The organism is Micromonospora maris AB-18-032, assembly GCF_000204155.1.
Classification (GTDB): domain Bacteria; phylum Actinomycetota; class Actinomycetes; order Mycobacteriales; family Micromonosporaceae; genus Micromonospora; species Micromonospora gifhornensis.
This window is the reverse complement of sequence record NC_015434.1, coordinates 4980589-5037694: the sequence shown is the minus strand read 5'-3', so window position 1 is coordinate 5037694 and position 57106 is coordinate 4980589. Positions and strand designations below refer to the sequence as shown.

General features: G+C 71.9%; 52 protein-coding genes (2 of these 52 running past the window's edge). 31 read left to right on the top strand and 21 right to left on the bottom strand.

All coding sequences use genetic code 11. The features are described 5' to 3' along the window. The 5 genes from VAB18032_RS22140 to VAB18032_RS30920 all read left to right on the top strand — a co-directional run. Positions 1-470: the final stretch of a glycosyltransferase family 4 protein gene (locus tag VAB18032_RS22140; protein ID WP_013735156.1), read on the top strand. 664 nt of this gene lie to the left of the window's left edge; 470 of the gene's 1134 nt are visible here — the last part of the coding sequence; its start codon lies off the left edge, out of view; the stop codon is at positions 468-470. 161 nt (positions 471-631) lie between these two features. Continuing rightward, on the top strand, positions 632-1780 hold the full coding sequence (locus VAB18032_RS22135; protein ID WP_148272332.1) for a hypothetical protein: 1149 nt from the start codon (positions 632-634) through the stop codon (positions 1778-1780). Beyond that, positions 1770-2756, top strand: coding sequence for a radical SAM protein (locus tag VAB18032_RS30220; protein ID WP_081476182.1), 987 nt, complete (start codon positions 1770-1772; stop codon positions 2754-2756). The genes VAB18032_RS22135 and VAB18032_RS30220 overlap by 11 nt, the downstream gene beginning before the upstream one ends. A gap of 121 nt (positions 2757-2877) precedes the next feature. Beyond that, positions 2878-3462 carry a cytidylate kinase family protein gene (locus VAB18032_RS22125; RefSeq protein ID WP_148272331.1) on the top strand — a complete coding sequence of 195 codons (585 nt, stop codon included), beginning with the start codon at positions 2878-2880 and terminating at the stop codon, positions 3460-3462. Positions 3463-3561: 99 nt separating this feature from the next. Beyond that, positions 3562-4026 carry an NUDIX domain-containing protein gene (locus tag VAB18032_RS30920; protein WP_158309509.1) on the top strand — a complete coding sequence of 155 codons (465 nt, stop codon included), beginning with the start codon at positions 3562-3564 and terminating at the stop codon, positions 4024-4026. On the opposite strand, the gene VAB18032_RS22120 is transcribed toward VAB18032_RS30920, so the two are convergent. From VAB18032_RS22120 to VAB18032_RS22100, 5 genes are all read right to left on the bottom strand, one after another. Then, on the bottom strand, positions 3951-5711 hold the full coding sequence (locus VAB18032_RS22120; protein ID WP_081476300.1) for a putative bifunctional diguanylate cyclase/phosphodiesterase: 1761 nt from the start codon (positions 5709-5711) through the stop codon (positions 3951-3953). The two genes, VAB18032_RS30920 and VAB18032_RS22120, sit on opposite strands and share 76 nt — an antisense overlap. 79 nt (positions 5712-5790) lie before the next feature. Then, the gene (locus VAB18032_RS22115) at positions 5791-6600 is read right to left on the bottom strand and encodes an SAM-dependent methyltransferase (RefSeq protein WP_013735150.1); all 810 of its coding nucleotides are present in this window, start codon (positions 6598-6600) and stop codon (positions 5791-5793) included. 162 nt (positions 6601-6762) lie between these two features. Continuing rightward, complete coding sequence (locus VAB18032_RS22110; protein WP_007072219.1) at positions 6763-7431, bottom strand: response regulator transcription factor; 669 nt, start codon at positions 7429-7431, stop codon at positions 6763-6765. Between the two features lie 7 nt (positions 7432-7438). Continuing rightward, positions 7439-9133 carry a GAF domain-containing sensor histidine kinase gene (locus VAB18032_RS22105; protein WP_013735149.1) on the bottom strand — a complete coding sequence of 565 codons (1695 nt, stop codon included), beginning with the start codon at positions 9131-9133 and terminating at the stop codon, positions 7439-7441. Positions 9134-9147: 14 nt separating this feature from the next. Continuing rightward, a complete protein-coding gene (locus tag VAB18032_RS22100; RefSeq protein WP_043725362.1) occupies positions 9148-10947 on the bottom strand; it encodes an AMP-dependent synthetase/ligase in 1800 nt (599 codons plus the stop codon). Between the two features lie 146 nt (positions 10948-11093). Here VAB18032_RS22100 and VAB18032_RS22095 point away from each other — a divergent pair, with 146 nt between their 5' ends. The 6 genes from VAB18032_RS22095 (at position 11094) to VAB18032_RS22070 (ending at position 16324) form a co-directional block, all read left to right on the top strand. Further along, positions 11094-11549 (top strand): SRPBCC family protein, encoded by a 456-nt coding sequence (locus VAB18032_RS22095; protein WP_013735147.1) that lies wholly within the window; start codon positions 11094-11096, stop codon positions 11547-11549. 40 nt (positions 11550-11589) lie between these two features. Then, the gene (locus VAB18032_RS22090) at positions 11590-12264 is read left to right on the top strand and encodes a hypothetical protein (RefSeq protein ID WP_013735146.1); all 675 of its coding nucleotides are present in this window, start codon (positions 11590-11592) and stop codon (positions 12262-12264) included. A gap of 70 nt (positions 12265-12334) precedes the next feature. Beyond that, positions 12335-13282, top strand: coding sequence for an ROK family glucokinase (locus VAB18032_RS22085; protein ID WP_013735145.1), 948 nt, complete (start codon positions 12335-12337; stop codon positions 13280-13282). A gap of 1 nt (position 13283) precedes the next feature. Continuing rightward, the gene (locus tag VAB18032_RS22080; RefSeq protein ID WP_013735144.1) at positions 13284-13994 is read left to right on the top strand and encodes an endonuclease/exonuclease/phosphatase family protein; all 711 of its coding nucleotides are present in this window, start codon (positions 13284-13286) and stop codon (positions 13992-13994) included. Positions 13995-14087: 93 nt separating this feature from the next. Continuing rightward, complete coding sequence (locus VAB18032_RS22075) at positions 14088-15494, top strand: flavin-containing monooxygenase (protein ID WP_013735143.1); 1407 nt, start codon at positions 14088-14090, stop codon at positions 15492-15494. A gap of 5 nt (positions 15495-15499) precedes the next feature. Beyond that, positions 15500-16324, top strand: a complete 825-nt coding sequence (locus VAB18032_RS22070; protein WP_043725353.1) for an alpha/beta hydrolase — start codon at positions 15500-15502, stop codon at positions 16322-16324. A 72-nt stretch (positions 16325-16396) separates the two neighbouring features. Here the strand turns inward: VAB18032_RS22070 and VAB18032_RS22065 are convergent, their stop codons facing one another. From VAB18032_RS22065 to VAB18032_RS22050, 4 genes are all read right to left on the bottom strand, one after another. Then, positions 16397-17809 (bottom strand): alpha,alpha-trehalose-phosphate synthase (UDP-forming), encoded by a 1413-nt coding sequence (locus VAB18032_RS22065; RefSeq protein WP_043725346.1) that lies wholly within the window; start codon positions 17807-17809, stop codon positions 16397-16399. A 176-nt stretch (positions 17810-17985) separates the two neighbouring features. Continuing rightward, positions 17986-18834 (bottom strand): DUF308 domain-containing protein, encoded by an 849-nt coding sequence (locus tag VAB18032_RS22060; RefSeq protein ID WP_013735140.1) that lies wholly within the window; start codon positions 18832-18834, stop codon positions 17986-17988. A gap of 208 nt (positions 18835-19042) precedes the next feature. Continuing rightward, positions 19043-20452, bottom strand: a complete 1410-nt coding sequence (locus VAB18032_RS22055; RefSeq protein ID WP_148272330.1) for a serine hydrolase domain-containing protein — start codon at positions 20450-20452, stop codon at positions 19043-19045. A gap of 64 nt (positions 20453-20516) precedes the next feature. Then, positions 20517-24143 carry an ATP-binding protein gene (locus tag VAB18032_RS22050; protein WP_013735138.1) on the bottom strand — a complete coding sequence of 1209 codons (3627 nt, stop codon included), beginning with the start codon at positions 24141-24143 and terminating at the stop codon, positions 20517-20519. A gap of 177 nt (positions 24144-24320) precedes the next feature. Here VAB18032_RS22050 and VAB18032_RS22045 point away from each other — a divergent pair, with 177 nt between their 5' ends. Continuing rightward, the gene (locus VAB18032_RS22045) at positions 24321-24518 is read left to right on the top strand and encodes a hypothetical protein (RefSeq protein WP_162097625.1); all 198 of its coding nucleotides are present in this window, start codon (positions 24321-24323) and stop codon (positions 24516-24518) included. A gap of 87 nt (positions 24519-24605) precedes the next feature. Here VAB18032_RS22045 and VAB18032_RS22040 read toward each other — a convergent pair whose 3' ends face one another. Then, positions 24606-25298, bottom strand: coding sequence for a Crp/Fnr family transcriptional regulator (locus VAB18032_RS22040; protein ID WP_013735136.1), 693 nt, complete (start codon positions 25296-25298; stop codon positions 24606-24608). 259 nt (positions 25299-25557) lie between these two features. Here VAB18032_RS22040 and VAB18032_RS22035 point away from each other — a divergent pair, with 259 nt between their 5' ends. From VAB18032_RS22035 to VAB18032_RS22000, 8 genes are all read left to right on the top strand, one after another. Further along, positions 25558-26055 carry a polyadenylate-specific 3'-exoribonuclease AS gene (locus VAB18032_RS22035; protein ID WP_013735135.1) on the top strand — a complete coding sequence of 166 codons (498 nt, stop codon included), beginning with the start codon at positions 25558-25560 and terminating at the stop codon, positions 26053-26055. A gap of 81 nt (positions 26056-26136) precedes the next feature. Then, the gene (locus VAB18032_RS22030; RefSeq protein ID WP_013735134.1) at positions 26137-26667 is read left to right on the top strand and encodes a pyridoxamine 5'-phosphate oxidase family protein; all 531 of its coding nucleotides are present in this window, start codon (positions 26137-26139) and stop codon (positions 26665-26667) included. 147 nt (positions 26668-26814) lie between these two features. Further along, entirely contained in the window at positions 26815-27843 is a 1029-nt protein-coding gene (locus VAB18032_RS22025) for a 6-phosphofructokinase (protein ID WP_013735133.1), read from the top strand. Between the two features lie 69 nt (positions 27844-27912). Further along, the gene (gene proC, locus VAB18032_RS22020; protein ID WP_043721554.1) at positions 27913-28731 is read left to right on the top strand and encodes a pyrroline-5-carboxylate reductase; all 819 of its coding nucleotides are present in this window, start codon (positions 27913-27915) and stop codon (positions 28729-28731) included. Positions 28732-28887: 156 nt separating this feature from the next. Next, the gene (locus tag VAB18032_RS22015; RefSeq protein ID WP_043721551.1) at positions 28888-29238 is read left to right on the top strand and encodes a DUF2203 domain-containing protein; all 351 of its coding nucleotides are present in this window, start codon (positions 28888-28890) and stop codon (positions 29236-29238) included. Positions 29239-29351: 113 nt separating this feature from the next. Beyond that, positions 29352-29945: a GNAT family N-acetyltransferase gene (locus VAB18032_RS22010; RefSeq protein ID WP_013735130.1), complete on the top strand. Its 594-nt coding sequence runs from the start codon at positions 29352-29354 to the stop codon at positions 29943-29945. A gap of 3 nt (positions 29946-29948) precedes the next feature. Beyond that, complete coding sequence (locus tag VAB18032_RS32990; protein ID WP_232510844.1) at positions 29949-31439, top strand: helix-turn-helix transcriptional regulator; 1491 nt, start codon at positions 29949-29951, stop codon at positions 31437-31439. A gap of 95 nt (positions 31440-31534) precedes the next feature. Continuing rightward, positions 31535-32269 (top strand): hypothetical protein, encoded by a 735-nt coding sequence (locus tag VAB18032_RS22000; RefSeq protein ID WP_013735128.1) that lies wholly within the window; start codon positions 31535-31537, stop codon positions 32267-32269. A 52-nt stretch (positions 32270-32321) separates the two neighbouring features. Here VAB18032_RS22000 and VAB18032_RS21995 read toward each other — a convergent pair whose 3' ends face one another. Together VAB18032_RS21995 and VAB18032_RS21990 are read right to left on the bottom strand one after the other, a co-directional pair. Then, positions 32322-33011, bottom strand: a complete 690-nt coding sequence (locus tag VAB18032_RS21995) for an NADPH-dependent F420 reductase (RefSeq protein WP_223165716.1) — start codon at positions 33009-33011, stop codon at positions 32322-32324. A gap of 165 nt (positions 33012-33176) precedes the next feature. Then, positions 33177-33662: a glutathione peroxidase gene (locus VAB18032_RS21990; RefSeq protein WP_013735126.1), complete on the bottom strand. Its 486-nt coding sequence runs from the start codon at positions 33660-33662 to the stop codon at positions 33177-33179. 202 nt (positions 33663-33864) lie between these two features. On the opposite strand from VAB18032_RS21990, the gene VAB18032_RS21985 reads away from it, so the two are divergent. The 4 genes from VAB18032_RS21985 (at position 33865) to VAB18032_RS21970 (ending at position 38775) form a co-directional block, all read left to right on the top strand. Next, positions 33865-35472: a glycosyl hydrolase family 18 protein gene (locus tag VAB18032_RS21985; RefSeq protein WP_013735125.1), complete on the top strand. Its 1608-nt coding sequence runs from the start codon at positions 33865-33867 to the stop codon at positions 35470-35472. 202 nt (positions 35473-35674) lie between these two features. Beyond that, on the top strand, positions 35675-36154 hold the full coding sequence (locus VAB18032_RS21980) for a hypothetical protein (protein WP_013735124.1): 480 nt from the start codon (positions 35675-35677) through the stop codon (positions 36152-36154). 86 nt (positions 36155-36240) lie between these two features. Further along, entirely contained in the window at positions 36241-37647 is a 1407-nt protein-coding gene (locus VAB18032_RS21975) for a class II 3-deoxy-7-phosphoheptulonate synthase (RefSeq protein ID WP_043721545.1), read from the top strand. A gap of 105 nt (positions 37648-37752) precedes the next feature. Next, entirely contained in the window at positions 37753-38775 is a 1023-nt protein-coding gene (locus VAB18032_RS21970) for a threonine aldolase family protein (protein WP_013735122.1), read from the top strand. A gap of 191 nt (positions 38776-38966) precedes the next feature. Here the strand turns inward: VAB18032_RS21970 and VAB18032_RS21965 are convergent, their stop codons facing one another. Together VAB18032_RS21965 and pknB are read right to left on the bottom strand one after the other, a co-directional pair. Continuing rightward, the gene (locus VAB18032_RS21965; RefSeq protein ID WP_013735121.1) at positions 38967-39839 is read right to left on the bottom strand and encodes a deoxyribonuclease IV; all 873 of its coding nucleotides are present in this window, start codon (positions 39837-39839) and stop codon (positions 38967-38969) included. Further along, on the bottom strand, positions 39839-41827 hold the full coding sequence (pknB, locus tag VAB18032_RS21960; RefSeq protein WP_013735120.1) for a Stk1 family PASTA domain-containing Ser/Thr kinase: 1989 nt from the start codon (positions 41825-41827) through the stop codon (positions 39839-39841). Before pknB ends, VAB18032_RS21965 begins: the two co-directional genes overlap by 1 nt. 164 nt (positions 41828-41991) lie before the next feature. Here pknB and VAB18032_RS21955 point away from each other — a divergent pair, with 164 nt between their 5' ends. Next, positions 41992-42369 (top strand): Rv2175c family DNA-binding protein, encoded by a 378-nt coding sequence (locus tag VAB18032_RS21955; protein WP_013735119.1) that lies wholly within the window; start codon positions 41992-41994, stop codon positions 42367-42369. A gap of 207 nt (positions 42370-42576) precedes the next feature. On the opposite strand, the gene VAB18032_RS21950 is transcribed toward VAB18032_RS21955, so the two are convergent. Beyond that, the gene (locus tag VAB18032_RS21950) at positions 42577-43659 is read right to left on the bottom strand and encodes a polyprenyl synthetase family protein (RefSeq protein ID WP_043721542.1); all 1083 of its coding nucleotides are present in this window, start codon (positions 43657-43659) and stop codon (positions 42577-42579) included. A 754-nt stretch (positions 43660-44413) separates the two neighbouring features. On the opposite strand from VAB18032_RS21950, the gene metF reads away from it, so the two are divergent. After that, positions 44414-45331: a methylenetetrahydrofolate reductase [NAD(P)H] gene (gene metF / locus VAB18032_RS21945; RefSeq protein WP_013735117.1), complete on the top strand. Its 918-nt coding sequence runs from the start codon at positions 44414-44416 to the stop codon at positions 45329-45331. Between the two features lie 43 nt (positions 45332-45374). Beyond that, positions 45375-46064 carry a CDP-alcohol phosphatidyltransferase family protein gene (locus tag VAB18032_RS21940; RefSeq protein ID WP_013735116.1) on the top strand — a complete coding sequence of 230 codons (690 nt, stop codon included), beginning with the start codon at positions 45375-45377 and terminating at the stop codon, positions 46062-46064. Between the two features lie 84 nt (positions 46065-46148). Here the strand turns inward: VAB18032_RS21940 and VAB18032_RS21935 are convergent, their stop codons facing one another. The 6 genes from VAB18032_RS21935 to VAB18032_RS21910 all read right to left on the bottom strand — a co-directional run bounded on the left by VAB18032_RS21935 (position 46149) and on the right by VAB18032_RS21910 (position 51532). Next, complete coding sequence (locus VAB18032_RS21935) at positions 46149-47636, bottom strand: phytoene desaturase family protein (protein WP_013735115.1); 1488 nt, start codon at positions 47634-47636, stop codon at positions 46149-46151. A gap of 55 nt (positions 47637-47691) precedes the next feature. Then, positions 47692-48819, bottom strand: coding sequence for a glycosyltransferase family 2 protein (locus VAB18032_RS21930; RefSeq protein WP_013735114.1), 1128 nt, complete (start codon positions 48817-48819; stop codon positions 47692-47694). Then, positions 48816-49673 (bottom strand): carotenoid biosynthesis protein, encoded by an 858-nt coding sequence (locus tag VAB18032_RS21925; RefSeq protein ID WP_050814642.1) that lies wholly within the window; start codon positions 49671-49673, stop codon positions 48816-48818. The genes VAB18032_RS21930 and VAB18032_RS21925 overlap by 4 nt, the downstream gene beginning before the upstream one ends. Next, positions 49670-50233, bottom strand: a complete 564-nt coding sequence (locus tag VAB18032_RS21920; RefSeq protein ID WP_013735112.1) for a GNAT family N-acetyltransferase — start codon at positions 50231-50233, stop codon at positions 49670-49672. Before VAB18032_RS21920 ends, VAB18032_RS21925 begins: the two co-directional genes overlap by 4 nt. Next, positions 50230-50967, bottom strand: a complete 738-nt coding sequence (locus VAB18032_RS21915; RefSeq protein ID WP_013735111.1) for a monooxygenase — start codon at positions 50965-50967, stop codon at positions 50230-50232. The genes VAB18032_RS21920 and VAB18032_RS21915 overlap by 4 nt, the downstream gene beginning before the upstream one ends. A 76-nt stretch (positions 50968-51043) precedes the next feature. Beyond that, complete coding sequence (locus tag VAB18032_RS21910; RefSeq protein ID WP_043725335.1) at positions 51044-51532, bottom strand: YbaK/EbsC family protein; 489 nt, start codon at positions 51530-51532, stop codon at positions 51044-51046. 532 nt (positions 51533-52064) lie between these two features. Here VAB18032_RS21910 and VAB18032_RS21905 point away from each other — a divergent pair. The 4 genes from VAB18032_RS21905 to VAB18032_RS21890 form a co-directional block, all read left to right on the top strand. After that, positions 52065-52514 carry an SAV_6107 family HEPN domain-containing protein gene (locus VAB18032_RS21905; protein ID WP_013735109.1) on the top strand — a complete coding sequence of 150 codons (450 nt, stop codon included), beginning with the start codon at positions 52065-52067 and terminating at the stop codon, positions 52512-52514. Positions 52515-52672: 158 nt separating this feature from the next. Then, positions 52673-53395 (top strand): hypothetical protein, encoded by a 723-nt coding sequence (locus VAB18032_RS21900; protein ID WP_043721539.1) that lies wholly within the window; start codon positions 52673-52675, stop codon positions 53393-53395. Between the two features lie 58 nt (positions 53396-53453). Further along, entirely contained in the window at positions 53454-55175 is a 1722-nt protein-coding gene (locus tag VAB18032_RS21895; protein ID WP_013735107.1) for a Y-family DNA polymerase, read from the top strand. Positions 55176-55247: 72 nt separating this feature from the next. Then, on the top strand, positions 55248-57106 hold the 5' portion of the coding sequence (locus VAB18032_RS21890; protein WP_043721536.1) for an error-prone DNA polymerase. It continues 1555 nt past the right edge of the window; the window shows 1859 of its 3414 coding nt (coding positions 1-1859); it begins with the start codon at positions 55248-55250; the stop codon falls past the right edge of the window.

Sequence of the window (57106 nt, the reverse complement as noted above, 5' to 3'; positions counted from 1 at the left end):
ACGCGGCGCTGCTGGTGGTCGGCGGCGGACCGTACCGGGCGACGCTGACCCGGCTGGCCCGCCAGGTCGGCGTCGAGCGCGAGGTGGTCTTCACCGGCTCGCTGGAATGGAGTGACGTCCCGGCACATTTTGCGGCAGGGGATGTCTTCGCGATGCCCTGCCGGACCCGTAACGCGGGCCTCGATGTTGAGGGCCTCGGCATGGTCTACCTGGAGGCTTCGGCGACCGGGTTGCCGGTGGTGGCAGGTGACTCCGGTGGTGCTCCTGATGCAGTACGTTCGGGCGAGACCGGCTACGTGGTGAACGGCCGTGACGTCGCCGAGATCGCGGCCCGGGTGGGGCTGCTTCTAACGGACCGCGATCTAGCCCGCAAGCTGGGTGCCGCCGGGCGTTCCTGGGTGGAGCAAGAGTGGCATTGGGGTGCTCAGGCCGCCCGACTGGCCAAGATCCTCGCTGGCGACACCCCTTGATCGAACGGATCCCGCAGGTCCGCGTCATATATGGGCTTGCGAGTCGAATTCGGTCAACGGCGTCGAGATGTTGTCGTGGCACCTACCACAGAATGTACGTTTCTGGGCGCTCGGTGGGGTGACGGAAGTCCGACAACGATACCGGCCGTCCGTTTGGTTATGTGCAGAACGCTCGTAATGCCAGCAATGGGTTTTTGATCGCCCGATGGTTCTCTTCTCGTCGGTGTGGATTGTTTCGCTTAGACTATGTGGGCTGTTGTCTGTCGGGGGAAAGTATGGTCTGGACGAATCCCGAAAGAGTTGCGTTTGCGGCGCTCGAAGGCGAAGGCTTCTCACCCATCCATGCTCGGATCCTGACTGCCATGGTGATGCACCGGTACGCCCGCGAGCGGCGCAAATTGGTCGATGTGCTTTCAGGTCACATTGGACTGGAAAGTACTCACTCCGTTTATTCGGCCATCGATGATCTGCTGGCGCGGAATCTGCTGGCGGTTACTCCTTACGTGGGCAAGAGCCTCTTGACTGCTGCTCCCGATTACCTGGTCCGCCTGCGTGCCGAGAAGCGTACCGCGTCGGCTGCCGCCCTAGAACGGCTCGGCCGGTTGCCGATCGAGCGATTTGAGTCGCTTGGTCAGATGACCGATCCCAAGGTGCTCGAGACTTTCCACGAACATGTTTGCGGTGCTCACCGCATCATCCGATTGTCATTCTTTGAGTCGCTGGCGGAGATCGAAGGATTGGCCGACCTGCGTGACCGGGCCGAGGCTGGTGTCGAGATCCGGGTGCTACTCGGTGCGCCGAAAGCCATGAAAGATCTACGTGGCGCGTCGCATGAGAAACGTGCCAAAAGGGCCATCAGGTCGTGGCGGGAAGCGACTAGAAACTGGCCCAACACGGAGGTAAGGGTAGCCAAGACGACGCAGGACATCGAGTGTGGGAGTTCCGCTTCCATCGACGGCAGCCTTCTCAGGCTCGACGTTCATGAGCCCTTGGCTGAGCGCTCCTTGATGGGAGAGATGCTGCTGGCGCACGAGGCTGCGGGCAATCTGATCCGGCTTTTCGATAACAGCTTTGATGTTGCCTGGGACCGTGCGATCCCCACCCGCCGCTGGCCGCTGGTCCGCCGAGCGGCGGGGGCCTGGCGCTGGACTGCGACGGCGATCGTTACCGTACCCGTCGCCACGGCGCTCAAGGACTCGGCGTGGCGGGACCTGCTGATTGGCGTCGCGGCGACATCCCTCTTGGCCGCGCTCGACGAGAACCGGACCCGCTTGCAGATCTGGTGGGGGAGGTTGACGCGTGGCTCGTGACGTTTTCCGCGAAGCCAGCTGCCCGGCCTGCGCTGCCGGACCCGAACTGATAATTCAGCCGCACGATCGGCGGCCCTGTTGGGGATCGTTGGCCCGGGCTGGGGTCCTCAGGGCCAACTGGGACTGCTGGGACCGCTGCAACCTGGACTGTCCATTCTGCTTCCGCAGCCGGTCAAACATACTAAACACAGACGACGCGCATCGCCTACTCGCGGCGCTCGCGTACGCCGGGGTCAGTCACATGACCTTTACCGGCGGGGATCCCAGTCTGCGCCGGGATCTGGACGTGTTGGTCGGGCATGCTCAGGCGCAGGGGATGGCGGTTGAGGTCCTGACCAACGCTCAGCACCAACCGCCCACCGTACGGGCCGCGCTGCTGCGTGCCGATCTCGTGGGCCTCTCCCTCGATGGCGGCGACGCGGCGACGCACGACGGCTTCAGGCAGCGCCCGGGCAACTACGTCCGAGTGCTCAAGCTGATGGACTTCTTAGACGAAGCGGGTCAACCATACGTGGTTCGAACTGTGGTTTCCCGGGCGAACATGTCCGGCATTTTGTTGCTGGCGCCGATGCTGACAAGTCGGCGTGCGCTGGTGCGATGGAGTCTGCAGCAGTTCAGCGCCGTGGAATCGGGATACCAGAATCGGGCTCGGTATGAGTTGCCGACCGAGGAATTCCTGTGTGTCTGCGAGGACGCTCGCCGCCGGCTCGGATCTGCCGCTGAGAAGCTTTCTGTGCTCACCGACGACGGCAAGGTCGGCCTGTATCTGCTCGTGGACCCGGGGGGAAACGTGCTCGCCCGGATTGAGGATCCGCCGGCCGGCCGGCTGCCAGCGATCGGAAATCTGTTGAATGATCACCTGGCGGATCTTGCCTCCCGTATAGTTCTGGATGCACCTAGGCATGCTGCTCGATACGAGGATTGGATGCACCACGATGGCCCGGGTCATTCTCAGTGGACTCACCGCCGCCGGTAAGACGACACACACCGCCCTTCTCGCAAAGCACCTCGGCTACGATAGCGTGCATATCACGGATCTCCTGCTCGCTGAGTTGGGGGGCGGATTCGGCCCCTCGACCGGAGTATGGTTCCACCGGATGGCGGAGATTGAATCATTGCGCGACGGTGGTGATGCCGACGATCGGGTCGACCGTATTCTCGCCGATACTATGCGGAACCGAGACGGTGTGGTGGTCGACGCTTGGGCGCTTCCCTGGTATTGCCGGGAGCCAGCGATAAGGATCTGGATCGGCTCCGATCGCATCTCCCGGTCCTGGAAGTGCGCCGTGTCGAGTCCGGCCGAAGTGGCACTGGGCCCGACAGGATGCGCCCGGCTAGTCGACGAGAAGGACTGGTTGACGCGGCAACGGTTCCTGAGCCGCTACGGATTTGACATCTTTGCCGACCGGGATGTCTTCGACTTTGTGCTCGACAATTCCCACTTGATTGATGCGCCGACCCGGGCGAGCGCCGACGCCGGGATCAACAAGTTCCACCGGGTGCTAACCGCTTGCGTCGAGGCGGGTATCTCCGGCGACCCGGAGCCCCTTCGTGCTCTGGTGAACGACGCGGACCCCGCTCTACGCTCATGTGTGGTACGCGTCGGTGGACCGTGCGGCGCTCGCTGGCGAAGCCGAGACCAGAAGAACTGCGCCCCGATGGTTCCGTCACGCGCCATCTAGCCACTCCACGTCGTCGTGCGGCGCGAACCGACCTAAAAAGGGCTGTGCATGGCAGGGGGCAACCGCTCAATGGGAAGTCAGACGCCGCAGACCGAAAGTGTGCGGACGATCGAGGTCATCGTCTCGGCGCTTATTCTCAATCCGCGTGGCGAGATACTGCTTATCCGGCAGCCGAAATGGGGCGACACCTGGACGCTGCCGGGCGGGCACCTGAAACCAGGGGAACGGCTGTGCGACGGTGCTCGTCGGGAGGGCGAGGAGGAGACCGGGCTGGTGCTCACCGGCCACGGCCTGGTGGACTGGGGCGAGCTGATTGACGCGGACCATCCGTCGCGCGCGTTCCATTTCATCTACTTTGACTACGTGTTCAGCGCCGAGAGCAGCGATCTTCGGCTCGATCCGCACGAGATCGCCGAGGGCGTCTGGGTTGATCCGAGCGAGGTGCTGAGCTACCAGTTGACGCCAGGCTACCGTCGCACGTTGGAGCGTTACCTGGCCTCCGATGCCGGCCCCACCGATGGTCGTCGTGGTTGGACATACCGCTCGGAAGACCGCTCCGGCTGAGCTTGGCGGACGGTCGGGCCGGGTGGGGGGAGGATCTGATCGGCGGGAGCAGGACGGCCAAGGTGCCAGCCCTGCCCCGCGTCGCAGCCGATGGCCCGCAACCGATCCGCCTGCTCGGCTGTCTCCACGCCCTCGGCGGTGACGGTCAGGCCGAGGGCATGCGCGAGGGACACCATCGCGGCGAGGATCCGTTCGTCGGCACGGCTACCCGGGTCGGCGGCCTCCGGGGCGCGCAGGCCCCGGACGAACTCGCCGGCCACCTTCAGCTCGGTCACCGGCAGGTCCCGCAGGTAGGCCAGGTTGCTGTAGCCGGTGCCGAAGTCGTCGATGGCGATGCGTACCCCGAGGTCGGCAAGCGCCCGTAGGGCCCGCACCGGCTCCTCGGCGCTGCTCATCATCATGCTCTCGGTGATCTCCAGCTGGAGCCGGTTCGGTGGCAGGCCGGTGCGCCGCAGCAGGCCGCACACCTCCTGCACCAGGTCGGGGCGGCGCAGCTGACGTACGGCCAGGTTGACGCTGACGTACGGCGGTTCGCCGGTGGCGGCCGACCAGCCGACCGCCTCGCGGCAGGCCTCGGCGAGCACCCAGGAGCCGAGCGGCACGATCAGCCCGGTCTCCTCGGCCAGCCCGATGAAGCTGTCCGGACGCAGCACCCCCAACTGCGGATGCTGCCAACGCACCAACGCCTCGACCCCGAGCACCGAACCGTCCTGCAACGAGGTCAACGGCTGGTAGTCGAGATAGAACTCGCCCCGCTCCAGCCCGCCGGGGATGGCCGCGCTGAGCGCCTGCCGAGCCTGTTCCCGGCTGTCGCGTTCGGCGTCGTACAGGGCCCAGCCCGCACCGCCGGCGCTCTTGGCCCAGTGCAGCGTGCTGCCGGCGGCCCGCCACAGGTCGTCCGGTGTGGTGCCGGTGACCTGGCGTTCCACCACGCCGACACTCGCGGTGACCGTGACGTCGTGCCCGTCGACCAGCACCGGCTCGGCGAGGGCGGCCAGCGCCGACTCGGCGACCGCCACCACGTCCCCGGTGCCGGTGGAGCGTTCGACGAGGATCATGAAGGCGTCCCCGCCGAGGCGGGCCACCAGGTGAGGTTCCACGGCGCGGCTGAGCCGGTGAGCCGCCGCCACCAACGCCCGGTCGCCGATCTGGTGCCCGTACGAGTCGTTGATCCGTTTGAACCGGTCGATGTCGAGGAAGCACAGCCCGACCCGGTGGACGTCGTCGCGGTGCTCGGTGCAGACCGCGGCGAGCCGTTCGGCGAACAGCGTCCGATTGGGCAGGTCGGTGAGTGGGTCGTGGGTGGCCTGGTGCCGGAAGCGTGCCTCGCTGGCCCGCAGCGCCCGCTCCGCGTCGGCCCGGGCGATCAGGGCGGCCCGCCGGATCGCCTCCTGCTCGTCCAACGTCCGGTCGCGCAGCGCGCGGGCGTAGCCGGTGGCGATCGCGGCGAGCAGCCGGGCCATCCGGTCGGCGATGTCGTCGGCGACTAGGTCCAGGTCGCGTACCAGCCGGAGTTGAATCACCTCGACGGTACGACCGAGCGCCTCGGCGGAGGCGATGTGCGAGGCGACCAGTTCGGTGGCCACCCGGTGCCCGGCGCGCAGGTCGAGCGGTTCCGTGCGCAGGGCCGCGGCCAGCTGGTCGGTGAGCCGCTGCAACAGCGTCTCCAGCTGGGCGTGTGTCATCGGGAAGTAGCTGGTGCCCGCCAACGCCTTGGCCCACGCCCGAGCGAACGCGCCGGGGCGGGCGGGACCGTCCGGAGGCTCACCCACCGAGTCGCCCGACCCCACCGAGGAAGACGGCCCGCTCGGCGTCCTCGGCGCTGTCCGGGGTCTCCGGACGCCACTGCGGCACCCACACCACCCCGGGCTCGACCAGTTCGAAGCCGTCGAAGAACGCGGTCAGCTCGGCCCGACTGCGGACCCACAGCGGGTTGTCGGTGCGCTGGTAGACCTTCTGCGCCTCGGCCCGCTCGGCTTCGCTGCGACCGTCGTCGCTGGCCTGCGACAGCACCAGGTAGCTGCCCGGGGCCAACGCCGCCCGCAGGGTGCGCAGCACCTCGGCCGGCCGGTCGTGCTCACCGACGAAATGCAGCACCGCCACGACCAGGACGGCGACCGGCTGTGAGAAGTCGATCATCGCGCGGACGTCCGGGTGGGCGAGGATGCGCTCGGGGTGGCGGAGATCCTCCTGGACGACCGCGGCGCTCTCGTTGCCGGCCAGGATCTCCCGGCTGTGCGCCACCGCGACCGGGTCCACGTCGACGTAGACCACCCGGGAGTCGGGGGCGTGCCGCTGGGCGATCTCGTGCACGTTGCCGACGGTCGGGATGCCCGAACCGATGTCCAGGAACTGGCGGATCCCCGCCTCGCAGAGGAACTGCACGGCCCGGCGCAGGAAGGCGCGGTTGGCCTGGGCCATCAGCGGAGCCTCCGGAACCGCGGCCACCATGGCCTGGGCCGCCGCCCGGTCCACCGCGAAGTTGTGCGATCCGCCGAGGTAGTAGTCGTACATCCGAGCGACGCTGGGCCGCTCGACATCGATCGTCTCGGGTGCCCAGTCCGGCCGCTGCAATGTCTCACTCCTCCGCACACGGTGTAGGCGTCAATGCCCCGGCGGGTATTCTGCCCCGCTTTCATCACCGAGACCATAGTGCGTCCGCAAACGCAGGTCGATACGAAAGATCCGTGCCCGCGCGGTGGCGGACACGGATCCCTTTGTCGACGTGGGTGTTGCTCAGAACTTGGGCGCGTCCGGGGCTTCGAGCAGGCCGAGCCGCAGCGCGGTCATCAGCGCCTGGGCTCGGTTGGCCGCGCCGAGCTTCTCGTAGAGCTTGGAGATGTGCGTCTTGGCGGTCGACTCGCTGACGAACAGCTGCTTGGCGATGCCGGCCACGCTCATGCCGTCGGCGAGCAGCCGCAGCACCTGGCCCTCGCGCGGCGACAGCTGCGGCCCGGACGGGGCGAGCCGGCGCTTCATCGCCTCGGCCAGGTCGGCGGCGGTGAAGGCGCTGGGGGAGGAGGCGGCGTGCCGGGCGGCGGCGACGACCTCGTCGGCCGGCGCGGTCTTCGGCACGAACGCGCTCGCCCCGGCCTCCAGGGCGCCGAAGAGCTGGTCGTCGCCCGCGTACATGGTGAGCACCACGATGCCCATCGACGCGCTGGACTTGCGCAGTGCGCGGGTGGCCTCCAGGCCGCTGCCGTCGGGCAGCCGCAGGTCCATGATCACCACGTCCGGCTGCAGCGCGCCGGCCTGCCGTACGCCCTCCGCCGCCGTGGCGGCCTCGCCGACGACCTCGAACTGCCGGTCGCGCTCGAAGGCGTGCCGCAGGCCCTTACGGATCAAGTCGTGGTCGTCGACAAGGAGGACCTTGGTACGGGTAGCCGGTGTCGGACTTGTGGTCATCCTCGGGTTACTCCCCTTCTGCTGCGGCGGCGCTACCGCGAAGGTTATCGCGCCGGGGCGACGAGCCGACCACCACCGCCACGGTCGTCCCGCTGGGCTGACGTGGTCTGATCTCCAACCGGCCCCGGATACGTTCCGCCCTCTCGGCCATGATCGCAAGCCCATAGTGCCCGTCGGAACGTTTGTCACCTATGCCGTGACCGTCATCCGACACTTCGATCTGGGCGTACGGGGGATCCACCTCGCAGGTGACCCAGAGGTTGGTCGCCCCGGCGTGCTTACGGGCGTTGGTCACCGCCTCCTGGGCGATGCGCAGCAACTCGGCCTCGGTGGCGGCGGGCAGCCGGGCGGTGGACTCGTCCAGCGACAGGTGCACCCGCAGCCCACCGGAGGCCCCGACGGTACGGGCGTACTCGGCGATCGCGGCGGCCAGACCGCCGTGCCGGTCCACCTCGCTGCGCAGCTCGAACAGGCTCAGCCGCAGCTCGGTGATGACCCGGGTGACCTCCTGACGCAGGGTCCGCAGGCTCTCGGCGGTCTCCTCGGCGTCCTCGTGCACGGTGGCCAGCGCGTTGTCGATGCCGTAGCCGACCATCACCAGTTCCTGGGCCACCCCGTCGTGGATCTCCCGGGCCAGTCGCTGCCGCTCCTCGTTGGTGGCCAGCGACCGCACCTCGTCGAAGAGCAGGGCGGCCTCCAGCCGCAGCGCCGCCGGCCCGGTCAGCCCGGTCACCTCGGCCGTCACCGCCGACGGGTAGGCGTGCGCGGCGTCGGCCTCCAGCACCACCAGGCCGACCGTGCGGACCCCGGCGACCAGCGGCACGATCAACGCCGACACGTCCCCGCCACGGTGCGAGCGGGACTGGGAACGGGCCGCGGTCTGCGGCTGCTGACTGGCCCAGGCGTCGGCGATGGCCGAGTCGGCGTCGAGGGTGGTCTCCCAGTCGACCCGGTCCGCGCCGATCTGGGCGAGCACCACCAGTCGCCCGCCGCCGCTGGCGGAGAGCACGGCTCCCCGGTCGGTGCGGGCCACCGTGCGCAACTCCTCCAGCAGGTGCTCGGAGATCCCACCGGGGTCCAGCGTCGCGCCGGGCAGTTGGCGGGCGACGGTACGCAGTTGGGTCAGCAGCCGGGTCGCCTCCGCGTACGGCTGGGGTTTGGTGTCCTGCCGCAGTTGCATCACCCGGTGCAGCGTCTGCGCCGCGTAGAGACCGAGCACGGCCAGGATCAGCCACTGGGCGCAGACTGCGAGGTAGCCCGTCTGGGTCATCTGTCGCGCTCCGCCGACCTCGGTGAACGCGCCGGTGATCAGCAGGGTGCCGGCGACCGTCGCGATGAGCAGGGCGCCCTCGCGGAACCGGCGTCGCAGTGCGGTGACCGTCACCGGCACCGCCAGGTACGGCAGCACCGCGGAGGCGCCCAGCCCGTCGATGTGCCCGCCGATGGTGGCGACCGCTGCGACCTGACTCGCCGCCAGGCCGAGCACCACCACCTCCGCCATCCGGCTGATCGGCCCGATCAGCCAGTGCTCGGGGGCCATCGACGCGGGCAGGCCGGCGACCGCGAGCAGGACGATCCACCAGAGCTGGGTCAGGTCACGGGTGGCGAGCAGGGTGAGGACGGCGACCAGGGCGAGCACGACCACCCGGGTCGCCGAGGCGAGCGGATGGGAGCGGGCCAGGGCGGTTGTCGAGGCGGACACGTGACGGATGGTAGTCAGCCGCGGTAGATGTCTGCGATTTCCGCCGCGTACGTCTTGTGGACAACTTGACGCTTGACCTTCATCGACGGGGTCAATTCGCCGGTGGCCTCGGTGAAGTCCTGAGGCAGGATGCGCCACACCTTGATCGCCTCGGCCTTGGAGACCGACTGGTTGGCCAGGTCCACCGCGCTCTGGATCTCCGCCCGCAGTCCCTCGTGCTCGCGCAGCGTCTCGGCGCTGGTGTCGGCGGGCAGGCCGACCGACTCCAACCAGGCCGGTAGCGCCTCCTCGTCGAGGGTGATCAACGCGGCGATGAACGGCTGCCGGTCGCCCACCACGACGCACTGGCTGATCAGCTGGTGGGCCCGTACCTGGTCCTCCAGCACGGCCGGGGCGACGTTCTTGCCGCTGGCCGTCACGATGATCTCCTTCTTCCGGCCGGTGATGGTCAGGTAGCCGTCACCGTCCAGCGATCCGAGGTCTCCGGTGCGGAACCAGCCGTCGGAGCTGATCGCCTCGGCGGTCGCCTCGTCGTTGCGCCAGTACCCCTGGAAGACGATGTCACCGGCGATGAGCACCTCGCCGTCGTCGGCGATCCGGATGGTCACCCCGGGCAGCGGCCGACCGACCGTACCGATGCGGGTGAAGCCCGGCAGGTTCGCCGACGCCGCCGGGGAGGTCTCGGTCAGGCCGTACCCCTCGCAGACCGGCACGCCGACGCCCCGGAAGAAGTGGCCCAACCGGGCGCCGAGCGGTGCCCCACCGGAGATCGCGTCCCGGCAGCGTCCGCCGAGCGCGGCCCGCAGCTTGCCGTAGACCAGCTTGTCGAAGAGTGCGTGTTGGACCCGCAGCGCCAGACCCGGCCCGGCGGAGGTCTCCAGCGCCTCGCTGTAGGCGATGGCGACCGCCTCGGCCCGGGCGAAGATCTTGCCCTTGCCGGCGGCCTCGGCCTTCTGCTTCGCGCCGTTGTAGACCTTTTCGAAGACCCGGGGTACGGACAGCACGAAGGTGGGTTTGATCTCTTGCAGCTCGGGGACCAGGTTCTTGACGTCCGAGCAGTGCGCCATGGTGGCCCGGGCCTGCACCACGCCGATCTGGATGAGCCGGGCGAAGGCGTGCGCCAGCGGCAGGAAGAGCAGCGTGGAGGCGTTCGGGCCGAACAGGTTCGGCAGTACCGGCACCGCGTTGGCGATGTCGGAGTACATGTTGCGGTGGGTGAGCACGCAACCCTTGGGGCGGCCGGTGGTGCCGCTGGTGTAGATGATTGTGGCGATGTCCACCGACCGCAGCCCGGCGCGCCGCTGCTCGATCTCGGCGGGTTCCACCGTGTTGCCCGTGGTCATCAGCTCGTCGATCCCGCCGAGGTCGATCTGCCACAGGTGCGCCAGCTCGGGCAGCCGGTCGCGGACGCCGGCCACCAGGGTGGCGTGCGCGGTCGACTCCACCACGGCGGCCACCGCGCCGGAGTCGGCCAGGATCCAGGCGGCCTGTTCGGCGCTGGAGGTCTCGTAGACCGGCACGGTGACCGCACCGGCGGCCCAGATCGCGTAGTCGACGAGGGTCCACTCGTAGCGGGTCCGGCTCATCAGCGCGACCCGGTCACCGGGCCGGACGCCGGCGGCGACCAGGCCGCGGGCGACCGCGACGACCTCGTCGCGGAACTGGCGGCAGGTGACGTCCACCAGGCCGCCCTGGGAGTCGCGGCGGATGAACTGCACCGCGTCCGGCGCGACCTCGGCGTTCTCCCAGACGGGATCGGTGAGGTTGGCCGAGTCGCCGACGGTGACGATCGGCGGGACGGAGAACTCGCGCACCTGCACTCCCTCGTGCTTGCACTGGCCGGTCCGGGTGCCACCGGCGGGTCTGCTCATCTCGAAACCTACCTGCCCCGCCGCTGGCGAGCACATCGCAGGTGGGGCGGCGCGGCACGACCGGCTCCCGGGGCGGGTAGCCTCCCCCCATGGCGGACTCCTCCACCCAGTCGATCACCATTGCCGCGTCACCGGACCAGGTGGCGACGGTCATCTGTGACTTCCCGAGCTATCCCCGGTGGACCGACGCGATGCGCGAGGTCGAGGTCATCGAGGAGTACGAGGACGGTTACGCCAGCCAGGTCCGTTTCGTCCTGGACGCCGGCGTGCTGGCCGACGAGTACGTGCTGGAGTACGCCTACGCCGAGGACCTGTCCCGCATCGAGTGGCACCTGGTGACACCGTCGAAGATGCAGAGGCTCCAGCGCGGGTCGTACGACCTGGTCGGTAATGCCGACGGGAGCACCACCGTGACCTACACCCTGGAGGTGGAACTCGCGGTCGGGATGCTCGGAATGTTCCGGCGCAAGGCCGAGAAGATGATCATGGATACCGCGTTGAAGCAGCTCAAGCGCCGGGTAGAAGCAACTGGTTCGGCGCAGTGACGCGTCCGGCGGCGCGGTCGCCACGGTAGAGGAGCCCACGATGGGTGCAACGGATCCGGGTTCGGCCCGACAGGAGGCGGAGCGGCTGGTCGCCACTCTGCTGGCCAGCGCGCGGTTGGCCGCCGGCAACCCCGGCACAGGGCCGCTGGGCTCACTGAGCGGGATCATGACCAGTGTCCTCGGTCACAACGACTCGTCCGAGGAGCCCGAGGGCGCAACCGGCCCGGGTTTCGCCACTGGTGCGCCGGAATGCTGTGTCTGCCCGGTCTGCCGGGGAATCGCCGCGTTACGCGATCCGAGTCCGGAATTCGCCGAGAGGTTGGCCACCGGCGCGGGCGATCTGGCCGCCGGACTGGCGAGCTTTCTGCGGGCCTTCGCCCCGCCCGAGACGCCCGACGACCCCTCCAGCGGCCCGGGCGGGGACCCGGACAGCGACCACGTGTGGCGCGAGGCGACCCGTACCGGGCATGATTCTCAGCCGGCACCGGATCGGCACGTCTGGACCGCCGCGACGCGAGCGGAAGAGGGTGCCGTCCCGGCCGTCCCGCCCGTCGATGCCGCCGGGCCGGTCGCGGACGCCGTAGGCCCGACGCCGGAGACCGGCCGCCCGGTGGTGCCCGCCTCACGGACGCCGGACGGCGAGCGCCGGACCGCGTCGGAGGCCGCGGCGCCCACCAGCGCCGAGCAGCAGGGCGCAGCAGGCGACGAAGCCTGATCTCAGGACGACCCGCACCACCGGCCAGGGCGCAGGTACGCGCGGGGCACAGCAGAGGGGAGTGGCAGCGGTGACGCTGACCATCGGAGTCGACGTGGGTGGCACGAAGGTGGCCGGCGGTGTCGTCGACGACACCGGCACGGTGCTGGTGCAGACCCGACGGGACACCCCCGCCGACGACGTGGGCAAGACCCGCGACGTCATCACCGAACTGGTCGCCGAACTGGCCGCCGGACACGACATCCAGGCGGTCGGCATCGGCGCGGCCGGCTGGATCGACGCCAGCCGCTCGACCGTGCTGTTCGCCCCGAACCTGGCCTGGCGGGACGAGCCGCTGCGGGCGTACGTCAGCGCGGCGGTCGGCCTGCCGGTGATCGTCGAGAACGACGGCAACGTGGCCGCCTGGGCGGAGTTCCGCTACGGCGCGGCCCGCAACGCCGACGACTCGATGGTCATGTTCACCATCGGCACCGGCGTCGGCGGCGGCATCGTGCTCGGCGGTGACCTGGTCCGGGGTGCCAACGGCATCGCCGCCGAACTGGGTCACATGCTCACCGTCCCGGACGGGCACCAGTGCGGCTGCGGTCGGCTCGGCTGCATCGAGCAGTACGCCAGCGGCAGCGCCCTGGTGCGCTTCGCCCGCGCTGCGGCCCGGCAGGAGCCGCAGCGGGCCACCGCGCTGCTGGAACTCGCCGACGGCGAGGCCGAGGCGATCACCGGCCCGATGGTGACCGCCGCGGCCAAGAGCGGCGACCCGGTCTCCGCCGAGGCGTTCGCCCAGGTCGGGCGCTGGCTCGGCACCAGCATGGCGGACATGGCGCAGATGCTCGACCCGCAGGTGCTGGTCGTCGGCGGTGGCGTCATCGACGCCGGTGAGCTGCTGATGGGCCCGACCCGGCGGTCGTACGCCGAGTCACTCGCCCAACGCAGCCGGTTGCCGGTGGCCGAGATCCGCCCCGCGGAGTTGGGTAACGCCGCCGGGGTGATCGGCGCGGCCGACCTGGCCCGGCGGATCTGAGGTGGCCGACGCCTCCTGCGGCGTGCCGCTGCGTGTCGTGTCGTACAACGTGCACGGCCAGCGTGACGACGTCGCCGCGCTGGCCACGGTCGTCCGCCAGCTGGCACCCGACGTCCTGATCGTGCAGGAGGGGCCGCGCCGGTTCGGTTGGCGCGCGAAGTCGGCCACGCTGGCCGCCTCGTTCGGTCTCGTGGTCGCCGCCGGCGGGTTGCCGGCGCTGGGCAACCTGCTCCTGGTCAGCCTGCGGGTACGGGTGACCGGGGTGCGGCATCAGCGCTTCCCGCTGACCCCCGGCCGGCACATGCGCGGTGCCGCGTACGCCGACTGCGTGGTGGGTGGCCCGGCCCGCTTCACGGTGGCCGGCTCACACCTGGCCACCGACCCGGTCGAACGGCCCGACCAGGCGAAACTGTTCAAGCGCGAGTTGGACGTCGCGCCGTTGCCGGTGATCGCGGCGGCCGACCTCAACGAGGAACCGGACGGCCCGGCCTGGTGCACCGTCGCGCACGGACTGACCGACGCGGCGGTGGCGGCGGACCGGGCCGACCGGCTCACCTACTCCTGCGCGGACCCCCGGCGACGCATCGACGGGGTCTTCGTCGACCCCCGGATCACCGTGGTCGACTACGACGTGCTGGACACCCCGCTGAGCCGCCGCGCCAGCGACCATTTTCCGATCGTCGTCGACCTGCTCCTACCCGTCGCCGACTGAGCTGCGGCGCTCGGACGGGCTGGACATACCGCGCGGATGTGGAGAGGATTTCGCGCGACCCGGCAGGCGTGCCGAGACGAAGGAGATCCCCCGGTGCCCACCCCCACCGAGCACGGCCGGCCCGATGCGGAGACGACCACACTGGCGCGCAGCCACGACGGTCGCCCGATCGCCGACCGGGGCGACACCGTCTGCGTCATCGGCGCCGGAGCCAGCGGCCTGACCGCCATCAAGAACCTCGCCGAGCACGGCTTCGGTGTCGACTGCTACGAGCGGGAGACCGGCATCGGCGGTGCCTGGAACTGGCGGCACGACCGTAGCCCGGTGTACGCCAGCACCCACCTGATCTCGTCGCGGCCGTTCACCCAGTTCCCCGACTTCCCGATGCCGGACGACTGGCCGGACTATCCGCACCACAGCCAGCTGCTGTCCTATTTCGAGCGCTACGCCGACCACTTCGACCTGCGCCGACACATCTGGTTCGGCACCGAGGTGGTGCGGATCGAGCCGGTAGCCGGTGACCGGTGGGACGTCACCACCCGCAGCACCGGCGGCTACGGCCCCGAACGCACCTCCCGGTACGCCGCCGTACTGATCGCCAACGGGCACAACTGGTCGCCGAAGCTGCCCCGCTACGACGGGTTGGAGCAGTTCCGGGGCGAGGTCATGCACGCCTCGTCCTACAAGGACCCGGCGCAGTTGCGCGGCAAGCGGGTGCTGGTGGTGGGTGCCGGCAACACCGGCTGCGACATCGCCGTGGAGGCCGCCCAGCAGGCCTCACACTGCTGGCACTCCACCCGCCGGGGCTACTGGTACGCCCCCAAGTACGTCTTCGGTCGTCCGGCCGACCAGGTCAACGACACCCTGCTGGCGCTGCGGGTGCCACTGCGACTGCGCCAGTGGCTCTACCACCGCACGTTGCGGCTGACCGTCGGTGACCTGACCCGCTTCGGTCTGCCCGCACCGGACCACCGGGTGTACGAGACCCACCCGATCGCCAACAGCCAGCTGGTCTACCACGTCGGCCACGGCGCGATCACCCCGGTGCCGGACGTCGCGCGGCTGCATCCGCACTCGGTGGAGTTGACCGACGGTCGGCAGATCGACCCGGAGCTGGTCGTCTTCGCCACCGGCTACCTGCCGCGCTTCGAGTTCCTGGACGCGAAGATCCTCGGTGACGACGAGGGCGTGGGACGCCCCCGGTTGTGGCTCAACGCGTTCGTGCCGAACCATCCGACCCTCGCCGTCGCCGGCCTGCTCCAGCCGGACTCCGGCCTGTTCCCGCTGGTGCACTGGCAGGCGGTGCTGTTCGCCCGGCTGTTGCAGGCCCGCATCACCCGCCCGGACCGGGCCGACGCCTTCGCGGGCCGGGTCTCGGCGGGCGCGGGTGAGCGCTACTCGGGACGGGTCAAGGACTCGACCCGGCACTGGTTCGAGGTCGGCCACGTCGACTACCTGCGCGCCCTGGAGCGTGCGCTGCGTGACCTGGAGGGCAAGTGACGCAGGTGAGCGAGCGGCCGCGGATCGTGCGCGGCTGGGAGTGGGCCCGTCCGGTCCGGCCGGTACGGCGTGAGGTGCTCAGCGCCGCCCCCGAACTGGAGGAGGGGCAGCCGCCGCTGTTGTTCGTACCGGGCTTCGGGCACGGCGCCTGGGCGTTTGCCGAGCACTGGCTCGGGCACACCGCCTCCCGGGGATTCCCGGCGTACGCGGTGAGCCTGCGCGGGCACGGCGGCAGCGGCCCGGCGCCGGAGGCGGACCTGCGGGCGTACGCACACGACGTGGTCCAGGCGGCGGCGGGCCTGCCGCGCCAGGCGGTGCTTGTGGGGCACGGCGCCGGGGCGCTTGTGGTGGCGCACGCCCTGGCCCGTTACCCGGCCCGGGCGGCGGTGCTGGTGGCCCCGGTGTTCGGTGGCTGGGCGGGCCTGGGCGCGGCGCTGCGCCGCAACCCGGTCGGCACCCTGCCGGCGGTGTTCGGCGGCGGCCTGCGGCCCCGTCGAAGCCAGCTGTTCAGCCGGGAACTGCCCGAGGCCGAGGCCCGGCGGTACACCGCCCGGCTGGGTCGGGCCGCCCGACGTGCCCAGTGGCAACTGCTCACCGGTGCCGACCCGGAACCGCCGGTGGGCCGCCCGCCGGTGCTGGTGCTGGGCAGCCCCGACGACCGGGTGGTGCCGGCGACGGCGCTGACCCGCGCGGCCCGGCGTTACGGCTCGGCCCCGCTGCTCTTTCCGGGCATGGGACACGACCTGATGCTGGACGCCCGGTGGCAGGAGCCGATCGACGCCATCCTCGACTGGCTGCGCAAACACCCCGGCCGCACCGGCCGACCCTGATCGGGCCGTCGGGTCCGCCCTGATCGGGGCGGTGGGCCGACCCGCGCAGTCGGGTCGGCCCGGTGGCTCGGCCTAGCCGCCGAGCCGGGTGAGCAGCAACCCGGTCTGGTCCAGGGTGGACAGATAGGAACGGGCCCAGGCGCGGATGTCGTGCTCCCGCAGGTGCGCGCGCATGGCCTGCATCCGCGCCCGCACGTCGGCCGGCTCGGCGCGCAGCGCCGCGAGCAACCCCTGCTTGAGCCCTTCCAGGTCGTGCGGGTTGACCAGGTACGCCTGCGACAGTTCGGCGGCGGCCCCGGCGAACTCGCTGAGCAGCAACGCGCCGGCGTCGTCCACCCGGGCGGCCACGTACTCCTTGGCGACCAGGTTCATCCCGTCCCGCAGCGGGGTCACCGCCATCACGTCCGCGATCCGGTAGAGCGCGGCCAGTTCGGTCCGGTCGAACGGCTGGGTGAGGTAGTGGATCGCCGGCTCGCCCACCCGGCCGAACTCGCCGTTGATCCGTCCGACCTCGCGTTCGACCCGGTCGCGGAGGATCTGGTACTGACCGACCCGTTCCCGGCTGGGCACCGCCACCTGCACCAGGACCGTGTCGCGGACCTTGACGTGTCCACCTTCGAGCAACTCGCTGTACGCCTTGAGTCGCTGCTCGATGCCCTTGGTGTAGTCCATCCGGTCGACACTGAGGATGACCTGGTCCGGGCTGCCGAGGTCGTGCCGCAGCCGGCGGGCCCGGTCGACCACCTCGGGTCGGCCGGCGAGCGCCGCCATCTCGGCGGTGTCGATGGAGACCGGGAACGCTCCGATGCGGACGATCCGGTCCTCGACCGCGATCCGTCGGTCGGTGGCCGGCAGACCGAGCACCTTGGTCACCAGTTGGGCGAAGTTGTGCGCGGCCTGAGCCCGCTGGAAGCCGACCAGATCCGCGCCGAGCATCCCGTGCAGCAGTTCGGCGCGGCGCGGCAACTGCATGAACAGCTCCGGCGGCGGAAACGGCACGTGCAGGAAGAAACCGATGCGCAGGTCGGGCCGCAGGGCGCGGAGCAGGCCCGGCACCAGTTGCAGGTGGTAGTCCTGCACCCAGACCACCGCGCCCTTCTCGGCGACCTGGGCGGTGGCCTCGGCGAAGCGCTGGTTGACCCGCTGGTACGCGTCCCACCAGCGCCGGTGGTGCTCGGGTTGCTCCACCGCGTCGTGGTAGATCGGCCAGAGGGTCGCGTTCGCGAAACCCTCGTAGTGATCGCGCAGGTCTTCGCTGCTCAACGGCACGGTGTGCATGCGTACCCCGTCGACGTCGGGCAGGGTGGGCGCGGGACCGGTCCCGCCGGCCCAACCGACCCAGGTCGCCGGGGTGTGTCTCAACAGGGGGTGCAGGGCGCTCACCAGGCCACCAGGACTGCGTCGCCACTCGCAGGCGCCGTCGAGCGCCACGTTGTCGTTGATGGGGAGGCGGTTGGCCACCACCACGAGGGAGCTCTGTCGCATCTCGGGCATTCCGATCAGCAGGGGAGTGACCGCCACGAGAAAGGAACAACCGGGCAGTCGGAGGGTGACGTGACGTACTGTCGGTATTCCTACTGACAGTAAGTTACACCACTGTTACATCCCTGCGCGTAGGCGGTCTGCGTCCCGGTATCCGGGCGGCTACCGGCTCGGCGGGCTCAGACGACCGCCCCGTCGTCGGGATCGCGTTCCTCGTCGCCGGGACGCAGCCGCCACACAAGCGTGACGAACCCGGCGAGGATGCCGGTGAATCCGAGCAGCGTCACCACGCCCCGGTCGGCGGGGACCAGGTCGGGGAAGAGGAACAGCACGAACCCGAGCAGTACGGCGAGCACACCGGCCACCGCGAACTTCGACACCCGGGGCAGCGGTGGGGGCGGGGGCGGCACGTAACGCTCGTCGGCGTCCGGGTCGTCGGGCAGGTCCGCGCCGAAGGTGTCCAGGCCGTCCAGCAGGGAGGGGCCGTCGCCGTCGCGTGGGCCACGGCCCACCGAGACACCGGAGATGTCCGCCGCGTACGGCAACCGGCGTACGCCGGTCGCGGTCGGCCCGGCCGGCTCGTCGGGGCTCGGCAGGGTCGCGGTCGTGGTGGTGCCCGCTCGGCCCGGCGGCTCGTCCACGTCCTCCGCGGCCGGCCAGGGGTGCGCCCCGGCGGCCGGGGAGGCGTTGAACCCGGCGACGATCTGAGCCCATTCGGCGTCGATGTCCGGTTCCTCGTTGACCCGCTCCGAGGTGCCCTCGTCGGACAGTTGGTTGAGGTAGTCCCGGGCCGTGCTCAGGTGCGAGCGGTCCACGTAGAGCCGGTCGACCGGCCGAGGCGGGACGGTGGTGGTGCGGGTGACCGGATTCAGATCCGCCGACGGTTGCAGGTACGCGGCGATGCCGCCGGCCGCCAGCACGTCGAGCAGGTGCTCGCCGACGCGCGGATCGACGTCGCCGGCCACGGCGTACTCGTTCGCGTCGATCCCGTTGTCCCGCCGTCCCCGACGGGCTCCACCCGCTGACACCGGACCATCCTCCTCATCGCGCCGCCGGCGCGCCCCGCGTCCAGCCCCTGGGCGCCACCCACACGCCGTGCTCTGAATCGTGACACGTCCGGACCGGGTTCGGGGAGTGCCTTGTGGCGTGGGGTACCCGGGCGCGTCCTGCGTCGCTGGTCGACACGCGGCTCTTTGTCCTTTTGTGCGGCGCGTGCCAGGCGATCCGGCGGGACGGTCAGGCGCAGAGGTTCGCCACGGCGACCCGGACCGGGTCGGGGTTGGCCCAGCTCCAGTTGGGGTGCGCGCGGTTGGTGAGCAGGACGAGCACGATCCGGCGGCCGGGGTGCACGAGAAGCGAGGTGCCGGTGAAGCCGGTGTGTCCGAAGGTGCGACTGGTGGCGAGTTTGCCCATGAACCAGGGCTGGTGCAGCACCACCCCCAGACCATGGTCGGAGGTGCGGTCGGGACGTTCGGCGTCGACGGCGGGCAGGCCGGCGTTGACATTTGTCAGCATCCTCGCGGTGGTCTCCGCAGAGAGGATCCGGGTGCCGCGGTAGGTGCCGCCGTCCAGCAGCAGCTGCCCGATGACGGTGAGGTCGGCGGCGGTGGAGAAGATGCCGGCGTGCCCGGCGATCCCGCCCAGGTGGTTGGCGACGTCGTCGTGCACGGTGCCACGCAGCAGCCCCCGGCTGGAGCGGGCGTCGGTGGCGACGAGTCGGGCGGCCTGGTCGGCGCTGCTGAGCCAGGTCCTGGGGTTGAAACCGGTGTCGCGCAGACCGAGCGGGCCGGTGATGCCGGACCTGAGCGCCTGGTCGAGCCGTTGGCCGGTGACGTGCTCGACGAGTTGGGCGGCGACCATGAGACCGACGCTGGAGTAGCGGAAGACCGTGCCGGGGGTGGCGCCCTTGATCAGCGGGGTGGCCAGCACGGCGGCCCGCCGGGCGGCGTCGTCGGGCAGGCCGGTGACCTTGGCACCGACGGGCAGCCCGCTGGTGTGCGCCAACAGCATGCCGACGGTGACCTTGCTCTTGCCGGTGCCGGTGAAGCCGGGCAGATACTCCACCACGGGGGCGTCGAGGGCGATCCGGCCGGCGTCGACCTGCTGCAAGGTCAGGATGGCGGTGAACACCTTGGTCAGCGAGGCGGTGTCGAAGATCGAGTCGTGGCGCATGGCGACCTGCTTCGACTCGGGCAGCAGCACCGGGCCGGCACCGTAGCGCAGCGCCTTGCCGACCACGGCCCGGGCGACGAGCTTGCCGTCGACCTGGACGTACGCCACCGCGCCCGCGTACGCGGGATGGTTCGGGTTCTGTGCCGTGGGCTTCAGGTGCCGGGTCAGCTCCATGGTCAGGGCCCGACTCAACGGTGACGGCGTGCCGATGCCGGCCTGCCCGCTCAGGCTGCCGTCGGCCGCCGCCTCGGCCGAGCTGCCCGGTGCCGCGCCGAGCGCCTCGCCGGCCGCCGCCGTGGGCGGCGCACTCGACGCCCCGGCGCGGGGACGGTGCGTCGCGGCGGGGCCGGTGGGGGACCCGGTGGCGGCAGCGGCGTCCGGCGTGGACGGCGACGCCGGCTGGCGGCAGCCGGCGACGGCGGCGGTGACCGCGGCCAGGCCGAGCCCGAGCACGGTACGACGGTGCACAGACATGCGCCGCATCATGACAGGCGTGGATCGTCCGACAAAGCCCATCGGCAAGGTCTGGGCAGCCCGGTCAGCTGGCGAGCGGCTGCGCGCCGACCGGGGGGTGGGCCAGGGCGAGCAGGCCCGGTGCGGCGTTGCGGTGGGCGAAGGCGCGTAGCTCGCTCAACAGCGGGCCGGCCGCGGCCGGATCGTCGCCCGCCGTCAACTCCCGTATCGCGAAGGTCAGCGACAACATGCGGTCGGTGACGTCGGGGATGCCGGCGTAGATCTCGGCGGCGGCCAGGTGCAGCTCGGCGGCGTGCCGGTGGTCGCCGTCGGCACCGGTCAGAGCGGCCGTCACGGTCCGCAACGCCGCCTCCGACCAGGGCGTACGGTGACCGACCTGGTCGAGCATGGCGCGTACCCGGGCGGCGGACCGGCGACCGGCGAGGGTGGCCGCCCAACCGACCGCGGCGATCCACTCGCCGCTGGCCAACGCCGGGATCTTCGTCCACGCCTCGGCCAGCTCGTCGACCAGGGCGGCGGCTTCGGCGGTGCGCCCCTGCACCGCCCGGCACAGTGCGCCCATCGCCAGCATCGTCCAGTGCAGCCGGTGGAAGCCGCTGCGCCGGGCGGTGTCCAGCGCGGCCGCCACATCGTCGTACGGCGGCGAGGGCTGTCCCGCCGAGAGCGGTGTGGGGTCGGCGACGTCGGACGCTGAGGCTGCGGCGCCGGCAGCCCGCTGCGTCTGCGCCTGCGGCGTGGCGGCCGGCGGCACCGGCTGGCCACGCAGTACCAGCAGGCACGACCGCAGCCCACGGACCTGCATGTCCCAGCTGCCGGTCGGGGTGTCCACGAACGCCTCGGCGGCGGCGAGCAGCCGACCGAAATCGCCCTCGAACCAGGCCCGCATCGCCTCGCCCGAGTAGCTGGTGGTCAGCGTCTGCCCGCTCGCGGTACGGGCCGGGGCGGCCGAGAGCAGCGCGTCGGAGCGCAGCCAGTCGCCCTCCTCCCGCACCGCGTACGCGAGGTTCTGGGTGGCCCGGGGCAGCGCCAGCAGCTGCCGGCCCCGGCTGAACTCGACGATGGCGTACAACTCGTCCAGGCCGGAGCGGTCGCCGGCCTGGTAGCGGGCGGTGGCGGCGGTGATCCGGGCGTTGGTGCGGATCTCGGTCAACCCGAGCCGCTCGCCGATCTCGGCCGCGGTGTCGGCGGCTGTCACCGCCGCGTCCCGCTCGTAGTTGAGCATGTGCAGCCGACCCAGCTCGGCGTAGGCGTCCGCCTTCTGGGCGCTGTCCGGCAGCGGCTCGAACAGCCGTACGGCGTGGTCCAGGCAGGCCAGCGCGGCCTGCCGGTCGGCGCGCAGCCACGCCGCCTGACCCAGCAGCGTCCAGGCCCGCGCCGCGCACGCCTCGTCGCCGTGCGCCAGCAGTCGGTCGGCCAGCGTCTGCACCTGCTCGGGCCCACCACCGGAGAGGAACGCGTTGCCGTCGCGGTAGAACGAGATCTCCGTGCTCAGCAGCTCCAGCTGGAGCCGGCCCACCGGGTCGGAGTCGTCGGCCAGCCCGAGTGCCCGGCCCGCGTGCCCGGCGGCGGCGTCCAACCCGTGCAGGGCGTACGCCCGGCGGGCCGCCCGGTGCAGCGCGGCCCGTGCCGGGCCGGCGTACCGGGTGGTGTCCATGCCCAGCGACCGGGCGATCTCGTGCGCCGCCCAGCGATGATGAGCCAGCACCTCGGCCAGGTCGGTGTCCCGGCTCTGCGACAGCGTGTCCAGCCAGTCCGCCGTGCGCTCGTGCCGGGCCACCCGCTCGGTACGCGGCAACCGCTGGTAACAGACGTCGCGCACCAGCACGTGCCGGAACCGGTACTCCGGCTGGCCGGCCATGGTGGACGCACCCTGCTCGTGCACGAAGTCCCGCTGCTCCAGCCGGCGCAGGGCCCGCTCGACCGCCTCGACCGACTGGCCGACCGCCGCCGCCACCGCGCCCGGCCAGAACTGCACCCCGACCACGGCCGCCGCCAGCAGCACCGCCCGTTCCTTCGCGTCGAGCAGGTCGACCCGGTTGGCGATGACCGCGTGCACGCTCTCCGGCATCGGCAGGTCGAGGTGCTTCTCCAGCGACCAGCCCCGCCCCGACTGGCGCAACGCGCCCTGCTCGATCAGCATCCGGACGTACTCGTGGGCGTAGAGCGGGTTGCCGCCGGCCACCTCGATCAGCGGGGTGAGCAGGTCGGCGGAGAAGGCGGCCTGGCCGAACATGTGCGCGTACAACGCGGCGATGCCGGTGTCGCGCAACGGCGGCAGGGTGATCGTCACCGAGCCGGTGATCGTCCCCGCCCAGCTCGGGTCCCGGTCGACCAGCTCGGGACGGGCGGTGCAGAGCAGCAGCAGCGGCACGTCCCGGGCCGCCGCGCCGAGCAGTTCCACGAAGCGCAGCATCGCGTCGTCGGCCCAGTGCAGATCCTCGAAGACCAGCACGGTGGGACGGCGGGCGGCCAGCGCCAACAGGAACCGCCGCCACGCCGACTCCGCCTCCTCGGCCGGCAGCGGGGTGCCCGCCAGGCCGACCAGCGGGCGCAGCGCGTCCGCTACCCGGTCTCGCTCGCCGGGGCCGACCAGCTCGCCGACGGCCGCGGCGAGCCGCTGCGCGGCGGTCCCGGCCGGGTCGGTGTCGAGAATGCCCGCCTCGGCCTTGACGATGTCGGCCAGCGCGGCGAACGTGACGTTCTCGCCGAACGGTGGGCAGCGCCCGATCCGCCAGGTCAACGGCTCGTCCACCAGTCGGTCGGTGTGCCGGTGCAGCTCCCGGACCAGCCGGCTCTTGCCGATGCCGGCCCGTCCGAAGACGGTCACCACCTGGGGCCGGCGGTCGCGCAGACTGCGGTGCAGCGCGTTGACCAGCATGCCCAGCTCATGTTCGCGGTCGATAAGCGGGGTGGCGTCCGGTTCCCGGTCGGCGGGCTGCTGGCGTACCGCGGCCAGGGCCAGCCACACCTCGGTCGGTGCGCTGCGCCCGCGCAGGGTGACCGGCGGCTGCTCCGCGTAGCGGATGGTGTCGCGGGTCAGCGCGTGCGTGGTGCCGTCGACCAGCACCCCGCCCGGCGGTGCCACGGACTGCAACCGGGAGGCGGTGTTGACCACGTCGCCGGCCACGATCGCCTGCCCACCGTCGCGGGCGGCGGCCACGTCGACAAGCGCCTCGCCGGTGGCCACCCCCACCCGGAAGCGCAGCCCGTCGGTGCCGGTGGGCGTGAAACGGGTGAGCACCCGTTGCAACTCCAGGCCGGCCCGGACGCACCGCAGCGCGTCGGTCTCGGTGGCCACCGGCGCGCCGAACAGCGCCATCACCGCGTCGCCGATGTACTTCTCCACCACTCCGCCGTACTGGCCGACCACTCGCCGGGCGGCGGAGAAGAACCCGGTCTGCATGCCCCGGACCAGCTCCGGGTCGGCCCGCTCGACGTACGGGGTGAAGTCGATCAGGTCGACGAAGAGCACGCTGACCCGGCGGCGGTCCTCCTGCGGGATCGCCGGGGCACGATCGTTGCCGGCCCGGGGCGCCCCGCAGGAGGTGCAGAACGCCACGTCGGGCGCGAGTGGGCGCAGGCAGTGCGGGCAGACGGCACCGAGCTCCGCGCCGCAGCCACCGCAGAAGCGGTCACCGTCGGCGGCGGTGCGTCCACAGCGATCACACTGAGTGGCGATGACACCCTCCACTGGTGAGCCCCGACGCGGGGCGCACGACCGAGTATCGCTGCCCAGCCCAGTGTCGGGTACCGGGCTGTTGGCTTGTGGACACTCCACCGGGCAGTGCTCTCCGTGGCGCAACGGCTAGATTCAGGCAACCGATTCGTTGATCGTTATCAGAGGGGGGACAGCCTCATGGTGTACGTCATGTTGAGCAGCGACTGGACCGACGGTAACGGCGTCACCCACTTGGCCGGGGACACGGTGGATGTGGACGCCGCGACCCTCGCTCAGCTTCAGGCCCAGGGCATCGTCGGTGAGGTGCCGGGCAAGGGCAAGGACGGCACGGACTGGGCCGGGCCGGGCGGCACCGACTGGGCCGGGCCCGGGAGCACCAAGCCCTGACCGAGCTGACACACGGGCGGCGTCGGGACCTGTTCCCGGCGCCGCCTTCGTGTTCCGGCTTCGGTGATCAGTGCGCGCGGCTGCCGGTCAGCGGTCGCTCATGCCGGCGCGGCGGCGTAGCGCCGGCACGTCGGTGACCACGATCCGGCGGCCCTCGGTACGCAGCCAGCCCCGGTTGGCGAACGATCCGATCGCCTGGTTGACGCTCTGCCGGGAACCGCCGGCCATCTCCGCGAGCTGGCTCTGGTTCAGCTCGATGGTGATCATCGGGGCCTGGCTCTCGCCGGCGAGCCGCACCAACGTCTTGGCGACCCGGCCGGGCAGGTCGAGGAAGACATGGTCGGCGTTCTGCTCGGTCAGCCGGCGGATGAGCGCGCCGAGGGACCGCATCACCGCGTCGAGGATGCGCGGGTTCGAGTGCACCAACTCCATGAAGGCGCCCCGGGACAGGGCCAGGGCGGTGCAGTCCTCGATCGCCTCGGCCGAGGCGGACCGGGTGGAGGCGTCCAGCAGCGAGACCTCACCGAGCACGTCCGGTGGTCGGATCACCGACAACACGGCCCGTTCGCCGGTCGGCGCGGTGCGGAACACCGCCACCGCACCCCTGCGCAGCACGATCAGCGACTCGCCCGGGTCGTTCTCCACGAACAGCAACTGACCCTTGCGATATGTCCGGGGCACCGCGGCGGCGATCACACGCTGGCGTACCTCGGGTTCCAGCCCGGCGAACATCTCCACACCGGTGAGAGCGTCGCCCGGCTCTGGCAGGCGCATCTCCACGGCCCCACCCCTCCCCGGTCAAGGACCCAACTCGCTCACCGGGTGAGCCTGGCGGCCCTGACAAGGCGGACTGACACCCGATCGGCGTCCGGCAGCGGTACACATCAGATCATGACGGTCCGGTCGCGTGGTGTACACCCCTCAAGTCGCTTGTGTGACAGCTTCAGCTGCGATGTCACCGTTGCGGGTGGCGTGGAAGCGCTCCCGGTGTCTCGCCCCGCTCGTCAGCGCGGTTCGGGCGTCGGCGAGGATGGCGGGGATGGTCTACCGCTATTTCTACGACTGCGAATTCATCGAGGACGGCCGCACGGTCGAACTGGTGTCGATCGGCATGGTCGACGAGTACGGCCGCGAGTTCTACGCGGTCTCCACCGAGTTCGACGCGTCCCGAGCCGTGCCCTGGGTCCGCCGCAACGTCCTGGACAAACTGCCCTCGCCGGCGGATCGGGCCTGGCGTTCCCGCGAGCGCATCCGCGACGAGTTGTACGACTTCCTCGTCGAGCCGCTGCGCGCCGGCAACGGCGAGGAGTTGGAGCTGTGGGCCTGGTACGCCGCGTACGACCACGTGGCGCTGGCCCAGCTCTGGGGTGCCATGCCGGCGCTGCCCCGGGAGATCCCCCGGTTCACCAAGGACCTGCGACAGCTGTGGGACGACCGGGGTCGCCCGCGGCTGCCGAACGCCGACTCGGCGCGGCACGACGCCCTGGTCGACGCCCGGCACAACCTGGCCCGGTGGCGGGCGATGACCGGGTCGTAGGTTTGGCTGGTTCCGTCCGGGGCACCGGTTCGGCCTGACGGGGGTCGACGTGAGGGAGCACCGCCATGAGCGAGCGCCAGCATGACTGACGAGGCGATGGCCGTCGGCGCGGCCCGGGAGCGGATCACCGAGCTGATCCGGGCGGCGGGCAGTTGCACGCTCACCACCATCTCGCTCGACGGTCGGCTGGTGGGCCGCCCGATGCTCCTGCAACGGGCGGCGTTCGACGGCGAGCTGTGGTTCTTCGGGTACGCCCGGTCGGCGACGGTGCGTCAGCTGCGGGTCAACCCGGAGGTCGAGGTGAGCTTCGCCGACCCGGAGGATCAGGTCCTGGTGTCGCTCTCCGGCACCGCGCGCGACGACCACGACCCGACGCGGGCAGCGCAGCTCTGGCGTCCGGAACTGGCGACCTGGTTCCCGGACGGGCCGGCCACGCCCGGCCTGATGCTGATCGCCGTGCACGTCACCGCAGCCCGCTGTTGGGAGCGCACCGGCCGTCGACAGGATCTGCTCGGTGGTGCCGGATCCGCGCCACCTGGTGCGTCGGTGTTCGCGCCGGGCGGTGCGTCGGTCGCGGCCGGTGCACCTCGTGATCACGCTACTGAGCGGTAGCGGGTCGCGGTGTCCGGTCGGACCAGCGGCGACTACAGTCGCAGTGACGGCCCGCCCCGGGCCGGCAACGGCGCCGAAGGTCTGACGTGACGCATATCCTGGGGCTTGATCGGGCTTGACCAGATGCTCCCAGGAGGATGAGCGATCATGCGTATCGGCGTGCTCACCGGCGGCGGCGACTGCCCCGGTCTCAACGCGGTCATCCGGGCGGTGGTCCGTAAGGGCGTCGCCAGCTACGGCCATGAGTTCGTGGGTTTCCGGGACGGTTGGAAGGGCCCGCTGGAGGGTCTGTCCCGCCCGCTGGGCATCGCGGAGGTCCGGGGGATCCTGCCGCGCGGCGGCACCATCCTCGGCTCCTCGCGGACCAACCCCTTCAAGATCGAGAACGGCGTCGAGCGGATCAAGGAGAACCTGGCCGCCCAGGGCGTCGACGCGTTGATCGCCATCGGCGGTGAGGACACCCTCGGTGTCGCCACCAAGCTGCACGAGCTGGGCGTCCACGTCATCGGCGTGCCGAAGACCATCGACAACGACCTCGGCGCCACCGACTACACCTTCGGCTTCGACACCGCGGTCAACATCGCGATGGAGGCCATCGACCGGCTGCACACCACCGCCGAGAGCCACCACCGCACCCTGGTGGTCGAGGTGATGGGCCGGCACGCCGGCTGGATCGCCCTGCACGCCGGCCTGGCCGGCGGCGCGAACGTGATCCTGCTGCCGGAGCGGGCCTTCGACGTCGAGCAGGTGGCCGGCTACGTCGAGAAGCGCTTCCAGCACCAGTACGCGCCGATCGTCGTGGTCGCCGAGGGCGCCCAGCCGCTGGAGGGCCAGATGGTCCTGCAGAACCAGGAACTGGACGCGTTCGGCCACGTCCGGCTCGGTGGCATCGGCCAGTGGCTGGCCGAGCAGCTGGAGGCCAAGACCGGCAAGGAGGCCCGTACCGTCGTGCTCGGGCACATCCAGCGCGGCGGTACCCCGACCGCGTTCGACCGGGTGCTGGCCACCCGGCTCGGCCTGCAGGCCATCGACGCCGCGCACGAGGGCGACTGGGGCAAGATGGTCGCGATGCAGAGCACCGACATCGTCCGCGTCCCGCTCGCCGACGCCACCCGGGAGCTCAAGACCGTCCCGCTGGAGCGCTACGCCGAGGCCGAGGTCTTCTTCGGCAGCTGATCGTGGTTCCGACGTCGCGGCGGGCCGCCCGGTCCGCCGCGACGCCGCTTCCCAGAGGGGGTACGTCAGGTGTCAGCCGGAGTGCGCACCGTCGCGGTGATCGGCGCGGGCAAGATCGGCGAGTTGATGCTGTCCGGGCTGCTGCGCTCGGGCTGGCCGGTGGACCGCCTGCTGGCCACCGCCCGCCGCCCGGCCCGCGCCGAGGAGTTGACCGCCCGCTACGGCGTACGGGTGGTGGACAATCTCACCGCGGTCGACGAGGCCGACGTGCTGGCCGTGTCGGTCAAGCCGCAGGACGCGGCGGTACTGCTTGACGAGATAGGGCCGAAGGTGCCCGGCGGCAAGCTGGTCATCTCCCTCTGCGCCGGCCTGCCCAGCAGCTTCTTCAGCCGCCGGCTGCCCGAGGGCACCCCGGTCGTACGGGTCATGACCAACACCCCCGCCCTGGTGGACGAGGCGATGACCGCCATCTCCGCCGGCGCGCACGCCACCGGGGAACACCTGGCGCTGGCCGAGGAGATGTTCAAGCCGCTCGGCTCCACCATCCGGGTGCCGGAGAGCCAGCAGGACGCGGTGACCGCCCTGTCCGGCTCCGGCCCGGCCTACTTCTACCTGCTGGTCGAGGCGATGACCGACGCCGGCATCCTGCTCGGCCTGCCCCGCCAGGTGGCGCACGACCTGATCGTGCAGACCGCGATCGGCTCGGCGGTGATGCTGCGCGACTCCGGCGAACACCCGGTTAAGCTGCGCGAGGCGGTCACCTCGCCCGCCGGCACCACCATCTCCGCCGTCCGCGAGCTGGAAAATCACGGCGTACGCGCGGCACTGCTGGCCGCCCTGGAAGCGGCCCGCGACCGGGCCCGCGAACTCGCCGCCCAGGCCGAGTAAACCCCGCCGCAACCAACTCATGATCCACTCCGTTGCGCCGATGTGGCGGTATTCCCGGGCCGGTGATGCCGCCAGATCGGCGCAACGGAGCCGATCACCGCTCGGGCGGCCCCGAGCCGGTACCCGAGGAATGTCCGGGTGACGCATACTGGCGCGGTGTTCACTCTCGCTCAGGCCCGGCACCTGGTGGCCACCCTGCAACCTCGGATCGACGAGCTGATCCGGGTCCGCGCCGACCTGACCGAGTTGCAGGTCGATCTGGCCAACCACGGGCTCAGCGCACTCGGCGGACGGCCCGAGCTCAAGGGGCTGGAAGCGCGCCTGCACGCGATCTGCGACGAGATCGGGCAGCACGGCATCGAGATCAAGAGCGTCGCGCCGGTGCTGCTCGACTTCCCCGGCGAACGCGAGGGCCGACAGGTGCTCTGGTGCTGGCTGGAAGGGGACGCCGACGTGCGCTGGTACCACCGCGCCGACTGCGGCTTCGCCGGCCGCCGCCCTCTCTGATCTCCACTGAACTCCGCGCCGGACCGTAGTTCGATGTGGAGACCGCGTCGATCCGATGGCGACACTCGCTACGGTGGGCGTGGATCATGCTGACCAACGGGGGAGGGCACTGAATGTTCGCCGTACGGTTGACCGCCGATGCCGAGCTGCGTCCGCTCAATCCGTGGCACGCGGAGGAGTTCCTGGCCAACCTGGACCGGGCCCGGAAGAACATGACGCCCTGGGTGTCGCCGGCCTTCGTGGCCACCGACCTGGACGGGGCACGGCTCGTGCTGCAGCGTTACGCCGACCGGTGGGCCCGCGACGACGGCGGCATCTGGGGCATCTGGTCCGACGGGACGCTTGTCGGTGGGGTGCTGCTGGTGTCACTGAACGCCGGGACGGGAGTCTGCGAGGCGGGCTGCTGGCTGGAGCCGGCCGCCGAGGGACGCGGGCTGGTGACCCACGCGGTCAGCCGGCTCATCGACTGGGCGGTCGACGAGCGCGGCCTGCACCGGGTCGAGTGGCGTGTCCTCAGCGGCAACGTCCGCAGCATCGCGGTGGCCCGTCGGCTCGGCATGCGTCGCGACGGCGTACTGCGTGAGGTGGTTGCGGGTCCGGACGGGCGGTCCGACCTGGAGATCTGGTCGCTGCTTGCCCCGGAGTGGCGCGCCCACCGCGCCGGTGCGCCGCGCGGTACGGATGGCGGCGAGCGACTAGAACAGTAGGGTATGGCGCGCCCGACCACTCTCGTCCGACCTGCACCGGCCCGACAGGTTCTGCCCGTCGTCGCCGCGAGCACGGCGGGGGCGAGTGTGGTCGCGCTCGCCGCCCTGGGAGCGGCCGGCCACGGCGGCTACGCGAGCGATCCGGTCGGCGCTGTGGCCCTGGCTGCGGCGGCGACGGTCAGCATCGTCGTGGCTGCCCGGCTGGGTCGGTCGGGCCACCGCACCGCGGGCCGGCTGGCCGCCGGGTTGGCCGGGTCCCTGCTCGCCTACCTCCTGCTCACCGTCCTGGCGGTGGCCGCGGTCGCGGCCGGACAGCCATGGGCCGCAGTGACTGTCGCGGCGTGGAACTCGGCCTGGATCCCGCCGCTCGCGCTGATGCAGCTCACCGCCTCGGCGGCCGTCCGCACCAGCGGTGCCACCCCCTGGACGCACCGGGTCGTGGGCCTCACGTTGGGCGCGGTCACACTGGTCAACGCGGTACTGACCACGGCGAGCGAACCGTTCGCGGGGCTCCCGACGATCGCCGGGGAGTCGTGGCGTACCGCGCTCGCGCCGGTCGGCGCCACCGCCACCCTGCTGGGGATGGGTGCGCTGCTCGTGCTGCCGGTGACGCTCTGGCGAGCCGCCCTCGGTTCGCACGAGACCGTCCGGGCACGGCTCGGCATCGTCGCCGCGGCGACCACCGCGGCACCGCTGACCGTCGCCTTCTGTCTGCTCCTCGCCGTCGCCCGGGCACCCGGCGGCGTCGAACCCTCGCTGGGCTCGGTGGCCTTCCTGGTGGCGCTCTCGGGGGCCGCCGCGTTCGCTGCCGGCTGCGCACTCGCCGCCGCCCGGGGTGCCGCCGAACCTCGTCAGGTCACCGTCGTGGTCCGCATCGCCGGTCTGACCGCCGCGGCCCTGATCATCACCGGCATCGGCACGATCGTGGCCGCTCCCGGCTCGTCGCTCGGCCCGACCACGGTAGCCCTGCTCGTCTCGGCGCTGACCGTCCTCGTCGGCGGCGCGGCCTGGGCCGGCACGGGCCTGCTGGCCCGAACCCTCACGCCCCCGCCGCCCTCAGGACCGGTCGGTCCGGAGACGACGCCACGAGTTGAGGCGACGATCGCACCGACACACGTCGGAGCCCCGCACCTCCCGCCGGCCGACACGCCGTCCGGAGCCGAGGGCCCGGTCGGGGCGGCGGATGCGGTCGCCGGTCCCACGGCGGCTGGGGCATCGGGCGCGGCCGAGGGATCGGGCGGGGTCGGGGTGGTGCCGGAGGTCGGGTCGGCGGCGGTCGGTGGGTTGACGGCGCGGGAGCGGGAGGTGCTCGCCGCGCTTGCCGAGGGGGCCAGCAACGCCGGGATCGCGGCGCAACTGGTGGTGTCCGAGCGGACGGTCGACGCACACCTGCGGGCGATCTTCATGAAGCTCGCCCTGACGGCCGACGGCACCACCAACCGGCGGGTGCAGGCGGCACGGATCTGGCTGGAGCACACCCGACAACGCTCCTGAGCAGGGGATTGCTGAAGATAGGTGTTGAGGCCGATGCCCGTGACGGCGGCCTCGGGGCACGGTGAGCCATCACTCGATCAACGGAGGCTTGCACCGTGTCCGTCCCGTACCTGCGCCGCGTCGCGCTCGTCGCCCTCTTCGTACTGCTGCTCGTCTCGCTGGTCGGCCGGACCGTGTTCATGCTCTGGGAGCCACCGTTCGACGGCACGATCCGGTACGACGACATTCGCGAACTGGGTTCCGCGTACTGGCCGATGAACCTCTACCTGGGCGGCCCGGCGTACGCGGTGTCCTGGGTCGCCGCCGCGGTCTTCATCGTCCGGCTCGGCAGGGGCCGGGCCGGGTTGCTGAACCTGGTCGGCGCGTTCCTGGTCGGTCTCGGTGGCGTGGTGTTCGCGCTGACGATCACCGCGGAGGTGCTCCCGTTCGCCTACGCGGCCGACCCGGCCGTGCTGCCCGAGGCGCAGGGACGCGCCCTGTTCGACGTGCTGAACGACCGGCTGGACTGGGTGATCCCGGCCATCATCGGCAGCCAGCTGGCGATCGTCGTGGGCATGCTCCTGGCCCTGGTCGGTGCGCTGATCGCGCGGACCATGCCCCGGCCGCTGACCATCGCCGCCCTGGTCTACGCGGTGCTCTTCGTGGCGCTCCCGCTGGCGCAGTTCGGTCGCGCCGTCGTCATCGTCGACTACCTGCTCCAGGTGGCCCTGGTCGCCGCGATCGGCTGGTACGGGCTGCGAGCCGTCGACCGCGAGGCGCGGGACAGCGCCACGCCGGCAGTCGACGATCGCTCCACCGCCGCCCCGCACACGGACCCCGCCGTCGCGTGACACGGGCCGGGCGGGCCGGCGGAGAACCGACCCGCTCGCCGACGGCGTCCGGTCAGCTCCGTTCGGCCTTGGCCAGTGCGGCACGTACCTTGTCGGCGTCGCCGGGGGCCTCCTGCTCCCAGTTGGCCGGGTCGGCGGAGTAGATGGTGCCGTACGCCGGGGTGTCCGGCTGGAACCGCCAGCTGTCGGCCAGCGTGCCGGCGTCCACCGCGTCGTAGCCGATTCGGTCGAGGAAGGCGGTGACGACGGCCTTGGCCTCGGCGTCGTCACCGGCGATCGGCAGCGCACTGCGGTCCGCCGCGCCGGCGGGCCGGGCCAGGGCGAGCAGGTGCCGGAAGAAGATGTTGTTGAACACCTTCACCACCCGAGCCTCGGGCAGGTGCTGTTGCAGCAGCTCACTGCTGGTGACGGTGTCCTCGTCCAGCTCGGGGATCTGGCCGTCGCGCTGCGGGTAGTAGTTGTTGGTGTCGATGACGACCTTGCCGGCCAGCGGCTGCGCCGGCACGGCCCGGTACGACTTCAGCGGGATGCTGACCACCACCAGGTCACCGGCGCGGGCCGCGGCGTCGACGGTGCCCGCGCTCGCTCCCGGCCCCAACTCGTCAACCAGGTCGGACAGCGTCTCCGGCCCCCGCGAGTTGCTCAGCACCACCTCGTACCCGGCCGCCACCGCCAACCGCGCGACGGTGCCTCCGATGTGTCCACTTCCGATCAACCCCACGACCGACACGTCAACTCCCATCGACTCGGCTCTCCCGTCGAACCTACTCGCCCGCCGGACACTTCCGGCCGATCCGGGGTGATCTCCGCCCGATGGACATGCGGAGGCGACGGCATCCGATCAGACATGCGGAGGCGACGGCACCCGGAACGTCGGGCGCCGTCGCCGGTGAGTCAGGCAGCGAGGTCAGGGCAGGGTCTTCTCCACGGTGGCGCGCAGCGTGGGGTCGTCGGGGGTGACCGTCGGGGCGAAGCGGGCGGCCACGGTCCCGTCCGGGGCGACCAGGAACTTCTCGAAGTTCCAACGGACGTCACCGGTGTGGCCGTCGGCGTCGGGGGTGTCCACCAGGGCGGCGTAGAGCGGATGACGGTCGGGGCCGTTCACCGCGACCTTCTCCGTCAGCGGGAAGGTGACGCCGTAGTTGACCTGGCAGAACTCGCTGATCTCCGCAGCGCTACCGGGTTCCTGGCCGGCGAACTGGTTGCACGGGACGCCGAGTACCACCAGCCCGCGGTCGGCGTACTCGTCCTGAAGGGCCTGCAGGCCGGCGTACTGCGGGGTGAGGCCGCAGCGGGAGGCGACGTTGACCACCAGCAGGGCGCGCCCGCGGTACTGCGCGAGATCGGCGGGGCCGCCGGTGAGGGAGTTGATCGTGGTGTCGAAGACGGACATGGCGTGAGGGTATCGCCGAACGTCGGTTGGTGGCGCGCCGTCTACCGCCGGGTAATGGCCATCCACCGGCGAAGACCCGGCGGGCGGCGCGGGTTTCGCCCGAGCCGACAAATCGATACATCGACATCTTGACGAAGTGGGGTCGTGTGAGTAGCGTCTCATCAACATTTTGGAAAGTTTCCTAACTGTTTGGAGGCGCCACATGAAGAGATCGCTCCGCCGGGCCCTCTGGGTCGGCGCCGTGGTCGCGGTGACCGTTGCCTCGGTCCCGATGGCCACGGCGTTCGGTGCCGGAAGTGTGACCACCTCGTTCACCCGGGTGCAGGACTGGGGGACCGGTCACGAAACGAGGGTCACCATCACCAACGGTTCCAGCGCCAGCGTCAGCACCTGGCGCATCGAGTTCGAGCTGCCCTCGGGCACCAGCATCAGCAGCTCCTGGGACGCCGACGTCACCCGCAACGGCAACCGGTACGTGGCGGTCAAGAAGAGCTGGGCCGGCGCGCTCGCGCCCGGCGCCTCCTTCAGCTGGGGCTACAACGGCACCGGTGCGTACCGGGCGCCGTTGAACTGCACCGTCAACGGCGCGGCCTGCGGCGGTGGCACCCCGCCCCCGACGAGCCCACCGCCGCCGACCACTACCGCACCGCCGCCGCCGACCTCGCCGCCCCCGACCACGCCGCCGCCCCCGCCGGGTGGACAGAAGGTGGTCGGCTACTTCGCCCAGTGGGGCGTCTACGCCCGCAACTACCACGTCAAGAACATCCACACCAGCGGCTCGGCGTCCAAGCTGACCCACATCCTGTACGCCTTCGGCAACACCACCGGCGGTCGGTGCACCATCGGTGACAGCTACGCCGACTACGAGAAGGCGTACACCGCGGCGGAGAGCGTCGACGGCGTCGCCGACACCTGGGACCAGCCGCTGCGCGGCACCTTCAACCAGCTGCGCAAGCTCAAGCGGATGTACCCGCACATCAAGGTGATCTGGTCGTTCGGCGGCTGGACCTGGTCCGGTGGCTTCACCCAGGCCGCGCAGAACCCGACCGCCTTCGCCGAGAGCTGCTACAACCTGGTCGAGGACCCGCGCTGGGCGGACGTCTTCGACGGCATCGACATCGACTGGGAGTACCCCAACGCCTGCGGTCTGACCTGTGACGCCAGCGGCCCGAACGCGTTCAAGAACGTGGCCGGCGCGCTGCGTACCCGGTTCGGCTCGTCGGCGCTGGTCACCGCCGCGATCACCGCCGACGGCAGCAACGGTGGCAAGATCGACGCGACCGACTACGCCGGTGCCGCCACCCACCTCAACTGGATCATGCCGATGACGTACGACTACTTCGGCGCCTTCAACGCGCAGGGCCCCACCGCCCCGCACTCGCCGCTCTACTCGTACTCCGGCATCCCGCAGCAGGGCTTCTGGTCGGACGCGGCCATCCAGAAGCTCAAGAGCAAGGGCATCCCGGCCAACAAGCTGCTGCTCGGCGTCGGCTTCTACGGTCGGGGCTGGACCGGGGTCACCCAGTCCGCGCCGGGCGGCAGCGCGACCGGCCCCGCCCCGGGCACCTACGAGCAGGGCATCGAGGACTACAAGGTCCTCAAGAACACCTGCCCGGCGACCGGCACCATCGGTGGCACGGCGTACGCCAAGTGCGGCAGCAACTGGTGGAGCTACGACACCCCGTCGACCATCGGCGGCAAGATGACGTACGCGAAGAACCAGGGCCTCGGTGGCGCCTTCTTCTGGGAACTCTCCGGTGACACCAGCAACGGAGAGCTGATCAGCGCCATCCGCAACGGCCTCGGCTAGGTGTAAGGAAGGGCCCCCTGTTAACGCCTCCGGTAGAGCACGGGCCCCCTGTTAACACTCCGGCAGCTCGATCTTGCCGCGTGTTAACAGGGGGCCCTTCCTATGCAAAAGGCGATAACAAGGGGCCCTTCCTTACATCAGTGCGGGGTGTGACAGACTCGCCGGTCGGAACGGTGCGATATGTGTAGATGGGGAGGTAGCGATGCGGGTGTACCAGCGCAGCGCCGCCCTCGTCGTGCTCACGACCGTGTCACTCACGCTGGTCGGCTGCGGACTGATCGGCGGCGACAAGGAGCCGGCGGAGCAGCCCGGTCGGGCACCGGCCGACGAGGCCCTGGCGAAGTCCCGCGAGCGGGTGCAGGCGTACCTCGACGCGATGACCGCCAAGGACGTCGCGGCCGGCCGCAGCCAACTCTGCACGGTGCTGCACGAGTCGTTCGACGCGGCGGCGACCGGGCCGAACGGCGACTTCGCCGACCACTTCACGGTGACGCAGACCGAGATCGTCGACATCCGCCCGGGACCGGTCGGGCAGGAGGTCAGCACTGTGGTCACCGTCACGGTGGGTAAGCGCGAGGCCAGCCGGTCGCTGCTGTTCACGGTCACCCGCGACGGGCTGGACTGGTGCATTTCGGGCGAGCGGCCCGGTGGGCACAGTCCGTCTCCGACGCCGACGCCCTGACCTGCGGCAGCGCACCGCGTCGTCCATCTGCCGGAACCCGGCCCCTCACTGGTCGGTCACCCGGTCGGCCGCCGTAGGCTTTCGTCATGCGCCATGAGTGGCATCAGTTGAGTCATCCGGCGGTGGGCAGCCCGGTGTTGCAGACCAGCCGTCCGACCGTCGACTCCGCCGAGGACGAGGCCCTCGGTCTGGACCGCTGGCGGGAACTGCCCCGCGCCCAGATCCCGCCCTGGGAGGACCCGGCCCAGGTCGCCGAGGTCTGCAAGGTCCTCGACCGGGTTCCGTCGGTGGTCGCCCCGTACGAGGTCGACCAGTTGCGTCAGCGTCTCGCGCTGGTCTGCGAGGGCAAGGCGTTCCTGTTGCAGGGCGGTGACTGCGCGGAGACCTTCGCCGACAACACCGAGAGTCATCTGCTGGCCAACGCCCGCACGCTGCTGCAGATGGCGATCGTGCTCACCTACGGCGCGTCGCTGCCGGTGGTGAAGGTGGCCCGGGTCGCCGGGCAGTACACCAAGCCCCGGTCGCTGCCGACCGACGCGCGGGGCCTGCCCGCCTACCGCGGCGACATGATCAACTCGCTGGAGGCCACGCCGGAGGCGCGGGTCGCCGACCCGCAGCGCATGATCCGGGCGTACGCGAACTCCGCCGCCGCGATGAACATGCTGCGCGCCTACCTCGCCGGTGGGCTGGCCGACCTGCACGCGGTGCACGACTGGAACAAGGGATTCGTGCGCAACTCCCCGGCCGGCGAGCGGTACGAGGCGATCGCCCGCGAGATCGACCGGGCCCTGGCGTTCATCCGGGCCTGCGGGATGACCGACGACGAGGCGCTGCGTACGGTCACCCTCTACTGCTCCCACGAGGCCCTGGCGCTGGAGTACGACCGGGCGCTGACCCGGGTCTCCGACCGCCGGGCGTACGGGCTGTCCGGGCACTTCCTGTGGATCGGCGAGCGCACCCGGCAGATCGACGGCGCGCACATCGACTTCATCTCCCGCATCGCCAACCCGATCGGGGTCAAGCTCGGCCCGACCACCACGCCGGACGAGGCGATCGAGCTGTGCGAGAAGCTGAACCCGGAGAACATCCCCGGTCGGCTCACCCTGATCAGCCGGATGGGCAACCACAAGGTACGCGACGCGCTGCCGCCGATCGTGGCCAAGGTGACCGCCGCCGGGGCGAAGGTGGTGTGGCAGTGCGACCCGATGCACGGCAACACCCACGAGTCGTCCAACGGCTACAAGACCCGCCACTTCGACCGGATCGTCGACGAGGTGCTGGGCTACTTCGAGGTGCACCGGAGCCTGGAGACCCACCCCGGTGGCCTGCACGTCGAGCTGACCGGTGAGGATGTCACCGAGTGCCTCGGTGGCGCCCAGAACATCGCCGATCTCGACCTGCCCGACCGCTACGAGACCGCCTGCGACCCGCGCCTGAACACCCAGCAGTCGCTGGAACTGGCCTTCCTCGTAGCGGAGATGCTCCGTGGCTGACGCGTGATCGGCTGGCATGACTGTGGCGGGCGCGAGGAGTGAGCTTGCGAGCCCCGCAGTCGGCAGCTGTCCGGCCTGACTGTGGCTGACGGGATGGAGCGTGACATGCCGATTGATCTGCGTTCGGACACGGTGACCCGGCCCACCCCCGGGATGCGGGAGGCGATGGCCGCCGCCGAGGTCGGCGACGACGTCTACGGCGAGGACCCGACGGTCAACGCGCTGGAGGCCGAGGTCGCCGCGCTGTTCGGGCACGAGGCGGCGCTGTTCTGCCCGACCGGCTCGATGGCCAACCAGATCGCCCTGCAACTGTCGGTACCGCCCGGCGCGGAGTTGCTCTGCGACGCCGACGCGCACGTGATCACGTACGAGATGGGGGCCGCTGCCGCGTACGGCGGCATCACCTCGCGGACCTGGCCTGCGGTGGGCGCGGACGTGGACCCCGACGTGGTCGCCGGCATGATCCGTCCCGACGGCTACTGGGCGGTGCCCACCGCCGCGATCGCGGTGGAGCAGACCCACAATCGCGGCGGTGGCGGGGTGATTCCCCTCGACACGCTGCGCCAGTTGCGTCGGGTCGCCGACGAGGCACAGGTGGCGCTGCACTGCGACGGGGCGCGGATCTGGCACGCCCACGTCGCCGACGGGGTGCCGCTGGCCAGCTACGGCGCACTGTTCGACACCCTCTCGGTCTGCCTCTCCAAGGGGCTCGGCGCGCCGGTCGGCTCGCTTGTCGTCGGCGCCGCCGACAAGATCGAGCGGGCGCGGATGATCCGTAAGCGGATGGGTGGCGGGATGCGTCAGGCCGGCGTCCTCGCCGCTGCCGGCCGGTACGCCCTGGCCCACCACATCGAGCGGCTCGCCGAGGACCACGCGAAGGCGGCCCGGCTGGCCGAGGCGATCGCCCCGTTCGGAGTGCTGGCCGCGCCGGTACGCACCAACCTGGTCCCGCTGGACCTGACCAAGGCACCTATGGACGCGCACGCGCTGGCCGCGGCGGCCCGTGCCGAAGGCGTACTCATCTCGGTGCTCGGACCCCGCATCGCCCGCCTGGTCACCCACATGGACGTCACCGACACCGCCGTCGACCAGGCCGCCACCACCCTCACCCACATCCTCCGCGCCTGACCCCACTCCCACCCCGGGTCGCGCTCCTACCCCGCACCCCGCGCGCTCCCACCCCAGGCCGCGCTCCCGCGATCTTGCACTTTTGGTCGCTGAAATGCCCCTTGTGCGGCTTATGTGGCGACAAGAAGTGCAAGATCGCGGGCGCAGGGCGCAGGGCGCGTGCGGGAGGGAGTGTGTGGGGTGAGGGGGAGTTAGGGGTGGAGGCGGCGGAGGGTGGCGATGTCGGCGGCGTGACCTTCGTGGCGGTCGGTGGGGGTCTCCACGAGGATGGGGACGCCGGCGGTGGCGGGGTGGCGCATCAGTTCGGCGAAGGCGGGCTCGCCGATGCTGCCCTTGCCGATGTTCTCGTGCCGGTCACGGGTGGAGCCGCACAGGTCCTTCGAGTCGTTGGCGTGCACCAGCTGGAGCCGATCCGCGCCGACGGTCGCCACCAGGGTGTCCAGCGTCTCGGTCATGCCGCCTTCGGCGGCCAGGTCGTGCCCGGCCGCCCAGGCGTGGCAGGTGTCGAAGCAGACGCCCAGCCAGGGGTGCCGGTCCACCGCGTCCAGGTAGGGGCCGAGCTGCTCCACCCGGCAGGCCAGCGACCGGCCGCCACCGGCGCTCGGCTCGACCAGCAGCATCGGCCCGCCGCTGTCGGCGGCCGAGTCCAGCAGCGGCAGCAGGGATTCGCGTACCTGCCGCATGGCCGCCTCGGCGTGCCCGGCGTCCACCGCGCTGCCGGCGTGGAACACCACCGCGCGGGCGCCGATCGCGGCGCCCCGGCGTAGCGCGTGGGCCAGGGTCTGCTGCGATCGTTCCACCGTGGCCGGGGTCGGCGAACCCAGGTTGACCAGCAGTGACGCGTGAATGTAGGCGGCGACTCCCCGTTCGGCGCAGCCGTCGCGGAACAGGGCGTCCTGCACCGGGTCACCGGCCGGCATCGCCCACCCTCGGGAGTTGCCGACGTAGACCTGCGCCACCTCGGAGCCGGCGGCGTCGAGGTACGGCAGCGCCGCCTTCGCCAGCCCACCGGAGGTGGGCGTGTGCGAGCCGATCGGCCGGTGGCCGGGTTGCGTAGCCGTCATCAGAAACACCCGATGGTGATCTGGGTGCCCGGTGCCACCTGCGCGTTCTCGTTCGGGTTCTGGAACCGGGCCACGGCCTCCGGGTTGAACTGCACGGCCACCGGGAAGCCCTGACTCTCCAGCACCTGCTTGGCCTGCTGGCACGGCAGGTCGATGACCCGGGGTACGGTCACCAGCGGTGGACCCTCGCTGACCTCCAGCCGGATCTGGGCACCCTTCTCGACCCCGCTGCCGTCGGCCGGGCTCTGCCCGAGCACCTCGTCGCGAGGCTTGTCGGACTGCTTGTAGGTCGGTTCCACCAGGACCAGGCCGAGCTGGGCGATCTGCGTACGGGCGTCGTTGAGGCTCTTGCCGACCAGGTTCGGCACGGTGATCGGGGCGCGGCCCTTGCTCAGGATGACGGTGATCTCGTCGCCCGGCTCGACCTCCTTGCCGGCCTCCGGCTTGGTGGCCACCACGACGCCCTCGGGCAGGCCGTCGTCGTACCGGGCGGTGCCCTTGACAACCTTCAGCTGGGCGTTGACCAGGTCGGCCTCGGCCAGGTCGAACTCCTTGCCCACCACGTCGGGCATCGGGAACCGGGCCGGCCCCAAGGACAGGGTCAGGGTGATGGTGCCGCCCTTGAGGATCCGGGCGGCCGAGGCGGGCTGCTGCGCCACCACGCCGTCACGCGGGATCTGCTCGTCGTGGCGTGGGTCGGCGTACTGCAGGGTGAAGCCGCCCTGCGCGGCCTGCGCCTCCGCCTGGGCCTTGGTCATGCTGACCAGCTGCGGGGTGGTGGTGTAGCGGCCGACGCCGAACCACCATCCGCCGAGAGCAGCTACCAGGCCCAGCACCACCACGACGGCGGCGACCGCGAGGCGGCTGCTCGAATCGCCGAACAGCCGGGCACGCCACCCGGCAAGCGGGGAGAACCGGTGCACGTCCTCGTCCGGAACCGCCCGACGACGCCCCCGGGTGGGTGTGCCACCCTCCGGCAGCCGGGCCCAGGTCGGCCGTTCGGCGGGGCGGACCGCTGCCACCACCATGGTCGGCTGGGCGACCGCCGGGCCGTCGGACACCGCAGACAGCATGGCGGTCTGGGCGTTCGCGTTACCGAGCCCGTCCCGGGCGACCTGCACCTCGGCCAGCAGGGTCCCGGCGTCAGCCGGACGGCCCGCCGGGTCGCGGCGGGTGGCTCGGGCGACCAGATCGTCGAGGGCCTTCGGCAGGCCGGGCACCAGGGTCGACGGCGCCGGTACGTCCCGATCGACGTGTTGCCAGGCGATGTCGATCGGACGATCACCGTCGTACGGCACCCGGCCGGTGAGCATCTCGAACAGCACGATGCCGCTGGAGTAGACATCGGTACGGGCGTCGGCGCGGCCGGTGGTGACCAGCTCCGGGGCGACGTACGCCACGGTCGCCATCAGTTGGTTGCCGCTGTCGTGATCGGTGCTCGCCTCCACGGCCCGCGCCAACCCGAAGTCGGTGACCTTCACGACGCTGTCGACGAGGTTGGCCGGGCCGCCGCTGGGCGCCTCGGCGACGAGCACGTTCTCCGGCTTGACGTCGCGGTGCACCAGCCCGGCCCGGTGGGCGGTGGCGAGCGCGGCGAGTATCTGCTCGGTGATGGCCAGCGCCTCGTCCGGGTTGAGTCGGCGCCGCTCGGTCAGCACCTCACGCAGGGTGCGCCCGCGGACATACTCCATGACCAGGTACGGCCGACCGCCATGGGTGCCCTGGTCGTAGACCGCCACCACGTTGGGATGGGTCAGCCGGGCGATGGTCTTGGCCTCGTCGGTGAACCGCTCGACGAAGCCGGCCAGGCCGGCCCGATCGGTCGGCCCCTGCGACGAGTGAATGATTTTGACCGCCACGGTGCGTTCGAGTCGCTCGTCGGTGGCGGTGTACACGGTCGCCATGCCGCCACGGGCGACGCGACCGCGGATGCGGTAACGCCCGTCGATCAGCGAGCCCAGCAACGTGTCGGCGACCTGTGTGTCCATCGGCAGGCAGTCTATGTGTCGGGGGATGAAGGTTGAACAGGATGCTACCGCCGAGCGGACCTTCTCGGGCCCGCCGTGGCGTGACAGGCTGTGGTCGATCCTGGTCAGGGTGGGTGCCGGGAGGCTGTTGACCTGGTGCCGGGAGGACGTGGCAGGGTGGTCGAGTGACCGACTCCGTACCCACCGACAACGCCGCGCCGGGGACCACCGGGCCGACGGACTGGCTGACCCTGCCGGACGTCGCCGAGCGGCTCGACCTGACGATCAGCAAGGTGCACCAGAAGATCAGGGATCGGGAACTGATCGCGGTACGCCGCGACGGTGTCCGTCGGATTCCGGCCGACCTGGTGGCCAACGGCACCGTACTCAAGCACCTGCCCGGCGTACTCAACCTGCTGGCCGACGCCGGCTACGACGACGAGGCGGCGCTGCGCTGGCTCTACGAGCCCGACCCGACGCTGCCGGGTGGCACCCCTGCCACCGCCCTCGCCGGCGACCAGGCCCGCGAAATCAAACGCCGCGCCCAAGCCCTCGGCTTCTAACAGCCCCCACCCCCACCCCCACCCCACCCTTGTCACCCACCCTCGCCGCCCCCCGCCACCCTCTCGCCCCGTCGATCTTGCACTTTGCGTCCCCGCGAATGGTGTAAATCACCCATAAGTGCGACCAAAACTGCAAGATCGACGGGGCGAGGGCGGCGGGGCGAGGGCGGGAGGGTGGGGTGCGGTGCGGCTGGGGGTGGGAGGGGGTTAGTCGGTGCGGCGGGTGGCGGCTATGGCTAGGTCGACGAGGGACTGGCGGGCCTCGGTGTCCAGGTCGACGGCGGTCAGCGCGGCGAGTGCGGCGTCGGTGAGCGTGACGATGCGCTGCTCGGTACGGGCCAGTGCGCCGGTGCTGGTGATCACGTCCCGTAGTCGGGCCACTCCGGCCGCGTCCAGGGTGGGATCGCCGAGCCCGGCGAGCACCACCTCCCGCCCGGCCTCGTCAGCCACCTCCAGGGCCGCTGCCACCAGGTAGGTCCGCTTGCCCTCGCGTAGGTCGTCGCCGGCCGGCTTGCCGGTCTGGGCGGGGTCGCCGAAGACTCCCAGCACGTCGTCGCGCAGCTGGAACGCCTCGCCCAACGGCAGCCCGTACGCCGAGTAGGCGACCCGTATGTCCGCGGGGGCGTCGGCCAGCGCCGCGCCCAGCAGCAGCGGTCGTTCGACCGTGTACTTCGCCGACTTGTAGCGGGCGATCTTGCTGGCCCGTTCCAGCGAGGCGTCCCCGGTGGCCTGGGTCACCACGTCGAGGTACTGCCCGACGGTGACCTCGGTGCGCATCTCGTCGAAGTCCGGCCGGGCCCGGGCGACGGTGCGGGGATCCAGCCCGGCAGAGTGCAGCAACTCGTCGGACCAGACCAGGCACAGGTCGCCCAGCAGGATCGCCGCCGCGTCGCCGAAGCCGTCCGGGTTGCCGCCCCAGCCGGCCGCACGGTGCCGGGCGGCGAATCGCCGGTGCACCGCCGGCTCGCCGCGCCGGGTGTCCGAACGGTCCATCAGGTCGTCGTGGATCAGGGCGCTGGCCTGGACGAACTCCAGTGCCGCGAGGGCGGTCACCACGGCGTCGGTGTCCACTCCGCCGGCACCTCGGTAGCCCCAGTAGGCGAAGGCGGGCCGTAGGCGCTTGCCCCCGCCGAGCACGAACGCCTCGATCGCCTCGGCGACCGGCACCAGTGCGTCATCGAGGTCGGTCATCCACAACCGGCGACCGGCGAGGAAGTCGGACAGGGCCTGGTCCACCCGTTGGCGGAGGCCGGCCCGGTCGACGGGAGAGACAGGAGCAGCGTGGGTCACGTCCCGACGCTAATAGGTCAGGTCGCCGCATGCTGACCCACCCACGTTCCGGCGCGTCGCGGATCGCCCGGTAAGCCGCGTCGGTGGGCGTGCCGAAGCCGGTCGGCAGCGGCCGACACGCCGGTCACGGTCGCCCTTCGGACATTTCGCGTCACCATCGGTGAGTACAGTCCTGCCTGCTGGCGGGCGGGTTGGCGACGTGCCCGATGAATCGGGCGGCGATCCGGCCGGCGCGCCGAGGACGATGGCCAACCAGGCGTGCCAGTAGCGGCCGGGTGTGCGCCGCTGGCGTTCCCAGCGGGATATCTCGTGCCGACTGAGTGTCGGCACCCCGGCGGCGGCGCACAGTTCGGCGGCGAGCCGGGACTGGCTCCAACCTCGGGCGAGGCGTAACCGGGTCAGCGGCGGCCCGGACAGCGGATCGGGCGGGTGCGGGGGCATCGGTCCTCCGGAGGTCGGCGCGCGCTGGTGACCGGCCCGGAACCCGGACCGCCCACCGGTGGATCGTGACCCCCGCGCGGCCCCCTGCGGTCGTCGACCGCCCGCGCTGGGTCATGGTTATCGCAGGGGTCCGACGTTTCCGCCCGCGAACCCCAGGACACCGACGTACGGCACCGGCCCGCCCGCGATTGCTCAGGACACCGACCTGCGGCACAGGCGCGACCGGGTCGTCGAGTCGAGAACGATGTGGGCAGTGATCCCTGGCTGTGGGAAGAAGATGGGGATACGCGGCCGGTCCGGCTAGAGTCGACGCGTGGCGCTCGGTCTACCGTCGATCCTCCCCAATCCGCAACCTGCGATCGGGGAGCTGGTCCGTGACCGCCAGCCGACCTTCTCCTTCGAGTTCATGCCGCCGAAGACGGAGCAGGGCGAGCGGCAGCTCTGGCAGGCCATCCGCGAGCTGGAGCCGTTGCAGCCGTCGTTCGTCTCGATCACCTACGGTGCCGGCGGAACCACGCGGGACACCACGGTCGCGGTCACCGAACGGGTGGCCACCGAGACCACCCTGCTGCCGATGGCCCACCTGACCGCGGTCAACCATTCGGTGGCCGAGTTGCGGCACGTGATCGGGCGGCTGGCCGGCGCCGGGGTGCGCAACGTGCTGGCGGTGCGGGGCGACCCGCCCGGTGATCCGACCGGCGAGTGGGTGCGGCACCCCGACGGCATCGACTACGCCGAGGATCTCGTGCGCCTGGTCCGCCGTTCGGGTGACTTCAGCGTCGGTGTGGCCGCCTTCCCGTACCGGCATCCGCGCTCGCCGGACATCGCCAGCGACACCGAGTATTTCGTCCGTAAGTGCCGGGCCGGCGCCGAGTTCGCCATCACCCAGATGTTCTTCGACGCCGACGAGTACCTCCGCCTGCGCGACCGGGTGGCCGCCGCCGGCTGTGACACCCCGATCCTGGCCGGGGTGATGCCGGTGATCCGCATCGGCACCATCGAACGCTCCGTGCAACTGTCCGGGGCACCCTTCCCGCCGGCGCTGGCCGCCCGGTTCGAGCGGGTCGCCGACGACCCGGAGGCGGTCCGCCGGCTCGGCATCGAGCAGGCCAGCGAGATGTGTCAGCGGCTGCTCGACGAGGGTGTGCCGGGGATTCACTTCATCACCTTCAACCGGTCCACCGCGACCCGGGAGATCTGGCAGAACCTGCGGGTGGGCGCTTCGACGTGAGCGTGCCGGCGCGATACCTCAGCGCCGCCGTGACGGTTGAACCGTGGTGGGCAGACAGCTGAACTGGAACGAGTACGCCACCGCGTGGGCCCGGCTGCACGGTGGGTTCGACCCTCGGGCGGCCACTCCGGTGGTACGCGCCTGGCTGCGCCTGTCGTACCATCTCGGGTTCCTGCTGGGCCGGCTGCGGGTCGGCCCGACCGCGGTGACGGCGGTCGGCGTGCTGCTCTGCCTCTGCGTGCCGTTGTTCGCGGTCCGGGCGGGTGACGGCCCGTTCCTCGGTGCCCTGTTCGTGTTGCTCGCCTCGGTGGCCGACAGCGTCGACGGGGCGGTGGCGGTGGCCACCGGCCGCACGACGCGACTCGGCTACGTCTACGACTCGCTTGCCGACCGGATCGGTGAGGTCGCCTGGCTGGTGGCGTTCTGGCTGGTCGGCGCGCCCGGCGCGCTGGTCGCCGCGGCCGGCGCGCTGTCCTGGTTGCACGAGTACGTCCGGGCCCGGGCGGTCGCCGCCGGGATGCGGGAGATCGGCGCGGTGACGGTGGGGGAGCGGCCCACCCGGGTCTGCGTGGCCCTGGTGGGACTGCTGCTGGCCGGCCTGACCGGGCTGATCCAGCCGGATCTGGCGGCCGGCACCATCACCATGGCGACCGCGGTGTGGGTGCTGCTGGCCGCGTTCGGGCTGGGGCAGCTGCTCTCCGCCGTACGCCGGGCACTGATCGACGCAGAGTGATCGGCCCGCCGACATCGTGGCGGCGCGGGACGTGGTGCTCCTGGGACCGATCTGATCAACCCGCCTCGCCACGGGTAGGCACGCCTACCAGGCGGGACCGACGGCGTCGGCGACGATCTGCGCGGACAGGGTCACCATCGGCAGTCCGCCGCCCGGATGGCTGGAGCCGCCGACCAGCCACAGACCGCGCGCCGGCCCCCGGTTGGCCGGACGCAGCAGACCACCGGCGGTGCCGTAGATGGTGCCGCCCGGGGCGCCGGTGGCGGTGGCCAGGTCGGCCGGGGTCCGGATGTCGCGGAACACCAGCCGGTCGCGGACGTCCACGCCGCGTTCGGCGAGCACGTCGAGAATCCGATCGGCGTACGCCTGCGCCAGCCCCGGCCGACGCCAGTCGACCGCACCCGGTGCGGTGCCCTGCCGGGCGGCGTTGACAAGCACGAACCACGCCTCGTGGCCGTCCGGGCGGACCGCCGGATCGTCGGCCACCGTGACGAAGATCGTCGGGTCGGCGGCCGGCCGGGCCCGTACCCCCCGACCCGGGTCGCCGAAGACCGCGTCGAACTCGGCGTCGTAGTCGCGGGGGAAGAACACGTTGTGGTGGGCCAGCCCACTCTCGCCGCGTACGCCGAGCAGCAGCACGAAACCGGCCAGGCTGCGGTCGGTGAGCCCGGCCAGCCGGCGCGCGTCGGGCAGCAGGTCACGGTAGACGGTCAGCGCGTCGACGTTCGCCACCACCACGTCGGCGGGGATCGGGGCGCGCTGGTCGGCGACGCGTACCCCGTGCACCCGACCGCCGGTGGCGTCGATCCGGGTGACAGTGGTGCCGGTGCGCACCACCACCCCCAGGTCCAGGCAGCGCGACAGCAGCGCGTCGGCGAGGGTGCCCAGCCCGCCACGCAGGTACCAGCCGCCGAAGGTCAACTCGGCGTAGGGGACCGCGACCAGGGCGGCCGGGGCGCGCCGCGGATCCGCGCCGGTGTAGGTGGCGTACCGGTCCAGCAGCATCCGCAGCCGAGGATCGGACAGGTGCGACCGGCCCAGTCCACGCAGACTCTGCCCGGGCCGGATGGCAGCCAGGTCGCCCAGCCGCCAGGCCAGTCGGGCCAGGTCCCGGGGCGAGTCGACGCGGCGACGCAGGATGTCGTGTTCGCTGGCCCGCCACACCCGGGCCGCGCGCCGCCACAACCGTTGCCAGTCGGCGGCGGCCCGGTCACCGAGGGCCGCGCCGATGCGGGCGGTGAACTCCGCCGGGTCGGCGCAGGAGTCGAGCACCGCGGCACCGTCGTCGAAGACGTGCCGCACGATCGGGTCCAGCGGCACCAGGTCGAGATATTCGTCCAGCTTCGCCCCGGTCGCCTCGAACAGCTCGTGGAAGACCTCGGGGAGAGTGATCAGGCTGGGCCCGGTGTCGAAGTGGAACGAGCCCGCCTCGGTGTCGCGGGTGTGCCGCCCGAGCTTGCCACCGACCGTGTCGGCCTGTTCCAGGACGGTCACCTGGTGCCCGGTGACGGCCAGCCGGGCAGCGGTGGCCAACCCGCCCACCCCGGCGCCGACGACCACGATCCGCGCCATGCCGCGTCCTCCTAGACCGTGTCGAAGTCCTCGCTCCGGCCCGCCGCAGGCGGATCTAGCCGACCGGACGGCCGCGCCAGGACAGGCGCCGCCGCTTGCGCAGATGGTACGACCGTAGGGTCAGCCAACCGAGGACCGCGACCGACACGGGGTGGCTCAGCGCGTCGGGCCAGGCCCGTCCGCCGGTGGCGCGGGCGCTGACCACCCGTCCCACCACCCCCGCCAGGTACGTCAGGGCGGCCACCCCGGCCAGGGCCGGTGCCCCGGCCAGCAGGGCGGCCACGGCGACCAGCGGCGGCGCGGTGTAGAGCAGGAGCAGCAGACCGACCACCAGCGCGGCGGCCAGCGGATGACCGAACGTGGCCCACAGCGACTTGGTGTAGCCGTCGCGCAGCTGCGGCCAGCTGTCGTACATCCGGCAGGAGGCCAGCCGGGAGCCGTCGGCCAGGGCGATCCGACCACCGGCACGTTTCACCGCGCGGGCCAGCTCGATGTCCTCCAGCACCCGGTCGGCGACCGCCGCGTGCCCCCCGGCCCGCAGGTAGCCGACCCGGTCGACGACCAGGAACTGCCCACCGGCCGCGGCCAGCGACGGCCGCTGCGAGCGTTCCATCGCCCGCAGCGGCAGGAAGGTCAGCCACAACCACTGCAACAACGGCTGCACCAACCGGTCGGTCACCGTCCGCACCACGATCTTCGGGTACGGCGACAGCAGCTCAGCCCCGGCGGCGCGCAGTTCGGTGACCGCCGCCGCCACGGCGTACGGGCCGAGCACCACGTCGGCGTCGACGAACACCAGCGCGTCGGCCGAGGTCTCGACGCGGCTGGCCAACTGCCAGCAGGCGTACGGCTTGCCCAGCCAGCCCGGCGGCGGGGCGACCCCGGTGCGCAGGGTGACCCGCGGATCGTCGCCGACCACCGCACGGACCACCTCGGCGGTGCCGTCGGTGGAGCCGTCGTCGAGCACCACGATCCGCAGCCCGGGTACGCCGCGCTGGGCGAGCAGCGCCCGCAGGCACGGGGTGACCCGGTCGGCCTCGTCGCGCAGCGGCAGCAGCACGCTCACCCGCTCGTCGGTCTGCACCGGCCGGTCCGCCGGGCGGCGCAACCACCGGCCGGCGTTGACCAGGGTGTGCGCGGTCAACGCGACGACGACGAGCAGGACGACGAGCGGCCCGGTCATGCCGCGACGTCGGCCCTGGTGAGCTCCGCGCCGGCGTGGTCGTCGCCGGTCCGGCGGGCCCGCAGCAGCGTCACCGCCAGCGGCACCGCGATCACCGCCATGCCGACCCCGCCCCACAGGGCGGAGGCGGGCAGGTCCAGGAAGACCGCGTGGGCCAGCACACTGGAGGCGTACGTCCACAGGTAGAGCGCGTACATCGGCCGGTCGCGGGCGTCGGTGTCGGCCACGGCGGCACCGGCGAGCGGCCGCAGCGCGGTCATCACCAGCACCCCGAACAGCAGCCAGCCCAGGTAGTTGCTGACCGGGATGCCGGCCAGCCCGGGCAGTGCCGGGGTGGCGTCACGCCACACCCAGTGCCCCTCGGCGACCATCTGCGGGTCGAGGAAGAGGTCCCAGGTGGCCAGGCCGAGGGTGGCCAGCCCGATCCGCGCCGGCCACCGCCACCACTCGCGTGCCGTGCCGCCGCCGATGAGTCGGGTCGCCACCAGCCAGGCCGGCCAGGTCATCCAGGTCCAGGCCAGCGGGATGATCAGCGGCACCCCGGCCAGTTTCGGGCCGAGCTGGCCGGAGTAGTCGTAACTGCCGAACGGGAATCCGGTGGCCACCCCGAGTGCCTCGATGGCGAAACCACCGCCGCTGGCCAATGCGATCAGCGCGAACGCCGTACGCGGGCCCCGGCTGAGCAGGGCGTGGCCGACCGAGAGCAGGTAGCCGAGCACCACGGTGGCGACGGTCAGCCGGGCCCGGGTCGTCCCGCTGGTCAGCGGGTAGCAGATCTGCGCCAGCACCAGCAGGGCGAGCATTCCCCAGGCGTACGCCCGGGTCACCGGCCGGGCCGATGGTCCGCCACTCATGATCGCGGCGGCTGCGCGGGCGCGGGCAGGGGCAGGTCCCGGCCGAGCACCCCGAACGGGCGTTCGTCGCCGGGGAAGTGGAAGTCGCGCAGCAGGTCGACGAAGCCGAACCGGCGGTACAACCGCCAGGCGCGGGAGGTCTGCTCGTCGGCCTCCGGGGTGGACAGCAGCGTGGTCGCGCCCTCGGCCATGGTGAGCAGCGCCCGCAGTTGCCCGGCGCCCAGGCCGTGTCCCTGCGCCGGTGGGCGTACGTGCAACTCGACCACCTCGAAGCAGTCGGTCAGCCAGCGTCGTCGGGCGTCCGGGTCTAGTGCCCGCCAGACCTGGTCGTGCCACCACTGGCCGGGGCCGCCGAGGTAGCCGTAGCCGAACCCGGCCAGGTGCCCCTCGGCGGTCAGGCTGGCGACGGCCCGGAAGCCGGGACGGCGTACGTGGGTGGCGATGTAGCCACGGCGGGCCTCCAGCAGGTCGGCGCGGTAACCCATGGCCTCGCCGTAGACGGCCACCACGTCGTCCAGCCGTCGGAGGAGATCGTCCGGTGTCCACCGCACCAACCTCATGCCCGTCCACCCTTCGCCGGGTCGCCGTCGACCCACCCCAGTACCGTCCGGTCACCGATCACGTCACGCACCTCGAACCGGGTGAAGAGTTCCTCCGCGTACCACCGCGCGGTCTCCGTCCGGGTGATCGCGGCCCGGTGCTCCGGGTGACGGTACGCGAACCCCACCAGGTCTGTCGGATCACGCCACACACTCACCGTGCCCTGCCAGCCCAGCGGGGCCTCGCCGACGCCGAAGCGGGCCAGCAGGCCGGGCGCGGCGTGCAGGGCGGCGGCCACCGGCGGGATCGCCCGCCAGAAGGTGAGCGCGCGGGTCGGTCGCAGCCGGGCCCGGGTCAGGGCCAGCACCGGCCCGCTGACCCGGCCACCGGTCGGCTCGCCGAACGGCCGCCGGCCGGACCACTCGCCCCGGCTGCTCAGTGGCCGCAGGTCGAGCCGGACGCCGGCCACGGCGATGCGGGACCAGGCCCGACCCACCGATGACTCGGCGAACCGGGTGGCCGCGGCGGGGGAGTCCCACACCGTCAACGCCGCCCAGCGGGTCAGGTCGGCGTCACCCGGCCCGAAGCCGGTGCCGGTCCCGGTGCCGAGCAGCTTGCCGAACCGTACGCCGGGCAGGGCGCGCAACCGGCGCGGATCCCGCGCCATCCGGACCAGCGCCCGGCCCACGGCGGCCCGGGGAATCCGCCACACATGCAGGGTGACCAGCTCCGGAACGTGCTCTGGCTCGCTCACGCCGCCGCCTCGCTGCGCTCGCCGCCGGCGCGAGGCACCACGCTGCTGTGCTTGATGGTTCGCTCGCTTCGCTCGTTCACGCCACGTCGGTCGGGGTTCCGCCGGTGATCCGCAGCAGTTCGGCGTACGTGGTGGGAAAGACCGCCTGCGGTACGCCACCGGCGGCCCAGACCTCGTCGTACTTGTCCAGGGCGTTGTCCACCAGGGTGCGCAGCGGCTGCGGATGGCCCACCGGGGCGACCCCGCCGATCACCTGGCCGGTGTGCTCCTTGACGAACTGCGGGGTGGCCCGGCGCAGCCGGGTGATGCCGAGCCGGGCGGCCAGGCCGGTGGTGTCCACCCGGTGCGCGCCGGAGGTCAGCACCAGCAACGGGGCTCCGTCGGCGTCGAAGACGAGCGAGTTGGCGATGGCCCCCACGTCGACGCCGAGCGCCTCGGCGGCGGCTGCGGCGGTGTGCACGGCGTCGGGCAACAGGCGAACCGTGGCCGGTGCGGCGGAACCGTTGCGCGCCTGTGCGGCGTCGAGCGCGTCCTGCACCGCCCGGACGTTCGGGTGTGACTGCATCCCGCCATTCTTCCCGGTGCACGGCCGGACGGTGCAGCCGGAGTCGGTGGCCAGCCGTCGCTGACGGCCGTCGGGACTGCCGGGGCTGCCGGGCTCGGGGCGGAGCGGGGAAATCGGTGACCGGAGGATGCCGGTGCGCGCCACACGTTGCATTTTCGTCGGGGGGAGGGTGTACTGTCAGCAGCAGTTAGAACGGATGTTCGATTGAGTCGAACGTTCGTTCCAACCCCCCTCGGGGCGGGTGTTTCGCGGCATCCGGCTCCGAGAGAGGTGCGGTACCGCGGACCGCACCGGGCTTCGGGCAGTCGCGAGTCCGAACCCATCAGGCAGGAACGTCGCTCGCCGCCCACGACCCCCGGGCGGCGAGCGACGGACCCGCCGGTACGCCGGCCGGGTGTGGTGTGGGGAAGCTCCACACCCGGCCCGGCCACCCATCTGGTGCGTCTTCCTCCGCACCGCCCGCCGCGGGTGTCCCGCGCCGACGGATCTCCTCCGTCGGGCGATCGCCCGCCCCGGTCCGCCTGGAGGAGACATGCCGACCAGCCCGGCCCAGGTGCCGACGGTGCCCGCGCACGTGCTGCCGCACCGCACTCCCGCCCAACTGCTGGCGGTGGCGCGGCAAGGGCTCGCCGAAGCCGCTCGGACGAGTCCCGACGGTCTCCGGTACGCCACCGCCCACCTCGCGGCCCTGCGTGCCGCCGCCGCGGTGCTCGCCGCCCGCGCCCGCCCCGCGCCCACCCGCCGCAGCCGGATCACCAGTGTCTGGGTCCTGCTCGCCAGCGTCGCCCCCGAGCTGAACGAGTGGGCCAACTACTTCGCCGTCGCCGCCGGCAAGCGGGCCGCCGCCGAGGCCGGCATACCTCGGGTGGTCACCGCCCGGGAGGCCGACGACCTGCTCCGTGCCGCCGGGGATTTCGTCACGGTGGTCGAGTCCGCACTCGGCATGGCCCATCAGCCGGCGATCGAAGGGCTCGTCGCCTGAGTCTCGGCGTCCGGTCACCACCGGCGGGACCCAGGGTGACCGGACGCCGTCCGACAACGCGCCGACCTGACCATGCCGTGTCGGCACGTCCTCATCCGAAGCAACGACAGCACCATCCTCGGGCCGGGGCCCGGGGCGATCCGACGGGGGTAGATCCGATGGCGGGCCGCATGGTCGTCGGTTCTGCCGCGCTGGCCGCGCTGGTGCGTCCGGCCAGCGCCCCCGATCCGGCGGGCGGCCACCGGATGCTGCCGGTACGGCCCGAGCTGAGTGGGTTGCTGCCCGGCCGCGGGTTGCGGCGCGGCAGCACCATCGCGGTCGGCGTCGGGCAGCCCCGGCACAGCGGCACCACATCGCTGCTGCTCGCCCTGCTCGCCGAGGCGTCCCGCGCCGGCTCCTGGTGTGCGGTGGTCGGGATGCCGACCTTCGGCCCCGGTGCGGCGGCCGAGGCGGGAATCGCCCTGGATCGGCTCGCCCTGGTGCCGCAGCCCGGTCCGGAATGGCCCACCGTGGTCGCCGCGCTCATCGACGGGGTCGACGTGGTGGTCACCGCCGTGCCGGCCGCCGTCTCCGCCTCCGTCGCCGGCCGACTGGCCGCCCGGGCCCGGCAACGCGGCAGCGTGCTGGTGCCGTACGGCCGGTGGGACGGCGCGGATGTGACGCTCCAGGTGGTACGCGGGGTGTGGGAAGGGCTCGGGTCGGGGCGAGGGCGGCTGCGTCGCCGCGAGGTGACCATCTCGGCGCGTGGCCGAGGTGCCGCCGCCCGGCCCAAGGAACTCACGGTGTGGCTGCCCGGTGCCGAACTGACCCGGGTCATCCCCCGGTCGTCCGCTCCCCGCGACAACCACGCCGCGATCATGCACTTGCGGTCGGCGAAATGAGCATCTCGCGGCTTATGCGGCGACGCAAAGTGCAAGATCGCGGGTGGGTGAGGGTGGCGTGAGTGCGGCCACGCGGACCTTGCTGCTCTGGTGCCCGGACTGGCCGGTGCTCGCCGCCGAGATCATCGACGGGGTGCCGGCCACCGGGCCGGTGGCGGTGCTGCACGCCAACCGGGTCCTCGCCTGCTCCGAGCAGGCCAGAGCCGAGGGGGTACGCCGAGGGCTGCGCCGACGGGAGGCACAGGGGCGCTGCCCGGGGCTGACCGTCGTCGACCACGATCCCGGGCGGGACGCGCGGGCCTTCGAGCCGGTGGTGGCCGCGGTCGAGGAGGTGGCGGCCGGGGTCGAGGTGGTCCGCCCCGGCGCCTGCGCGTTGCCCGCCCGGGGGCCGAGCCGCTACCTCGGCGGTGAGGAGGCGGCGGCCGAACGGATCGTCGAGCACGTCGCGCAGAGTTGCGCGGTGGAGAGCCAGGTCGGCGTCGCCGACGGGGTCTTCGCCGCCGGGTTGGCCGCCCGACAGGGGCGGATCGTGCCGCCCGGTGGGACGCCGGAGTTCCTGGCCGCCCAGCCCGTCGAGGCGCTCGGCCGGCCCGCCCTGGCCGACCTGCTGCGCCGGCTCGGAGTGCGTACCCTCGGTGACTTCGCCGCGCTGTCCGCCGGTGACGTGTTGGCCCGGTTCGGTTTCGACGGGGCGCTGGCCCACCGGATGGCCGCCGGGCGGGACGACCGCCCGCTCGCGGTCCGGCGTCCCCCGGTCGACCTGACGGTCACCACCGACCTCGACGAGCCGATCGAGCGGGTCGACGTCGCGGCGTTCGCCGCCCGGACGCTGGCCGAACGGTTGCACGAGCGGCTCGCCGGGCACGGGCTGGCCTGCACCCGGCTCGGCATCGAGGCGGTCACCGCGCACGGCCAGGAGTTGCACCGGGTCTGGCGGCACGACGGTCTGCTGAGCGCGGCGGCGATCGCCGACCGGGTCCGTTGGCAACTGGACGGCTGGCTCACCGGCGCCCGCCGGGGCGGCCCGGCCCGGCCCACCGCCGGGATCATCCGGCTGCGGTTGGTGCCGGACGGGCTGCTGGCCCAGGCCGGCCTGCAACCGGGGCTGTGGGGCGAGACCGGCGAGGAGCGCGAGCGGGCGCATCGGGCGCTGAGCCGGGTGCAGGGACTGCTCGGCCCCGAGGCGGTGGTCACCGCCGTGCTCGGTGGCGGGCGGTCCCCGGCCGACCAGGTACGGCTGGTCCCATGGGGCGACGAACGGCTACCCGCCCGTCCTGGTGCCACCCCGCTGCCCGCTCCTCCCGATGCTGCCCCGCTGCCGGCTCGTCCCGGCGCTGCACCGTTGCCTGCCCGTCCTGGGGACGCGCCGTCGGCTGCTCGTTCCGGTGCTGTTCCGCTGGCTGACCGCCCGGATGCGCCGCTGCCGTCCTGGCCGGGGCGACTGCCGCCGCCCTCGCCGGCGGTGGTGCTGCCCACTGCGCTCGCCGTGCAGGTGTGGGATGCCGCTGGTGGGCCGGTGACGGTGAGCGCCCGGCTGGCGATGAGCGCCCCGCCGGCCCGGCTGAGCATCGATGCGACGGCCGAAGCCCCGGTCCCGGTCGGCGTGGGCAGGGGAGCCGAGATCGTCGGCTGGGCCGGTCCGTGGCCGGTCGACGAGCGGTGGTGGGCCCCGGCCGAGGCCCGTCGCCGAGCCCGCTTCCAGGTCTGCCTGGCCGACGGCACCGCACTGCTGCTCGCCGTCGAGCACGGCCGATGGCTGCTGGAGGCGATCTATGACTGACGTGAATCTTGGTACGAAACGGCCCTCCTGGGGGCCGGAACGCACCAAGATCGTGGCGGCGAGGTGGGGACGATGAGTTTCCACAATCCACGGCTGCCGTGGTCGGAGCTGGAGCGGGTGCTCTCCGGTCGGCCGGGGAGCGGGGGCGGGCAGGGCAGGAGCGGCGGGGGCAGGAAGGGCAGCGGGAAGGGGGAAGGCGGTGGGGAGCGGCATCTGCATGTGGTGGATCCGCTCGCCGTCGACGCCGACGGGGGTGACTCGCCGGCCTGGAGCCGGCGGCGGGAGCACTACAGTCCACCGGAGCTGACCCGACCCGACGGCGTGCTGCCGTACGCGGAACTGCACGCGCACACCAACTTCAGCTTCCTCGACGGCGCCAGCCACCCGGAGGAACTGGTCGAGGAGGCGACCCGGCTGGGGCTCACCGCGCTCGCCGTCACCGATCACGACGGCTTCTACGGCGTGGTGCGCTTCGCCGAGGCGGCCCGCGCCCTGCACCTGCCGACGATCTTCGGGGCGGAGCTGACCCTCGGCCTGCCCGGCCCGCAGAACGGGGTACCCGACCCGCACGGCAAGCACCTGCTGGTGCTGGCCCACGGCCACGAGGGGTACGCCCGGCTGGCCACCACCATCGCCCGCGCCCACCTGCGGGGCGGCGAGAAGGGCCGCCCGGTCTACGGTGAGCTGGAGGAGATCGCCGCCGACCTTCGCGATCACGTGCTGGTGCTGACCGGCTGCCGCAAGGGGCACGTGCCGGCCGCCCTGCTCACCAGGGGGGTCGACGCGGCGGCCCGCGAGCTGGACCGGCTCACCACGCTGTTCGGCGCGGAGACGGTGGCGGTGGAGCTGACCGATCACGGGCATCCGATCGACGGCGACCGCAACGATGCCCTGGCCGAGTTGGCCACCGCCGCCGGGCTGCCCACCGTGGCCACCGGCAACGTCCACTACGCCACGCCGGGGCGGCGTCGACTGGCCACCACCCTGGCCGCCGTACGGGCCCGGCGCAGTCTGGACGAGATGGACGGCTGGCTGCCCGCCGCCGGCACCGCCCACCTGCGCTCCGGTGCCGAGATGGCGGCCCGGTTCGCGGCGTACCCGGGTGCGGTGGCCCGGGCCGCCGAGTTCGGCGCGGAACTCGCCTTCGACCTGCAACTCGTCGCACCGCAGCTGCCGGCGTACCCGGTGCCGCCGGGGCACACCGAGATGAGTTGGCTGCGGCAGCTCACCGAGGCCGGCGCGCGGGAACGCTACGGCCCGCGCGAGGCGCACCCGCAGGCGTACGCGCAACTCGACCACGAGCTGAACATGATCGAGGCGCTGGGCTTCCCGGGCTACTTCCTGGTGGTCTACGACATCGTCGAGTTCTGCCGCCGGGCCGACATCTACTGCCAGGGCCGGGGCTCGGCGGCCAACTCGGCGGTCTGCTACGCACTGCGGATCACCAACGTGGACGCGGTCCGGCACCGGCTGCTGTTCGAACGCTTCCTGGCCCCTGAACGCGACGGCCCGCCCGACATCGACGTGGACATCGAGTCCGACCGTCGGGAGGAGGTCATCCAGCACGTCTACGCCCGCTACGGCCGGGAGCACACCGCCCAGGTGGCCAACGTGATCTCGTACCGGCCCCGGTCGGCGGTACGGGACGTGGCCAAGGCGTTCGGTTTCTCGCCCGGCCAGCAGGACGCCTGGAGCAAGCAGATCGACCGCTGGGGTGACGTGGCGGCGGTGGACGTGCCGGAGATCCCCGAGCAGGTGATCGCGTACGCCAACGAGGTGCAGACCTTTCCCCGGCACCTGGGCATCCACTCCGGCGGCATGGTGATCTGCGACCGGCCGGTGATCGAGGTGTGTCCGGTGGAGTGGGGCCGGATGCCCGGCCGCAGCGTGCTCCAGTGGGACAAGGACGACTGCGCCGCCGTCGGCCTGGT

Excerpts from the sequence above, each read along its gene's own strand:
- VAB18032_RS22120 (WP_081476300.1), bottom strand. The coding sequence starts at position 5,711 with ATGACACACGCCCAGCTGGAGACGCTGTTGCAGCGGCTCACCGACCAG.
- VAB18032_RS21905 (WP_013735109.1), top strand. The coding sequence starts at position 52,065 with ATGCCGACCAGCCCGGCCCAGGTGCCGACGGTGCCCGCGCACGTGCTG.
- VAB18032_RS22090 (WP_013735146.1), top strand. The coding sequence starts at position 11,590 with ATGGGTGCAACGGATCCGGGTTCGGCCCGACAGGAGGCGGAGCGGCTG.
- VAB18032_RS22025 (WP_013735133.1), top strand. The coding sequence starts at position 26,815 with ATGCGTATCGGCGTGCTCACCGGCGGCGGCGACTGCCCCGGTCTCAAC.
- VAB18032_RS21930 (WP_013735114.1), bottom strand. The coding sequence starts at position 48,819 with ATGACCGGGCCGCTCGTCGTCCTGCTCGTCGTCGTCGCGTTGACCGCG.
- VAB18032_RS22065 (WP_043725346.1), bottom strand. The coding sequence starts at position 17,809 with ATGCGACAGAGCTCCCTCGTGGTGGTGGCCAACCGCCTCCCCATCAAC.
- VAB18032_RS21970 (WP_013735122.1), top strand. The coding sequence starts at position 37,753 with ATGCCGATTGATCTGCGTTCGGACACGGTGACCCGGCCCACCCCCGGG.
- pknB (WP_013735120.1), bottom strand. The coding sequence starts at position 41,827 with ATGGACACACAGGTCGCCGACACGTTGCTGGGCTCGCTGATCGACGGG.
- VAB18032_RS22045 (WP_162097625.1), top strand. The coding sequence starts at position 24,321 with ATGTTGAGCAGCGACTGGACCGACGGTAACGGCGTCACCCACTTGGCC.
- VAB18032_RS21935 (WP_013735115.1), bottom strand. The coding sequence starts at position 47,636 with ATGGCGCGGATCGTGGTCGTCGGCGCCGGGGTGGGCGGGTTGGCCACC.
- VAB18032_RS22030 (WP_013735134.1), top strand. The coding sequence starts at position 26,137 with ATGACTGACGAGGCGATGGCCGTCGGCGCGGCCCGGGAGCGGATCACC.
- VAB18032_RS22125 (WP_148272331.1), top strand. The coding sequence starts at position 2,878 with ATGGCGGAGATTGAATCATTGCGCGACGGTGGTGATGCCGACGATCGG.
- VAB18032_RS21910 (WP_043725335.1), bottom strand. The coding sequence starts at position 51,532 with ATGCAGTCACACCCGAACGTCCGGGCGGTGCAGGACGCGCTCGACGCC.
- VAB18032_RS22035 (WP_013735135.1), top strand. The coding sequence starts at position 25,558 with ATGGTCTACCGCTATTTCTACGACTGCGAATTCATCGAGGACGGCCGC.
- VAB18032_RS21990 (WP_013735126.1), bottom strand. The coding sequence starts at position 33,662 with ATGTCCGTCTTCGACACCACGATCAACTCCCTCACCGGCGGCCCCGCC.
- VAB18032_RS21975 (WP_043721545.1), top strand. The coding sequence starts at position 36,241 with ATGCGCCATGAGTGGCATCAGTTGAGTCATCCGGCGGTGGGCAGCCCG.
- VAB18032_RS21985 (WP_013735125.1), top strand. The coding sequence starts at position 33,865 with ATGAAGAGATCGCTCCGCCGGGCCCTCTGGGTCGGCGCCGTGGTCGCG.
- VAB18032_RS21900 (WP_043721539.1), top strand. The coding sequence starts at position 52,673 with ATGGCGGGCCGCATGGTCGTCGGTTCTGCCGCGCTGGCCGCGCTGGTG.
- VAB18032_RS21965 (WP_013735121.1), bottom strand. The coding sequence starts at position 39,839 with ATGACGGCTACGCAACCCGGCCACCGGCCGATCGGCTCGCACACGCCC.
- VAB18032_RS22010 (WP_013735130.1), top strand. The coding sequence starts at position 29,352 with ATGTTCGCCGTACGGTTGACCGCCGATGCCGAGCTGCGTCCGCTCAAT.
- VAB18032_RS32990 (WP_232510844.1), top strand. The coding sequence starts at position 29,949 with ATGGCGCGCCCGACCACTCTCGTCCGACCTGCACCGGCCCGACAGGTT.
- VAB18032_RS21920 (WP_013735112.1), bottom strand. The coding sequence starts at position 50,233 with ATGAGGTTGGTGCGGTGGACACCGGACGATCTCCTCCGACGGCTGGAC.
- VAB18032_RS22095 (WP_013735147.1), top strand. The coding sequence starts at position 11,094 with ATGGCGGACTCCTCCACCCAGTCGATCACCATTGCCGCGTCACCGGAC.
- VAB18032_RS21925 (WP_050814642.1), bottom strand. The coding sequence starts at position 49,673 with ATGAGTGGCGGACCATCGGCCCGGCCGGTGACCCGGGCGTACGCCTGG.
- VAB18032_RS22055 (WP_148272330.1), bottom strand. The coding sequence starts at position 20,452 with ATGTCTGTGCACCGTCGTACCGTGCTCGGGCTCGGCCTGGCCGCGGTC.
- VAB18032_RS21980 (WP_013735124.1), top strand. The coding sequence starts at position 35,675 with ATGCGGGTGTACCAGCGCAGCGCCGCCCTCGTCGTGCTCACGACCGTG.
- VAB18032_RS21995 (WP_223165716.1), bottom strand. The coding sequence starts at position 33,011 with ATGGGAGTTGACGTGTCGGTCGTGGGGTTGATCGGAAGTGGACACATC.
- VAB18032_RS22110 (WP_007072219.1), bottom strand. The coding sequence starts at position 7,431 with ATGACCACAAGTCCGACACCGGCTACCCGTACCAAGGTCCTCCTTGTC.